The following is a 54447-nucleotide window of genomic DNA, read 5'->3' on the forward strand; positions in this document are numbered from 1 at the left end:
GGTGTCCGCAGCGGGGGAGGGGGGCGGGGGCGTCGTGGAGAGGACGGCGAGCGTGCGGCGGACCACCTCGCGCAGTTCCTGCGGCGCGACGACGGCGTCCACCAGGCCGTTCTCGGCGAGCGTCTCGGCCCGCTGGACGTCCGGGGGAAGCTCCACCCCGCGCAGTTCCTCGTACACGCGCGGGCCGAGGAAGCCGAGCCGGGCGCCCGGCTCGGCGAGGACCAGTTGGCCGAGGGTGCCCCAGGAGGCGAAGACCCCGCCCATGGTGGGGTTGCGCAGATAGGTGAGGTAGGGGAGACCGGCGGCGGTGTGGGCCTGGACGGCGGCGGTGATGCGCAGCATGCAGAGGAAGGCCGCCGAGCCCTCTTGCATGCGGGTGCCGCCGGAGACCGGCAGTGCGAGCAGCGGCAGCCGCTCGGCGGTGGCGCGCTCCACGGCCCGGGTGATCCGTTCGGCGGTCGCGACGCCGATCGAGCCGCCGAGGAAGCCGAACTCGGAGGCGACGAGTGCGACCGGGCGGCCGCCGACCCGTCCGATGCCGGTGAGGACGGCCTCGTCCGCACCGGTGCGCTCGCGGGCCCGGTCGAGGGCGGCCCGGTAGGCGGTGTCGGCGGGCGGTCCGGGCGGCGGCTCGTCCCAGCTGTGGAAGCTGCCGGGGTCGACCAGCAGGCCGATCAGCTGGTGGGCCGTGAATGCCGTCCGTGGGGTCGGTGCGGCCTGTGTGGTCGGTACGGCTTGTGCGGTCGGGGTGGTCCGTGCGGTCGGCGTGGTCGCCGTCGTGCGCGCGGCGTTCGGGTCCGCAGCCATGTCCACCCCGTCAGTGCTCGTTCCGGCTCGCCATGATCCGTCACTCTATGCGGCGCGGTCCGGCCGGGGCGAGGGCCCGCAGGGCGGGGTGGGGCGGCTTGGCGCCGGTTCGGAGACGGTCGACCCTTGTGCGGCAACGGCGGTTCGTGGGCGGCGCCGAGTGTGGCGCGGGGGTGCGGCGACGGGGTGGCGCCGGGAGTCGGGGTACGGACCAAGTCGTCCCAGGTAAAGGGTAGTTACTCGCTGGTTAATACTTGGAAGGAGGGCTTCCGGAGTTGACGGTGTCTCGCCACACTAGGGGCATGACCCGCACTCTACGCGCGTGGAAGTCCCGCGCTGCCGCCGTCACCGCCGTCGCCCTGATGACCCTCGCGCCCCTCGCCGTCGCCACCGAGGCGCACGCCGAGGTGAGCGGCACGGTGTGCCTCTCCGCGCTCCCGTCGGAGGCCACCGACACCCTCGACCTGATCGCCTCGGACGGGCCGTTCCCCTACTCCCAGGACGGCGTGGTCTTCCAGAACAGAGAGCACGTGCTGCCCAGCGAGCCCTCCGGGTACTACCACGAGTACACCGTCATCACCCCGGGCTCCCCGACCCGCGGTGCCCGTCGGATCGTGACCGGCGAGGGCGCCCAGGAGGACTACTACACCGGCGACCACTACGCCACGTTCTCCCTGGTCGACCAGACCTGCTGACCCTGACCCCCGTCCCTTCCGACACGACGACGGCCCCGGCGCGCATCCCGCCGGGGCCGCCGCACACCCCGGCGGGGGCAGCCGAGTCGTGCGCCGCCGCCCGTCCGCCCGCTTGCTAGGGTCGGAGACATGGCACCGAGCAGCGCGAACCCCCCGGGGCGGCTCCGGCGAGACGCGCAGCGCAACCGGGAACTGCTGCTCGCCGCCGCCCGCGACATGTTCTCCCGGCACGGCCTGGACGTGCCGCTGGACCAGATCGCCAAGGAGGCCGGCGTCGGCAACGCCACCCTCTACCGGCACTTCCCGACCCGCGAGGCGCTGATCGGCGAGGTGTTCGCGGACGCCGGGGCCGGCGTCGCCGCGGCCGGTGCGGACGCTCTCGCCGCCGAGGACGCGTGGACCGGCCTCGAAGGGTACTTCGGGCGGATCTTCGAACTCGTCGCCGCCGACCGGGGCATCAACGACCTGGTCACCCAGGCCATCCCGACCATCCCCGGCATGATCGAGATCAGTCGCCGGCACGCCGCCACCGTCGGCGTCCTCATCGCCCGCGCCCAGGAGCAGGGCACCATGCGCCGCGACGTGGTGACCATGGACCTGCTGTTCCTCCTGGGCCCGCTCTGCCGCGCCCTGCCCGCCACCACCGAGCTGCGTCCCGACCTCTGGCGCCGCTACCTCGCCCTCCTCCTGGACGGTTTCCGCGTGCCGGCCGCCCACCCGCTGCCGGTTCCGCCGATCGGCGAGGAGCACCTCGACCGGATGTTCGCGGACCTCTGGGAGGCGCAGGCGCCCGAGGCGCCGCAGGCCGCCGGGGCGCTGCCGACGCCCGGAACGCCGTAGGGCGCAGGGGAGTTGCGGGCATCGCAGGCGCCGGAGGCCGGACGGCCGGTCGCCGCGGCGTCATGGACGCGTGCGGAACACCGGGCGCCCGCCGCGTCAGGGCCCGGTCGGCCCGGTCAGCCCGGTTGGCCCGGTCAGCCCGGCCGCCTCGGCGAGGACGGCGGCGGTCCGGCGGCCGGCCGCCAGGGTGTCGGCTGCCGTGGCGGGCAGGCAGCGTCGGGCTCCGGGGTCGAAGACGGTCATCACCACACCCGCGTGGTCGGTGGGGAGTTCGACGTGACGCACCGCCGACATCCGCTTCGTGAGGGCCGCGCTCAGCCGGCGAGTGTGCTCGACGTCCACGACCTCGTCCGCCGTGCCGTGGACCAGCCAGAGCGGCACGGGTGAGGGGCCTGCGGCCAGGTGGTCGAGCGGGGCGTCGCCGGTGGTGACGGCCGGGTCGGCGTAGTGGGAGGCGATGCCGACGGCGGCGGTGGGCCGTAGTTCGGCGGAGGTGTCCGGGTGGGTGGCCACGGCGACGGCCTCCCGGCCGCCCATCGACCAGCCGGCCAGGACGAAGCGCGTCGGATCCCCGCCGTACCCGGCGGCGATGCGGCGTGCCTGGGCCAGCGACGCGAGCAGTTCGGCGCGGCCGCCGCCACCTCGGTCGACGCTCCAGTCCGGGACGAGCACCAGCAGTCCGAGCCCGGCGGCCTCCCGGGCCAGCGGCCGCAGCACGTCCCGTTCGTCGGGGCCGCTGCCGTGCCAGAGCAGGACGACCGGGGCGGGCTCGGTGGAGGCGGAGGCGGGGCGGTGGACGTCCAGCAATCGGCCGTCCGCGTACGGAACGACGTCGGGCGGAGCGCTCGTCATGCGGGGTTCGCCTCCGATTCGGTGACTGATCACTGAACTGGTACTGTACTTCTCGTCGCGAGGGAGACGATCTCTCGTCAGGCGTCAGCGGTGCTACCAGAGCACGTCCTACTTTCAGTAGGAAGAGTCCGTGCGACCCGGGCCTGGCGCTCCACTGTCGGACGGGGTCCGGTGCCTTCAAGGGCGCCGGACCCCGTTCGCGTCAGGCGAGGCGGGCCATTTCGTCCCTGCTGAGCACCAACTCCGCTGCGGCGGCGGAGTCCCGGATGGTCTCGGGGCGGCTGGAGCCGGGGATCGGGATGGTCACCGGCGACGCTGCCAGCAGCCAGGCGAGGGCGACGCGCTGCGGGCTGACTCCACGCTCGGCGGCGATCGCGGCGAACTCCACGCCCGCCCCGCCGAGTTCGGCGGAGCGGCCGATGCCGCCGAGGGGGCTCCAGGGCAGGAAGGCCAGGCCGAGCTCCGTGCACAGGTCCAGCACGGGCTGGTGCGTGCGGACGGCGGGGGAGTACTCGTTCTGCACCGAGACCAGGGCCTCGCCGAGGATCTCCCGGGCGAGGCGGACCTGCGCCACATCGACGTTGGAGATGCCGGCTGCGCGGATCTTGCCCTCCTCGTACAGCTCCCGGATCGCCCCGAGCGAGTCGGCGTACGGGACGTCACGGTCCGGGTGGTGCTGCTGGTAGAGGCCGATCGCCTCGACGCCGAGCCGGCGCAGCGAGCCCTCGCAGGCGCGCTTGAGGTGGGCCGGATCGCCGTTGACGGTCCAGGAGCCGTCGCCGGGGCGGCCGCGGCCGCCCTTGGTCGCGACCAGGACGCGGTCGGCATCCGGGCCGTAGGAGGCGAGCGCCCGGGCGATCAGCTCCTCGTTGTGGCCGTACTCGTCGGCGTGCCAGTGGTAGGAGTCGGCGGTGTCGATCAGGGTGATGCCCGCGTCGAGGGCGGCGTGGACGGTGGCGACGGCGCGGTCGGCGTCCGGTCGGCCTTCGACGGACAGCGGCATCGCGCCGAGGCCGATGGGGCTGGTCCGGACGGTGCCGAGGCGGCGGGTCGTCGAGGCGGTGGGGCTGTCGGTGCCGGTCGTGAGGGTGGGGCTGTCGGTGCGGGTGGTCATGCGGGGAGCTCCTGTCCACGGGAGGCGGCGATCAGGCCGGGCAGCCAGTCGAGGGTGTGCGTGAGAGGGTGGCCGAGCTGCTGCGCCCGGGAGTTGTCCATGCCGTAGTAGCGGTCGAAGGAGAACGGCGAGGCCTGCTGCCCCGGCTCCGGCGCCGCCGTGCGGTAGGGGCGGCCGGCTGCGATCAGCTCGCAGAGGTCGGTGGCGGTCAGCTCGCCGTGCGAGGCCAGGTTGACCGGGCCGGTGAACTCCTCGCCGGCGGCCCAGGCGAGGAAGGCGGCGGCCTCGGCTTCGTGGGTGTAGGAGGAGGGCCGGTTCTCCGGGTGGACCAGGACGGGCTGCCCCGCGGCGATCCGTTCGGCGTAGTGGGCCAGCCGCCCGGTGAAGTCGGCGGCGCCCAGGACGTGGCCGAGCCGGACGGAGGTGAACGGGAAGGCCGCGGCGCGGGTGAACACCGCCTCCGCCTGGCGTTTGCCCTCGCCGTACGACACCTCGGTGAACGCCGCGTCCTCCCACGGGAGTTCGAGTCGCACCGGCCACCGGGACGGATCGACGGCGGATTCGGCGAGCGGACGGCCCGTCGGGCGCGGCTCGCCGGCGGTCCCTTCGCCGACGGCCGTTTCGATGGCGGCCGTTTCGCCTGCGGCCGTTTCGCCCGCGACCCTTTCGCAGGCGGGGGCTCCGCCGGTGTCGTAGACCTCGATGGTGGAGGTCATCAGATAGCGGCCGGTCCGCCCGGCGAAGGCGCGGACGGCGAGTGCGGCCTGCCGTGGGGTGTAGCAGACCTGGTCGACCACCGCGTCGAAGTCCCGTCCGGCCAGGGCGGTGGTCAGCGCCGTCTCGTCCGCACGGTCGGCGACGAGCCGGGTGACACCCGGCGGAGGGGGCGCCGATCCCCGGTTGAGCACGCTGACCCGTACTCCGGAGTCGCGCAGCCGGGTGACCAACTGTCGTCCGAAGTACCGGTTTCCCCCGATCACGAGCACGTTTTCCATGGTCACAAGTGTTATGGTGCGGCGCGGTTCGATGAAGGGGTGATTGTGGGAGTTCAGGCGCTGCGACCGAAAGACCAACGGCAGTCCGGCGGTTCGGCCGACGATTCCTCGGCGGCCTCCCGTGGCGGCTTCGGCGGCCTGGACACGGTCGATCTGCGGCTGCTGGAACTGCTCCAGTGCGAGGGCCGGATCACGCTCAGCGAACTGGGCCGACGGGTGAACCTCAGCCCGGCCGCGGTCGGCGAGCGGGTGCGGCGGCTGGAGGCGAGCGGCACGATCACCGGCTACGCGGCGCAGGTCGCGCCCGAGCGGCTGGGGTACGGCATCCGGGCGTTCGTCCGGGTCTCGCCGCACGCCCGGACGACGGTGAAGTACCTGCGCAGTCAGGACCTGCTGCACCGGCCCGAGGTGCTGGAGGTGCACCACGTGATCGGCGAGGACTGCTGGGTGTTCAAGGTCGCGGCCCGGGACACCACGCACCTGGAGGAACTGATCGAGGCGATCGCGGTGCTCGGCCGGACGACGACCTCGGTGATCCTCTCCTCGCCGGTGGAGCAGCGGGTGCTGCTGCCGTCGGACTGATCGGACTCGGGCCGCGCCACTGCTCGTGGCGCGGCCCGAGTCCGGGGCCCGGCTCGGCAGTCGTCCGGGGCCGACTCAGCAGTCGTCGTGCAACAGGCCGGCGCGCAGCGTCGCCAGGGCGCGGGTCAGCAGACGCGACACGTGCATCTGGGAGATCCCGAGCCGCTGTCCGATCTGCGCCTGCGTCAGTTCCTCCCCGAACCGCAGGGAGATGATCGTACGGTCGCGCTCCGGCAGGGCCGCGAGGAGCGGCTTGAGGGCGTGCAGGTCCTCGAAGCGGGTGAGGCGCGTGTCGTCGAAGCCGAGCCGACGGACCAGGGTGCTGTCGGGCGAGTCGGCTTCGAGCTGCATGTCCAGCGAACCGGCGGTGTAGGCCTTGCTGGCGGTGAGCCCCTCGACGACCTCCTCCTCGTCCACCTCCAGGCGGGCGGCCAGCTCGGCGACGGTCGGTGCGCGGTCCAGGCTCTGCTCCAGGTCGTCCGCCGCTTTGGTCAGCGCCCCGCGCAGTTCCTGCAGACGACGCGGGACGTGGACGGCCCACGTGCTGTCGCGGAAGTGCCGCTTGATCTCGCCGATGATCGTGGGCAGGGCGAACGTGGAGAACTCCAGGCCGCGGTCGGCCTCGAAGCGGTCGATGGCCTTGATCAGGCCGATCGTGCCGACCTGGATGATGTCGTCCATCGACTCCGAGCGCGAGGTGAAGCGCCGCGCCGCGTACTTGACGAGCGAGACGTTCATCTCGATCAGGGTCGCGCGGACGTAGGAGTACTCGGCGGTACCCTCCTCCAGTCCGCTCAACCGCGTCAGCAGGGCGCGGGACAGCTCGCGGGCGTCGGCGGGCGCGACGGCGCCGGGATCCTCGATGTGCGGCAGGTCCACCAGCTCGACCCGGGGCGAGGGCGCGGTGTCCGACGACGTGGTGTCGCGAACGGGCTGGGACTCGGCCAGCAGAGCACAGGGCTCCGTCATGACGTTCCTTCCGTCGGGTGTCGTCGTTCGTGTGCCCCTACCCCTATCACCGTCGGCGATGCGTCTCAAATCCCAAGCTGACCGATATGTCCACATATGTCCGGACGATCGGCACTCTTCCTCCACCGCAGCGGAGCCGGACCGGCCCCTGGGCCCCCGCATGCGTGTGGTCCCGGTGCCCGTTCCTCGCGCGCCCCCCGTGCCCGTTCCTCGCGGCCCTGACGCCCGTTCCCCGGGGCTTCCGCGACGCCCGTTCCCCAGGGGCCCCGACGCCCGTTTCCTCTCGTGTCGGAGAGCTCTTGTAGGCTCGAGCCCGCGGCTGCGGACAGGGCGGCCGGGCAGCCCGAGTCGAGGGGGAGCCGGTGATGGGGACGACGGACTGCGGGCCTGCGGCACACCCGGGCGAACACCTGTGCCGCACCTTCGCCGACGACCGCGAGCGGGCCAGGCTGGTGAACGGTTTCGTCCACGACGGGATCCTGCAGGGGCAGCGGGTGCTGTACTACACCGACTCCCACCCGCCCCACGAGGCGGCCGACCGACTCCGGGCCCGGGAGGCCTCCGCGGCAGCTGCCCGGGAACGGGGGCAGTTGAGCGTGGAGAGCGCCGCCGACTCCTACCTCCGCCTCCTGCCCTTCGACCCCGATCTGATGATCGCCGGCCTGCGGAACAGCTGCCAGGAGGCCCTGTCCCAAGGGTGGACGGGCCTGCGGGTCATCGGCGAGATGGACTGGTCCACCCGGCAGGTGCCCGGCGCGGACCGCCTGCTGGAATACGAACTGCGCCTGGACAACGAGGTCTTGGAAGACCTCCCGGTCACCGGGATCTGCCTCTACTCCCGGCTCGCGGCGAGCCGCACCCCGGCGTCGCTCGCCGTCGCCGCCCACCCCGGCGTCCTCGCGGACGGCGGCACACCCGGGGCCCTCGAGAAGTTGGCCGCCCTGCCGCTGCGCCCCGGCGGCGTACGGCTGGTGGGAAGCGTCGACCTGGACAGCAGGGCGGCCCTCGTGGCGGTACTCGCAGCCGCCACCCGCATGCCGCTGCCGGTGGTGGACGTGGACCTGGCGGGCGTCGACTTCGTCGATGCCGCCGGCGCCGCCGCACTGGTGGAGGCCGCAGCCGTCCTGGCGGCCCGGGACCGGCGGCTGGTCCTGCACCACGCGCCCACCTCATTGCGAAGGGTGGCCGAGATGTTCCCCGACGAGTGCCGGGCCCTGGAGATGACGGCATGACCGATACCGCGAGTCCTCTCGTCCCCGTCGGTTCCTTCGTGCATCCGGCGCTGTTCTACCGCACCACCCAGGAGTACGTGGACACGGTCGGCGCCTTCGCCCGCGCCGCCCTGGCCGCCGACGAGCCGTGCCTGATCGCGGTCCCGGGTGCCCGACTGGAGGCCCTGCGCCCGGCACTTGACGAGGGCTCCGACGGCATCGACTTCGTCGACATGACGGTCCTCGGGCGCAATCCCGGGCGGATCCTGGCGGCCCTCCAGGGCTTCGCCGACCGCCACCTCGGCCGGCCGGCCCGCATCGTGGGCGAGCCGATCTGGGCCGGGCGCAACCACGCGGAAATCCTCGAGGCCACCCGCCACGAAGCCCTCATCAACACCGCCTTCGCCCACCGCGGTGCGACCATCCTGTGCCCGTACGACGTCACCGCCCTTTCCGACGGCGTCATCGCGGACGCCCGGCGCACGCACCCCACCATCTGGGACCGCGGCGAGGACCTCGACAGCCCGGCCTACACCGACCCCGCCACCGTCTGCGCCGACTGCGACCAGCCGCTGCCCGAGCCCGACCGCGCCACGGTACTGGCGTACACGGTGGGTCAGCTGGCGCAGGTCCGCCACCACGCCGACGCCTGGGTCCGGACCACCGCCCTGACGCCCGCACGCCAGGGCGACCTGCTCCTCGCCCTCGGCGAAGCCACCGCCAACTCCCTGGCCCACGGCGGGGGCAGCGGCACCCTGCGGCTGTGGACCGGGGAGAACGCCGCCGTGGTGGCCGAGATCCGCGACGCCGGGCAGCTGAGCGACCCGCTCGCGGGCCGCAGCCGCCCCCGCCTCGCCTCCGCCGACGGGGGCCGCGGCCTGTGGATGATCCACCAGCTCTGCGACCTCGTCGAGATCCGGTCCACCGGCGACGGCCTGACCCTGCGCCTGCACCTGTTCCCCTGAGCCCCGGGCGGCCGTGCCCCTGACCGCGGTGGCGCCCCGACGGACCGCGGCTGCGCCGCTGGCCCCGGCGGTGCCTCGGCCTCCGCCGAACCGGCACCTGCGTCCCCCGGCCCTCGGCCCTCGGCCCTCGCTGCTCTGTCTTCTGTCCTCGGTCCTCGGTCGCCGGACAGGGACGTCTCGCCGAGCGGGGTGGGGTGCCCACGGCCGCGGCCGGCTTCTGCCCCGGCTCTCAGGCGTTGTCCGTACGGGGAAAGACGTACACGTCCAGGACCAGGCCCAGCGCGACCGCGGCCGGTACCGCGACGAGGGCCCCGACGAGGCCCAGCAGCGCGCCTCCCAGCAGGACGGCGACCACCGTCACGATCGGATGCACGTCCACCATGAACTTCATCGCCCTGGGCATGATCAGGTAGTCCTCCAGGAGCCGGAAGGCGATGTAGAAACCGGCGGTGGCCAGGGCGATCGGCAGGGACACCGACAGCGCCACCAGGCTGACGACGACGCCCCCGATCGTCGAGCCCACCATGGGGACGAGGTCCATCAGGGCCACGAACACCCCGAGCGCCCCGGCGTAGGGGACGCCGGTGGCCGCGCACCAGGCGAAGGTCGCCAGGCCCGCGATGGCGGAGGTCAGCACGTTGCCCAGCATGTAGCGGCCCGTCCGGCCGAGGATCTCCTCGGTGATCTCCTCCACCTCCTGGCGCCGGCTGCGCGGAACGAACCGGTAGCAGAACGCCTTGATGACCGGAAGCGCCACCATGACGTACAGGGCGACACTGACGACGATCACCGTGGCCGTCACCGTGCTCAGCAGGAGCCGGCCCGCGCCGAGCACTCCGCCGAACACGCCGGAGGCCGAACCACCGGAACCCAGCTGGGCCTTGGCGCGCTCCACCAGGTGGTAGTGGTCCTCGATCCGGCCGAGCGTCGACTGGTGGTCGTGCAACTGCTGGAGCCAGCCCGGTACGGCGTCGACGAGGGCGCTCACCTCGTCGCCGACCGGTGGGATGACCACCGCGAGCAGACCCGTCAGCGCCGCCGCCAGTCCGCAGACCACGACGGCCACCGCCCAGCCCCGGCGCAGTCCTCGATGCTCCAGCCACGCCACCACCGGTTCCAGGCTGACCGCGATGAACACGGCGAGGAGCAGCAGCGTGAGCAGTGACGTGAGCTGGACCACGGCGTCGACCGCGTGCCACGCCAGGAGCGCCCCCAGGCTGAGCGCGAAGCCCACCCGGAACCACGACTTCACCCGCGGCGGCCGGCGCTCCGCGGTCTGGATCCGGGGCCGTGGTCCGCTCGCCCGCCTGGCCGGCGTCAGATCGCGGGGGGTGTTGACTGCGGGCGCCTCGTCCACGGCTGCTCCTCGGTCGCGGGTCCGGTCGGCGGTCGGGCCGACCGCCGGTTGCCGTCTGCCCCGCAATGCCCTCCGAAAGCGCCGGTGCGCGGTGACGGCTCCGAGACGGGCGGGCCGGTGGTCGACCGACGGGCGGTTCGCGGTCGGCGGTGGGTACGACGACGGGGCACAGCGGCGGGGTACGGCGGCGGGGCACTGCGACGGGGTACGGCGACGGGGTACGGCGACGGGGCACGCACAGCAGTGTGTGCGTGCCCCGTCGCCGTACCCGCGGCTGTCCGGACCTACCAGCGGTACCAGCGGCCCCGGCTGCCCGATGCGCCGGTCCCGCGGGCCACGAACCCCAGCAGCCAGACCACCAAGACCACGACCGCCACCCACCACAGGGCCTTGAGTGCGAAGCCGGCACCGAACAGGATCAGGGCCAGCAGCAGAACCAGAAGAAGGGGAACCATCTCGACCTCCGTAGTCAGCGTCAGCGAACCGACTGCCCGGCGCCGCGGCACATATTCGGAGGAATTTTCCGGCCGGGCGGGGGCAGACGGCCGACCCAGGAAGTCCCGACGAACCGGAGGCCCAGATGAGTGCCAGCGACAAGATCGAGAACGCCGCCGACAAGGCCAAGGGCGCGGCCAAGGAAGGCGTCGGCAAGGTGACCGGCAACGAGCGGCTGCAGGCCGAGGGCAAGGCCGACAAGACCAAGGGCGACCTCAAGCAGGCGGGCGAGCACGTCAAGGACGCGTTCAAGCACTGACCCTCGACGACACCGCGGCGGTGGTTCCGCCCGTCCTCCGGAGGACGGGCGGAACCACCGCCGCGACTTCGTGGTCGGCCCGGCCCAGCGCCGCGAGTGGCTCCGTCGGCACCTCCGGCCACGGGTACGGCCTGGAGGTGCCCGGCGTCGGCGGGGCCCCGAGGGCGCTGCGCCGCCGCCCGACCGTCACACGGGGCCGCTGCCGGGGCGGATCGTGAAGACCCGGTCCAGGCCGACGATGGCGAGGATGCGCAGGGTGTTGGACGGGACGTGGGCGAGCGCCAGGTCGGCGCCCGCGGCCTGGGCGTGGCGGCGGGCCGCGAGGAGCGCGGTGATGCCGCTGGAGTCGCAGAAGTCCAGGTCGGACAGGTCGATGACCAGGCACTGTCCGGGCGTCAGGGTGAGCTGTTCCACGTGCCGGCGCAGGGCGGGGGCGTGTTCGTAGTCGAGGTCGCCGGTGACGTGCAGGACGGGACCGGCGGAGCTGTCGTGGTGGATGGTGTTGAGCGGGCTCATCGGTTCGTCGCCAGAGTGGTGGTCGGATGGGTCGCGGGGACGCCGAGGGCGAGCAGCGCGGTGTCGTCGTCGAGGCCGTCGCCGAAGCTCTTCAGCAGCCCGGTCAGTGCGGTGATCACTTCCTCGGGCCCGGCGGGGGCGTGGTCGGCGGCGAACGCGTGCAGGGCGTCGTCGCCGAACAGGCTGGTGCGGGTGGGGCCGGTGCGGGCCTCGGTGAGGCCGTCGGTGTAGAGGAGCAGGGTGTCGCCCGGCGCCAGGGTGGTCTCCGCGGTGGTGAACGGGGCATCGGGCAGGATACCGACGAGCAGGCCGCCCGGGGTGGGGACGAATTCGGCCTTCCCGTCGGAGCGCAGGACCAGCGCCGGGGGGTGACCGCCCGAGGCGAGGCGGACGGTGCGGTCGCGTGGACCGGGCCCGGCCTCGATGACGCCGAAGACGGCCGTGCAGTAGCGGGGATCGCCCGCGGCCGTGTACTGCTCGTGCAGGACGGTGTTGAGCGTGGCGAGGGCGGCGGCGGGCTCCGCGTCGTGCAGCGCAGCCGCCCGCAGCGTGTAGCGGGTCAGCGACGTCAGGGAGGCCGCGGCCGGGCCCTTGCCGCACACGTCGCCCAGGAAGAACGCCCACCGGTCCCGGTCGACGGGGAACAGGTCGTAGAAGTCGCCGCCGAGCCGGTCCGGGGAGGCGGTGTGGTAGTAGACGGCGGACTCCAGGCCCGGCACGCACGGCAGCGAGGCGGGCACGAGCGAGAGCTGGAGGGCGGCGAGGGCCTCGGTGAGGCGGGCCCGGTCGGCCTCGGCCTGCCGCAGGGCGTCCTCGGCCCGCAGCCGTTCCCGTTCGGCCTCGGCGCGGGCCTGCTCGGCCTCCTGGCGGCGGCGCAGCAGTTCGCCCTCGTAGGCGCGCCGGTCGGATGCGTCGAAGACGGTGGTGCGGATCAGCAGCGGCTCGCCGGCGCTCCCGTACTTGATCGCCGAGGAGACCAGCACCGGCAGCCGGTCGCCGTCGGCGGCCCTCATCTCCAGGGCGATGCCGCCCAGTTCACCCCGCATGCGCAGCAGCGGCGCGAAATGCGTCTCGTGGTAGAGCTTGCCGCCGACGGTCAGCAGGTCGGCGAAGCGCACTCGGCCCACCACGTCCTCGCGGTCCAGGCCGAGCCAGCCCAGCAGGGTGGCGTTGATCTTGGCGATGGTGCCGTCCATCAGCGTCGACAGGTAGCCGCACGGTGCCTGCTCGTACAACTCCTCCGCGCTGTCCTCCAGCAGGGCGGTGAACGCGGCGTCCGTGCCACGGTCGGCGTCGGGCTCCGGAGTCTCGCCGATCCGGCACATCACCGTCGCTCCTGGAGGAAGGCGAGGACGGCCGCACTGGTGGCCTCCGGGGCACTCAGCTGCGGGCAGTGGCCGGTGGCGTCCAGGGTGACCAGCCGCGAAGAAGGAATCGCGGCGTGCACGAACGCGCCGACCTCGCGGGGCGCGATGACGTCCTGCGTGCACTCCAGCACCAGCGTGGGGATCTCCACGTCCTTCAGGTCCTCACGGCTGTCGGACAGGAACGTGGTACGCGCGAACACCCGGGCGATCTCCGGATCGGTGGAGCAGAAGCTGGTCGCCAGCTCCTCTCCCAGCTCCGGCCGGTCCGGGTTCCCCATGATCACCGGCGCCATCCCGGCGGACCATCCCAGGTAGTTCGACTCCAGCGAGTCCAGCAGCTCCTCGATGTCCTGCTCGCTGAAGCCGCCGCGGTAGCCCTCGTCGTCGATGTAGCGCGGCGAGGGCGCCACCATCACCAGCGACCCGATGCGCTCCGGCGCCGCCCGCGCGGCCAGCACCCCCACCATCGCACTGACCGAGTGGCCCACGAACACCGCCCGCTCCAGGTCCAGCTCCTCGCAGACCTCCACCACGTCCCTGGCGTAGCCGTCCAGCGAGGAGTACCGCTGCTCACTCCAAGCCGACAGGTCCGAGCCGCCGGAGCCGACGTAGTCGAACAGCACCACCCGGTGCCGGCGCGCAAGACCGGGGACGATCAGGCGCCACATGTTCTGGTCGCAGCCGAAACCGTGCGCGAGCACCACCACCGGCCCGTCGGCGGGTCCGATGAGGGTGACGTTGTTCCTGCGGCGAATGTCCATGCCAGGCATCCTGTCACGCCGGGCGGAGGCCCCGAGCGCGAGCACCAGGGCCGGTTACCCACCGTACCGGACCCCGGACTCCGCGTGCCGCCGGTCCTCCGGGAACTCAGTCCTCCTCCAGTTCCAGCTCGGACAGGGCGTCGGCGATGAGTTGGGTGGCGAAGGTGTGGTCGTTGGTTCCGGACACCCGATTGACGTGGTCCGCGAGCAGGACGGTCACGGCCTCCAGGGGGTTCATCTCGGCTGCGGTCCAGGGGCCGTACTGCGCGCGCCACAGGTTGGGGCTCAGGCCGGTGCCCGCGGCGATGAGCAGGCCCGCCATCATGGGGACGACCTCGGGCCGGAAGGTCCTGGGCATCATGCGCATGGTGGCCACCAGGGTGGGCACCGTGTGTTCGACGACGTCCTCGTCGTGGTGTTCGAAGCTGCCCCGCAACCAGTTCATGAACATGTAGATGAGGGTGCACGTGCCGTCGAGGAGCTCGTCGAGCCCCCCGGGGCCGAAGGACGCGGCGAACTGGTCGATCATCCGCTGCTGTTCGGGATCCGTCCCGGCCTTGCGGTCGTGGAGGGCCTTGAGCCGGGAGTCGACCACCATGAGCGCGGCGCCCACATCGCCGACGGAAGCGTATCGGGGGTCGCAGGGCGAGGGCATGGGACTCCTTGGAGGTGCGGCTACGGCACGTAGCGCGGTTCGACCACAGGGTAGTCACTCGGTCGCCCTGCGTCCGGCGAATCCAGTCCCGTCGGCGAACACCCCCGGCCATGGCCGGATTCCGCCGCAAACACGGCGGACTGTGCCCGATGGTGATCATTCGGGACTGCATGGCGAATGTGAGGAAGATTCCCCTGATGTGCCGTCAGGTGTAAGATCCTCAACCCGCGGCTCCACGCCGGGAGCAGGGTCAACGGGGGGCAGGCATGGCTCGTGCATGGGAAGCCGACCCTTCCGCTTCGTTCGAGAAGCGCCTGGGAAAGTCCGCGAAGGAACTCGGGACGTCCGACGGCCGGGACGAATGCCCGGACATCTGGCAGCTCTCGAACGGCGACATCGCCGTGATCGGACGCGACCTCACGGAGGACTACGGCGCCCGGCTTCCCGACAGCGTCACCCTCGGCCCGGGCGAGCGGCTCGTCGTCATTCCCGGCCACATGCTGAGCGCGGCGAAAACGGACATCGCGGATGCCTGACCGGCGGCCTCCGGAACTGCGGTAGGAGTGGCGGCGGGTGGGCCTCAGGTGACGCCTTGGGGCCGGAACTGGATGCTGATCCGCGGGCCCACCGGGCGGGCGGTCTTGGGGACGGCGTGTTCCCAGGTGCGCTGGCAGGAGCCGCCCATGACCACCAGGTCGCCGTGGCCGAGTGTGCGGCGGACGACCGTGCCGCCGCCGAAGCGCGGCCGCAGGGCCAGGGTGCGCGGCTCGCCGACGGAGAGGATCGCCACCATGGTGTCCGTGTGGGCGCCGCGTCCGATCCGGTCGCCGTGCCAGGCGACGCTGTCCCGGCCGTCCCGGTAGTAGCAGAGGCCGAGGGTGCGGAACGGTTCGCCCAACTCCTGCGCGTAGTGCCCGCTCAGTGCCGTCCGGGCCTGTTCGAGCACCGGGTGGGGCGGCTCGGTGTCCGCCGGGTAGAAGGCCAGGAGGCGGGGGACGTCGACCGTCCGCTCGTACATCTCGCGACGTTCGGCCCGCCAGGGCACGGTGGCGGCCAGGTGTTCGAACAGTTCGTCCGCGCCGTGCAGCCACCCCGGCAGGACGTCCAGCCAGGCGCCGTCGCCGAGCGCCTGCCGCCGCAGGCCGTCGAGCGGGCCGAGGCGGATGCCGTCGTGGTCCGCGTCGTCGAAGAGCGAGGGCTGGAGCGGGTGGATGCCGTGCATGGGGCCAGCGTACGCCTTCGTTCGAACGTGTGCTCGAATGCGCCTTGCGGATTCCGCGGTTCACGGTGGAGAACCCCAGAGTTCTGGGGTTCCGGTCGGGCTCGGCGGGTCGAAGACTGCCGGTATGGACACCATCCAGCAGAACAAGAGCACGGTCACCGCGTTCATCGACGCGCTCTTCACGAAGGGTGACCTCGGGGCTGTCGACGAGTACCTCGCCGAGGACTTCGTCAACCACGACCCGCCGCTCGGCGGCGGTGCCGACCGGGAGGGGATGCGCCGGGCCGGAGCGCTGTTCCGGGCCGCGTGCCCCGACTGGCACAGCGATCAGGACCTGGTCATCGGGGAGGGTGACCTGGTGGTCGAGCACTTCACGGCGCACGGCACGCACCGGGGTGAGCTGCTCGGTGTGGCTCCCAGCGGCCGGCCGCTCAGCCTGCCCGGCATCAACATCTTCCGGGTCCGGGACGGGCGGATCGTCGAGCGGTGGGGCCGCCTCGACGACCTCGGGCTGCTTCGCCAGCTGGGCCTGGCTCAGGAGTAACGTCGATCCCATGGCGGCATCGCTGCTGGATCGCCGGACGGCCGGACTCGTCGACCGCTGCTACGCCGGGTCGGACCCGGCCCGACTGCGGGCCGAGGTGCTCCCGCGCCTGCGGCGGCTCGTCCCCGCCGACGCCGTGTTCTTCGCGACCGTCGACCCCGCCTCCCTGTTGTTCACCTCCGTCGCCACGGAGGAACCGCTGGCCGGCGAGACCGCGCGTTTCCTGGAGAACGAGTTCGGCCGGTCCGACGTCAACAAGTTCGCCGACCTGGCGCGGGCCGCCGACCCGGTGGGCACGCTCGGCCGGGCCACCCGGGGCGACCTCGGGGCCAGTCCCCGCTACCGGGAGATCATGGCGCCGCTCGGACTCGGTGACGAGCTCCGGGTGGCGCTGCGCCTCGGCGGCTGCTGCTGGGGAGTGCTGTGCCTGCACCGGGAACGGGCGGGCTCCGGCTTCGACGGCGGGGACGTCGCGGTGCTGCGGGCCGTCGCTCCGCACCTCGCCGAGGGGATCCGGCGCTCGGTCGCCCTCGGTCTCGCTGGTTCCGCTGCGGCGCAGCCTCGTGCCGCCGCCCCCGGCGTCCTGGTGCTGGACGCCGGACCGGTGTCGGCCGCAGGTCCGGCGTCGGATGCCGGGCCGGTGCTGCTGTCCGCCAGCGAGGAGGCGCGGGACTGGCTGGCCCGGCTGGAACCGGCGGACTTCCCGCCCGGAGCGCGGCTGCCGATCGCGGTCAGCGCGGTGGCCGCCCGGCTGGCCCGCCTGGAGCGGGAGCCGGCCGATGCGGTGCCGCCGCCGTCGGTCCGGGTGCGCGACCGTTTCGGCGGGTGGTGGAGCCTGCACGCCACCCGGCTCACCGGGGCGCCCCGGCCCCAGATCGCGGTGGTCGTCGAGCCCGCGCCGCCGCAGCAGCGGTCCACGCTCCTGCTCAGCGCGTACGGGCTCAGCCCGGCGCAGAACCGGGTCGCGACCCTGGTCCTGCGCGGCTGCTCGACCCGCGAGATCTCGGCCGAGCTGTGCATCTCGGCGAATACCGTGCAGGAGCACCTGACCGCCGTCTTCGACCGGCTCGGCGTGCGCAGTCGCCGGGAGTTGGTGGCGCTCGCGCTGGCGGGGGCCGGAAGGTGACGCGGCCGGCCACGCCCTCGCCGGGAACCGGGCCCCGACCCTAGCCTGCCGGTATGGCGATCAACGGCTTCGGGGTCACCGAGTTCCAGCTGGTGCTGCTGCGTCGGATGGCCGACTTCCAGCCGGGGCTGGTGGAGGAGGCGGTGCGGCGGCTGGGCGCCGACCGGGCCTCGATGCGGGAGGCGAACAAGCGCTGGCAGGCGATGGTCCGGGCGCCCCGGTTCCCTCGTGGTGGCGCCCGGTACGCGGCCGTGCTCGGGCCGGCCGGGACGACCGTGCCGCGGCGGATCGGGGACCTGGCGTGCAGCGCCCGGCAGTGGGCGCTGCCGCTCTGGCCGGAGCTGCGGTTCGAGGTCCTGCTGGGCCCGGCGGAGGTCGGCTCGCCGCTGCTGAACGAGTGGCTGGTGCGGGCGGTCGGCGCCCCGTGCCCCCGGCCGCGCTCGATCGCCGACCTCACGCCGTGGAGCTGTGTGGTGGGTGACGTCGGTGCCGCGTTCCCGCCCGCCGTGCCGCGCGAGGGGAGTGCGCCGACCCGCTTCCAGCTGGATTTCGACGCTCCGGACGGTGGCGGCCGGGTGTGCCGGTGGACGGCCGACTTCACCTGGGGGCTGCTGCAGGAGCTCCGGCCGGTCGACGGCCAGGTCACGGCAGGGTTTGTTGATACAAGGTGATATTCAGTTAATGCCTTAGATTTGCAGGCAATACGGGAGTCGTGGCAGCATAATCGCAGACACTCAAGCAGCCTGGTATCGGAAAGCGAAGGATCATGTCGGACGGCGCCCGCGTCATCGTCGGAGTCAGCGGCTCACTGCACAGCCTGACCGCCCTGCACCGGGCGGCCGAGGAGGCCAGGGCCCGACGGGCCATGCTGGTCCCGGTGCTCGCCTGGGCGCCGGTCGGCGGCGAGCGCAGCTACCAGGCGCGACCGTGCCCGCCGCTGCTCCGCGCCTGGCGGGACCTCGCCGACGCCCGGCTCCGGGGCGCCCTGGAGCAGGCGTTCGGTGGCCTCCCGGTCGGGGTGCCGGTGCGGCCGCTCGTGGTCCGCGGCGAGGCCGGCGCGGTGCTGACCGAGCTCGCCGACCGCCCGGACGACCTGCTGGTGGTCAGCACCGGGGAGCAGGGCGGCCGGGGCGCCCGGCTGCGGCGGCTGATGCGCCGCTCGGTCGCCCGCCACTGCCTCGACCAGGCGCGCTGCGGCGTGCTCGTCGTCCCGCCGTCCACCCTGCACGAGGACCTTCGCGCGCTCCACCGCGGCATCGACCTGCGGGAACTGGTCGCCGCCTGACGGTCCGTCAGGCGATGTGCACGGTACGGCCGCTGACCACCGTCCGCACCGGCAGCAGGGTGCGCAGCGCGTCCGCAGGGCAGGCCATCGGGTCGAGCGGCCACACCGTGAGGTCGGCGAAAGCCCCCGGCCGCAGGCTGCCCCGGACGGCACTCTCGCCGGTCAGCCGGGCGGCGTTCACGGTGTGCAGCGCGACCGCCTCGGACCGCTCGATCGCGTGTTCCGGGCCGACCACCCCGGCGGTGGTGCCTCGGGTCGTCATGCCCCACACCGAGACCATCGCACCGTACGGGCCGACCGGGAAGTCCGAGCCGCCGGTGAGCAGCGCGCCCTCGTCCAGCCACGCGCGCAGCGGGAAGAGCGCGGCCGTGCGCTCCTCGCCCCACGCCCGCTGCTGGGCGAGCGCGCCGTCGTGCAGCAGCGGGTGCTGGACGGTCACCGGGATGCCGAGCGCGATCGCCCGGGCCCGCTGGGCGGGGCGGGCCAGGCCGCCGTGCTCGACCACCAGGGTGCCGGGCGGCAGGCCGGGGCGGAGCTTGAGCACCTGCTCGAAGACGTCCAGCAGGACACGCAGGCCGCGGTCGCCCCAGGCGTGCACGCCGACCCGCCAGCCGCGCCCGACCACCCGGTCCACGGCCGCGAGCAGGTCGGCCGGCTCCCAGAGCAGTCGGCCGTGGTAGCACGGCTGCCCCTGGTACGGCTCCTCCAGCGCGCCCGCCTCGAAGCCGCCGTCGATGCCGAACTTGACGCCCCAAAGGCGCAGTCGGTCGTCGTCCCGCCCGTCGGCGCGCCACTCGTCCATCCGGTCCAGCAGTGCGTCCACCTGGTCGGGCGTCCGGGCGGCGAAGCCCGAGACCAGTGCCCGGACCCGGACGGCGAGGGCGCCCTCCGCGCGGGCCGCGTCCAGGACGCCGAGGTCCTCGACCGGGACGAGGCAGTCCCGGACGGTGCCGATCCCGGTGGCGGCGTAGGCGGCGGAGGCGGCGCGCAGGCCGTCGATCCGCTCGGCGCGGGTGGGGCGCGGCAGCACCCGCTCGACCAGCTCGACCGCCCGGTTGACCAGACGGCCGGTGAGCCGCCCGTGCCCGTCGCGCTCGATCACGCCGCCGGACGGCGCCTCGGTCGCCTCGGTGATCCCGGCGAGGCGCAGCGCGGCCGAGTTGAGGACCATGTTGTACGCGCCGCGGCGCACCAGCACCGGGTGGTCGGCGGTGGCGCCGTCCAACTCCTCGGTGGTGGGCATCCGTTGCTCGTCCAGCAGCACCTCCTGCCAGTTGACCGTGGTGTGGATCCACTCCCCGGCGGGGGTGCGGGCGGCGCGCTCGCGGATCAGCTCGAGGAACCCGGCGAGGTCCCGGGCGCGGTGGACGGGCACGCCGTGGACGCTCTGCGCGGCCATGACCAGATGGGTGTGGGTGTCGTCGAAGGCGGGCAGCACGGTCGAGGCCGGGGCGTCCACGACCTCGGTGGCCGGCCCGATCAGGGCGTCCAGGCCGTCGGAGGTGGGGGAGAGGGCGGTGATCCGGTCGCCGGTGACGGCGATCGCCCGCCGCGGTGGCTCGCCGGGCACGAGGGTGTGCACGGCGGCGGCCCGGATCAGCAGGTCGGCGGGGGCGTGGTCGGTCATTGCGGCTCCTGGGGGTCGGACAGCCCGGTGACCTTCTCGACGTGCCGCAGGCTGGGCTCGGCGAGCAGCCCGTGCAACTCGGTGAAGACCGCGCGGGCCGGGACGGCGTTCCAGTCGGCGGGCAGCAGCTGGGCGGGCAGGCCCGGGTCCAGGTAGGGCAGGCGGCGCCACTCGGTGAGCATCGGCACGTAGGCGCGGAAAGCCTCGGCCGGGTCGATCCGGGGCTGCCCGCGCAGCTCCTCGGCGGCCGGCCGCCAGGCGCCGGTGAACGCCGCGTACTGCGCCTCGATCGCCGGGAGGTCCCACCAACTCGCCACCGCCGTCCGCACATCGGCGAAGCCGGCGTACTCGGCGGAGAGGAACAGGTGGACGTAGGCGCTCAGCCCCAGGCGCTCCAGCAGGCGGCGGGCGTCCGGCAGCAGCCGGGCGGGCGCGAGCCAGACGCCGGGGGCGGCGTTGCCGAAGCCGAGCCAGCTCAGCCGGGAGCGCAGCTGGTGGCGGTGGGCGCGCTCGGATTCGGGCACCGAGAAGACCGCCACCACCCAGCCGTCGGAGAGCGAGGCGGGCTCCAGGCTGTGGAAGATCCGGCGGTCGCCCTCCTCGAAGACCGGCTCCATCGCGGGGGAGAGCCGGTAACCGGTGCCAGCGCGGCGTTCCTGGAGCAGGGTGCCGGCCTTCTTCAGCCGGGACGTCGCCGAGCGGACGGCCGGACCGTCGACGTCCAGTTCGGCCATCAGCGCGATCAGGTCCGCGATGGATATCCAGCCGCCGAGGCGGCGGACGAACTCCCCGTAGACGGTGTGGATCAGGGAACTCGGCCGGGGCGTGCTCTCCGACATGCGTGGGCGCTCCTCCCCGGCGAATGGCGGCCACCCGGTGACCGGTGGTGATCATAGCGGTGGTCCGGGAGGGTCAGACCTCCGCGTAGGCGCCGGAGAGCAGGTGCCCCGCCCCGGGCGCGAAGGCGGGCAGGCCCAGGGCGCGGAGCAGCTGGTGGGTGGTGCAGACGGCGGCCGAGACCACCGGCTTGCCCAGCTGCTGCTCGGCCTCCTCGACGGCGGACAGCGAGGGCATCTGCACGCACGCGGAGAGCACCACGGCGTCCGCGTCGGCGTGTGCGAGGCCGCGGGCGATGGCGGGCAGCCGGGCCGGGTCGTGGGCGGCCACGTCCAGGTTGTCGGCGATCTCCAGGGCGGCGTGGTCGAGCACCTCGATGCCCTCCTCGGCGAGGTAGCCGACCACCGTCCGGGCCAGCGGCCGCAGGTACGGGGTGACCATCGCGATCTTCCTGGCGCCCAGTGTGCGCAGCCCGGCGACCAGGGCGCCGGCGCTGGTGACCACGGGTGCGGGCGCGCCGTTCTCGACGGTGCGCCGGTGCAGTCGCCGCTCCGCCTCGCGGTGGTAGCCGGGGCCGGTGGCCATCACCGCGACCAGGCAGGCGTAGCCGATCACGTCCATCCGGGCGTCCGAGAGCTCGGTGGCGCAGCGGTCGGACTCGCCGTCCATGGCGCGCAGCTGCTCGGGGGTGACCCTGGTCATCCGCATCCGGCTGGAGTGGAAGGTGAACCGTTCGGGGGCGACCGCCTCGCGGGCCCGCAGCAGGGCGGGCACCTCGGTCTCCATGGTGACGTTGGAGCTCGGGACGATCTGGCCGATCCGGTACGTCGGCATCAGCGGGCGCTCCTCTCAGCGGGCGTCGATCACGGGGTTGGCGAGCGTGCCGATCCGCTCGATGGTGGCCTCGACCAGGTCGCCGGGCTGCAGGAACTGTGGGGGCACCATGCCGGCGCCCACGCCCGAGGGCGAGCCGGTGGCGATCACGTCGCCCGGCTCCAGGGTGACGCCGGAGGAGATGTCGGCGATCAGCCGGGCGATGCCGAACAGCATGTGCCGGGTGTTGGAGTCCTGCCGCAGCTCGCCGTTGACCTTCAGCGAGAGGTCGAGCCGCTGCGGGTCGGGGATCTCGTCGGCGGTCGCCACGACCGGGCCGAACGGCGCGTAGCTGTCCTGGCCCTTGGAGAAGAACCACTGCCCGGAGCGGCGCTGGTCCCGGGCGCTGATGTCGTTGACGATGCTGTAGCCGAACACGTGCCGCAGGGCGTCCCGTTCGGCCACCTGGAAGGCGGGTTCGCCGATCACCACGGCGAGTTCGCACTCCCAGTCGAGCTGCTTGGTGAGGTTCGCGTTGTGCCGGATCGGTCCGCCCGGGCCGATGACGGCGGTGGAGGGCTTGCAGAACAGCACCGGTCGGTCGGGAAGTTCACGCTCGGTGTCCAGGGTGCGGTGCGACTCGGCGACGTGCTCCACGTAGTTGAGGCCGACCCCGACGATCTTGCCGGGACGCAGCGGTGCGCACAGCGAGACCTCGGCGAGCGGGCGGGTGGCCGGTGCGCCGGCGAGCAGGTCGCGCGCGGTGGCCAGGGCCGGCTCTCCGCCGCGGATCAACCCGAGGAGGCTGTCCGGGAGTCGGGCCCCGGCGGCGGTGGCCAGGGCGGTGAGGTCGGCGACCCGGTCACCGTCGAGCAGCGCGCCGAGGTGGGGGGTGTCGTCGCCGTCCGTGCGGTAGGTCAACAGGTGCATGGCGGTGGGCTGGTGCCCGTCATGGTCCGGGTAGGCCTCCTCGCCGTGGAGGCCGAGCGCGTGCATCACCGGGAAGTCGTTGAAGGAGAACAGGACGGCGTCCTCGCCCTGGTCGAGGTTCGCGTGCTCGTGCCAGGCCCAGGACGGGACGACGAAGATGTCGCCCTGCTGCCAGGTGAAGCGCTGCCCGGCGATCACCGATTCGCCGCGCCCCTTGGCCGCCGTGTAGACCACCGACCCGGTGTGCCGGTGGGCGCGGGTGGCCTGGCCCGGCCGAAGCAGCTGCAGGTGGGCGGCCATGGTCGGCATCACCGGGCCGCCGGTGACCGGGTTGGTGTACTCCATGATCACGCCGTCGTACGGGGATCCCTCGGCGGCGCGGGCCAGTTGGCGCAGCGCGTGGTAGCTGGGCTCCCAGGGCCAGCCGAGCAGCGGCGAGTAGGGCCGGGTCCACTTCTCGACGCCGTACGGCAGGAGGTTGCCGCCGTAGCTGAGCAGGGAGGAGTTCACCACCGGGCCCGGGCGCTGGTACAGCTCCGGGTGGACCTCGTAGAAGTTGGCGTCGAGGGTGTTGACCAGCGGGATGTCCAGGCCGTCCTGCCAGATCACCGGGGCGTCGTCGGCTTCGTTGCCGTGCTCGTGCCAGGTGTTGTTCGGCGTGATGGCGAAGTCGCGCGGGCCGACCTTGAGCTTCTGCCCGTCCACGACCGTCCAGGCGCCGGTGCCCTCGTGGACGAAGCGCAGGGCGGAGGCCTGGTGGCGGTGCGCGGTCATCGCCTCGCCGGGGCCCATGATCTGCAGGCCGGTGTACAACAGGCCGACGGCGGCGCTCAGTTCGCGGCGGCCGGGGTTGACCAGCATCACCACCCGGCGGCCGGCGTCGTCGGCCTTCACCAGTGGCAGCGCCTTGCGAACCAGTGGGCGCAGGTCGGAGTAGCGCCAGAGCACCGGGACGGACTTGGGCTGCGGGTACCAGGGCTCGATCTCGTTCGCCACCGTCCACAGGGCGCCGGCCTCGTGCTTGGCCAACTCGTCGTAGTAGGCGAGCAGTTCCGGGCTGTCGGTGACCCGGGACCGGCCGATCCGGTCGTCGTCGTGGAGTGAGGGGTCGTGGAGTGAGGGGTCGTGGCGCGAGGGGTCGTGAAGCGAGGGGTGGTGGCGCGACGGGTCGTCCTGAGCGGTCATGTCTCCTCCTCGGTCGGGTGGTTTCGCCGGTCAGGCGTCGTCGTCGGGCAGTACCAGGGGCCGCAGCGGGCGGTCGTCCACGTGCAGCCGGAAGACGTCGAAGCGGTTGTAGTGGCCGACGATGTCGTGCATCTGCTTGGGCTGGATGCAGCGGCCGAGGTCGATCTCGGCGTAGACGATGCCCTCCTCGTCCACCAGCGGCTCGGTGACGGCACGCCCGTCCGGGCCGAAGATCCCGGAGAGGGCGCTGCGCGGGCGGGCGAGTTGCTTGCGGACCTGCTGGTCGTCGCCGGCGATCAGGTCGACGATCTCTGGGGAGATGGTGGAGCAGGACACCACCGTGAACAGCTTGCCCTCGAAGCAGTGGGCGGCGGCGCGCAGCGCGATCGCCTCCGCCATGTCGTAGTCCTCGGGGGCCACCGGCAGCGCGATGTAGCTTGCGGCGTGGACGAGTTCGCCCTGGGCCAGCAGGGTGAAGCGGGCCAGGGTGTTGGTGTTCTCGCCGCAGGCGAGTGCGCCGAGCGGGCCGACGGAGGTGCGGTGCACCTTCAGGGTGCTGCCGTCGCCCTGGGTCCAGGTCAGCTTCTCCGCCCAGGTCGGCACCAACTTGCGGTGCACGCTGAGCAGTTCGCCGTTCGAGTCGATGATCAGCAGGGTGTTGTACAGCACCCCCAGGCTGTGCCGACCGCGCTCGTTGACGCCGATCACCAGCACCACCCCGGCCTGTCGGGCGGCGGCGCGCAGGGTGTCGACGTACGGGCCGGGCACGTCCACGGCGGCGCGGTACAGGCGCTCGTACCAGGGCGAGCCCTGCACGGGGTTCATGGTCCAGTTCCAGTAGGGGTAGCCGGGGACGAAGACCTCGGGGAAGACCACGAGTCCGGCGCCGTGGGCGGCCGCCTCCTGGATCAGCGCGACGGCCTTGTCGACGGTGGCGGCCGGGTCCAGGTAGACGGGGGCGGCCTGCACGGCGGCGGCGGTGAAGCGGGGCAGGTGGGGCATGGTCCTCGTCACTCCTCGGGCAGGTGGGGCAGCCGGCGGCGGTGGACGGGCGCGGGTGGTTCGCGTAGCAGGCGCAGGCGCGGGGCGACCCGGTCGGCGCCCGGGCCGGGCGGTTTGCGGCTGCCCGCCCGCCAGGGCCCGGGCCAGTGCGCGCCCGGCCCGGCGTAACCCTGGTCGGCGGCGGCGTGCAGCGTCCAGAGCGGGTCGTACAGCTGGGCCCGGCCGACCGCGACCAGGTCGGCCCGCCCGGCGAGCAGGACGGAGTTGGCGTCGTCGGGCCCGGAGATCGCGCCGACCGCGACGGTCGGCAGGCCGGTGGCTGTGCGGACCAGCTCGGCGAAGGGCGTCTGGTACCCGCGCCCGTACGGCGGCCGCTGGTGCGCCACGACCTCGCCGGTGGAGACGTCCACCGCGTCCGCGCCGGCCTCGGCGAGGGCGCGGCAGATCGCCACGGCCTCCGCTTCGGTGGTGCCGCCGGGCGCCCAGTCGTTCGCCGAGATCCGCACCAGCAGCGGCTGCCCGGCCGGCCAGGCGGCGCGCACCGCCGTCAGCACCTCCAGCGGCAGCCGCAGCCGGTGGGCGAGCGGGCCGCCGTAGCGGTCGGTGCGGTGGTTGGTGAGCGGGGAGAGGAAGGAGGAGAGCAGGTGTCCGTGGCCGAACTGCAGCTCCAGCACGTCGAATCCGGCCCGCGCGGCCCGCTCGGCAGCGGCCGCGAAGTCGGCCGTGACGGCGGCCAGCTGGATGTCGTTGGCCTCGTGCGGCACCGGGCTGTCGGCGTCCCACGGGATCGCCGAGGCAGCGAGCAGCGGCCAGCCCTCGGCGAGCGGGCGGCCGATGCCGTCCGGCCCGGGAGCGGTGGTGGCGCCCCGGCGGCCGGCGTGGGTCAGCTGGATGCCGAGCGGGGTGTCGCTCACCGCCCGGACGGCCCGGACGAGTTCGCGCCACGCCTGCTCCTGGTGGTCGGTCCACAGGCCCGGGCAGCGGTCGGTGGGCCGGCCTTCGGGGCTGACGGCGGTCATCCCGGCGAGCACCAGGCCCGCCCCGCCGAGCGCGTGGCCGGTCAGCTGGGCCCGTTCGAAGGCGCTGGGCAGTGCGTCGGGGGAGGTGAAGGTCGCGAGCGGCGGCACCACGATCCGGTTGCGCAGCTCCAACGCGCCCAGTTTGAACGGGCGGAACATCGGCGGCACCCCGGGCGAGCCGCCGAAGGCGGTGTCCACGGCGTCCACGAAGGCGGGGTCGCGGGCCCGCAGGTTGCCGTAGGTGACCCGGCGGCTTCGGGTGAGCAGGTTGAAGGCGAACTGGTCGACGTCCTGGCCGGCGCGGCGCCCGATGGTCTCGAACCACTCCAGGCTGGCCTGCGCGGCGCGCTGGGTGGACTCCACCACCGGGCGCCGCTCGGCCTCGTAGGCGGCCAACGCGTCGTCCAGGTCCGGCTGTTCGCCGAGCGCGGCGGCCAGCGCCAGGGCGTCCTCCAGGGCGAGCTTGGTGCCCGAGCCGATCGAGAAGTGCGCGGAGTGCGCGGCATCGCCGAGCAGCACCACGTTGCGGTGGTGCCAGCAGGCGTTCCGCACCGTGGTGAAGCGGATCCAGCGGGAGGCGTTGGGGATCAGCCGGTGGCCGTCCAGGTGGCCGGCGAGCAGGTCCGCGCAACGTCGGACGCTCGCCCCGTCGCTCTCCCCGCGGGCGAACTCCCTCGTGGCGAAGGCCTCGAAGCCGGACCGGTGCCAGGCGTCCTCGGCGATCTCGACGATGAAGGTGGAGCGGGTCGCGCTGTACGGGTAGGCGTGCACCTGCAGCACGCCGAAGTCGTACTGCTCGACGATGAAGGTGAAGGCCTCGAAGACCTTGTCGGTGGCGAGCCAGATGTAGCGGCAGTGCCTCGTGTCCAGCTCGGTGCGGAAGGTGTCCGGGTACGCCGCCCGGGTGCGGGAGTGGATGCCGTCGGCGGCCACCACCAGGTCGTACTCGGCGGCGAGCCGTTCGACGGACGGCGCGGGCGTGCGGTAGCGCACGTCCACGGCCAGGTCGGCGCAGCGCTGCCGGAGGATGGCGCGCAGCCGGTTGCGGTCCAGGGCGGCGAAGCCGTGGCCGCCGCTGGTGCGGACCCGGCCCGCGTAGCGGATGTCGATGTCGCTCCAGCGGGCGAACTCGGCGCCGATCGCGGCGAAGACCTGTGGATCGGCCTGGGCGATGCCCTCCAGGGTCTCGTCGGAGAACACCACGCCGAAGCCGAACTCGTCGTCGCGGCCGTCCCGTTCGAAGACGGTGACCTCCCGGTCGGGGGCGAGCTGCTTGGCCAGGGCGGCGAAGTAGAGCCCGCCGGGGCCGGCGCCGATGACGGCGATCCGGCGCGCCCGGGTGCCGGGGACCGTCATGCGATCACCTCCGGCTGCTGCGGCCCGGCCTCGCCCAGCGTGCGGCGCACCTGGGCCGGCCACGGCTCGGGGCCCTCGGTGTGTGGCGCGGCGTTCACCACCGACATCCGCCCGTTCGCGGCCAGCCCGTGCGGGCCGTGCACCTCGAAGGCGTAGTGCAGCGAGGAGCCGCCGACCCGGACCACCCGCAGCTCGGTGCGGACCACGTCCCCGAACCAGAGCCGCTGGCGGTAGTCGGCCTCGAAGTGCACCCGGGGGATCCGCCCGAACAGCTCCGCCAGCCCCAGTCGACGCAGCAGTGCCGCCTCCGCCGCCTCGGCCCAGCGCTGCACGGCGGAGAAGTGGTAGTGCCCGGCCGCGTCGGTGTCCGACCACTCGACCCGGCGCTCGACGGTGACGCTGGCCGGGGCCAGTGAGGCCAGCCGCCGCAGCTCGGCGCGGTGCAGCTTGCCGGTCGCGGTGCGCGGCAGCCCGGTGACGAACTCGACGGCCCGCGGGTACTTGTACGGCGCGATGGTGCGCTTGACGTGGTCCTGGAGCAGACGTGCCGTCTCGGGCCCGGCGGGCACGCCCGCGCGCAGCACCACGTACGCCTTGACCACGCTGCCGCGCCGCTCGTCCGGCGAGCCGACCACCGCGCAGTCGGTGACGTCGGGGTGGGTCGCGAGCGCCTGCTCCACCTCGGGCCCGGCGATGTTGTAGCCGGCCGAGACGATCATGTCGTCGGTGCGGGCCTGGTACCAGAAGTAGCCGTCCCGGTCGCGGACGTAGGTGTCGCCGGTGAGGTTCCAGCCGTCCCGGACGTAGCCGAGCTGGCGTTCGTCGTCCAGGTAGCGGCAGCCGGTCGGGCCCTTGACCGCGAGCAGACCGGGTTCGCCGTCCGGCACCGGGCGGCCCTGGCCGTCCAGTATCGCGGCGCGGTAGCCGGGCACGGGCCTGCCGGTGGAACCGGGGCGGACGTCCCCGTCGGCGGCCGCGATGAACACGTGCAGCAGTTCGGTGGCGCCGATGCCGTCGATCAGCCGCTGCCCGGTGGCCTCGTGGAAGGCCCGCCAGACCGCGGCCGGCAGTGGCTCGCCCGCCGACACGCAGCGCCGCACTCCGGCCAGCCGGTCGGCCAACCCGGCGGCCAGGACCGCCCGGTAGGCGGTCGGCGCGGTGAACAGCACGCTCACCCCGTGTTCCCGGACCTGTTCGGCCAACTGCTCGGGCGTGGCCTGCTCCAGGAGCAGACTGGCGGCGCCGGCCCGCAGCGGGAAGACCAGCAGCCCGCCGAGGCCGAAGGTGAAGCCGAGCGGCGGGGTGCCGGCGAAGAGGTCGTCGGGGGTGGGGCGGAGCAGGTGGCGGGAGAAGGTGTCGGCATTGGCGAGGACGTCGCGGTGGAAGTGCAGGGTCGCCTTGGGGCGGCCGGTGGTGCCGGAGGTGAAGGCGATCAGGGCGACGTCGTCGGCGGCGGTCGGGACGGCGGTGAAGCCGGCCGGTTTGGCGGCGCAGCGCACGGTGAGGTCGTCGGGGGCGTGGCCGCCGTAGGCGAGGATGCGCAGGCCGGGGGTCCGCGCCCGCTGCAGCTCGTCGAGGAACCGGTGGTCGCACAGGGCGAGGACGGGTTGTGCGATGCCGGCCAACTCGGTCAGCTCGGTGGCGCGCAGCAGCGGCATGGTGGTGACGGCCACCCCGCCGGCTTTCAGGACGGCGAGCCAACAGGCGGCCAGCCAGGGGGTGTTGGGGCCGCGCAGCAGCACCCGGTTGCCGGTGGTGAGGCCGAGGTCCTCGGTCAGCAGGCGGGCGATCCGGTCGGTGTGGTCGCGTAGTTCGCCGTAAGTCCACTGCCCGGTGGGGGTGAGCAGGCAGCGGCGGTCCGGTCCGAGGCGGGCGATGGTGTCGTCGAGCAGGGCGGCCGCGCAGTTCAGGCGGTCGGGGTAGGCCAACTCCGGTAGTTCGAAGAGGAGTTCTGGCCACTGCTCGAAGGGTGGGAGGTGGTCTCGACAGAACGTGTCCACGTGCGCTGAGGGGGATAGCTCCATGGGCGGGCACCTCATCGGGCGGGCGGGAGTGAGGCCAGTATGGCGCTTCGGTGACGCCAGTCAAGAGAGCGATACATGCATTCGGGCGACGGCCCGCGCCACCGGCGGTGCGGGGCCCGGGCGCACGGAGCGGTGCGGCCGGCCGGAGCACGGCAGGGAAGCAGCCGGCCGGCGCACGGAAGGGAAGCAGCCGGGTGCACGCATGCAGGGGAGGGGCAGGACGCCCGCAGGGGACGGGCTGGGCGCAGAGACAGGGCGGGGCCGGGCGCACAGCGGGGCGGGTCGGGGTGCCCACAGGGGTGGGCCGGGGCGCACGGAAGGGTGGGGCCGGCCACACTCCCGCGCCGATCAGGGCTGCGGTGGGCTCCGGGTGGTGCAGAGTGGGGCGTCGAACGGAGGGGGAGGGCCGGGGAATGACGAGACAGGCGGCTTCGTGGGGTGCCCGCGTCGGCGTGGGGTTCGTCCGGGCGTGCGCGGTCGCCGGGGTCACCCTGCTGATCCCGGCGGTGTGGGCGGGCGCGGTGGCGCTGGGCATCCGGTGGGGGCCGGCCAACCCGTGGTCCTGGCTGCTGCCGGTGGTGCTGGTCGGTACGGGCACGCTCGCCCTCGCCCGTCCCGTCTGCCGGGCCGTCCGCGTGCTGGTCGCACGATGGACCGGCACCGTGGTCCCCGCCGGCTACCGGCAGGCCGGGCCGGTCGTCCGGATGTCCACCGGCTACTGGTGGAACGGCCACTCCTACGAGCGCAGCCGCCGGGACGCCGAGTTGGACCAGCGATGGCGCACCTGGTGGACCGACCCGGCCACCTGGCGCGACCTGCGGTTCACCGCGGTCGTCCCGCTGACGGCCGGCCTGGTCGCGGCCGTCCCGGCCGCCGGGGCCGGCGCCGCGCTCCTCGGGCTGGCCCGGCCCGAGCCGTCCGTCCGGCTGGCCGGGGCGCTCGCCGCAGTCACGGCCGTCGCCTGCGCCCCGTACGCCTGGCGGCTGCTGGAGCCGGTGGCGGTCCGCTTCCTCGGCCCCTCCGCCGCGATGCTGCTGGCCGAGCGGGTCGTCGAGCTGACGGCCCAGCGGGCCGACGTGACCGTCACCCAGGCCGCCGAGATCCGCCGGATCGAGCAGGACCTGCACGACGGGGCGCAGGCGGGCCTGGTCGCGCTCGGTCTCTCGCTGGCGACCGCCGAGAAACTGATGGAGAGCGACCCGCAGCGGGCCCGGGCGCTGATGCGGGCGGCACGGGCCGGTGCCGCGAGCTCGCTCGCCGAACTGCGCGACCTGGTACGGGGCATCAACCCGCCGCTGTTGAACGAGCGCGGTCTGGTCGACGCCGTCCGCGCGCTCGCCCTGAACAGCCCGCTGGACGTGACGGTCACCGCCGACCGGCCGATCCGGCTGGAACCGCCCATCGAGTCCGCCGTGTACTTCGGCATCGCCGAACTGCTCACCAACGCGACCAAGCACGCCCGGGCGACGACCGTCCGGATCGCTCTCGCCCACAGCGAGACCGGCATCGTCGTGGAGGTCGAGGACGACGGCCGGGGCGGCGCAGTGGCGGGCGGCGCGGTGGCGGGCGGTACGGGGGCGGGTGCCGAGGCGGCGGGCAGCCCGGGGACGGGCGGTGCGGGCGGGCTCGCGGGCCTGCGCCGCCGGCTCGCCGTGTTCGACGGGCGCCTGGAGATCACCAGCCCCGAGGGTGGCCCGACCTGTGCGACGATGGTCGTGCCATGCGAATAGTCGTAGCCGAGGACCTCTACCTGCTCCGGGACGGAATGGTCCACCTCCTGGAAGCCTACGGACACCAGGTCGTCGCGACGGCCGGCACCGGGCCCGAGGCCCTCGAAGCGCTGCTGACCCACCGTCCGGACGTCGCCGTCGTCGACGTCCGCATGCCGCCGACCCAGTCGGACGAGGGGCTGCGGGCCGCCCTCGCCGCGCGCCGCGAGGTGCCCGGACTGCCGGTGCTGATCCTCTCCCAGCACGTGGAACAGTTGTACGCCCGCGAGCTGCTGGCCGACGGTGCGGGCGGCATCGGCTACTTCCTCAAGGAGAGCGTGTTCGACGGCGACCAGTTCGTCGACGCCCTGGAACGCGTGGCGAAGGGGGGCACCGCCATGGACCCGGCCGTCATCGCCGCGCTGGTGTCCTCCGCCCCCTCGAACCGGCGGCTCGACCGGCTCACCGAACGCGAGTCCGAGGTGCTCGCCCTGATGGCGGAGGGGCTGTCCAACCAGGCCATCGCGCAACGGCTGTTCCTCAGCGACAGCGCGATCAGCAAGTACACCACCTCGATGTTCGGCAAGCTGGGCCTCACCGACGACCAGAACGGCAACCGGCGGGTGCTTGCGGTCCTCGCCTACCTCGACAAGCCCTGACCCGTCAGCCGGCCGCGGTGCGCGCGGCGGCGTCCGGGGTGCGGCCGTCCTGCGCCTGCCGGGCGCGGTCGGCGAGCAGCCGGGCGAACACGGTGAGCGCCGGTGCGGCGACGGCGGCGCCGGGCCCCGCGTCGTGCACCAGGAGCAGCACGCCGCCGACCCGGACCAGCGCCACCGCCGCCGACGATCCACGGGTCCGGACGGCGCTCTGGTCGCCGATCGGGGGCAGGGACACCGCCCCCGGATCCTCGCCGGCAGTGCGGTCCAGCGTGGTGTCGAAGGCCCGGGCGGCCGCTTCGGGCGAGGCGAAGGTCACCACGGTGAACTCCACGGTCTGGATGTCCGACTCGCCGAACCTCACCGTGGCGTAGGCGAGTTGCTGATCACAGGAGTCCGGCAGCAGACACGGCACCCCGCCGCCGGAACCCGATCCGGACTCCGGCCCGCTCTGCACCTGCCACCCGGCCGGCATCGCCCGCGCGTCGGGCAGCACCCCCCGCACCAGCTCCGGATCGCGCAGCGGCAGCGCGGCGTGCGCCAGGCCGGGGCCGCCCGGCCTCATCAGCGGACGCGAGCCCAGGTGGACGCCGACGGCCACCAAAGCGGCGATCAGGACCAGGGCGAGCGCCACCACGATCCCGACGCTGCCCCGGCGGGCCGCGAGGGCCCGCGCCCGGGCGTCCACCGGGCCGACCCGCAGCTGGACGGTCGTCGGGCCCGCCGGCGGCGGTTCGGCACCGGTGCTGCGCAACTGGACGGTGCTCGGCCCGGTCCGCAGGTGCACGGTCGGCGGACCAGCCGGCCGACCGAGCCCCGTGGTGGCCAGGTACTGCGCGAACGCCACGTCGGAGGCGAGCAGTTGGGTGACGGCCGCGGTCAACTGCTCCCGGGCCCGGACGTCCTTCGGACTCCTCTCCGCCTCCGCCAGCGCCCGCGCCCCCTCCGGCACCATCCGCAACCGCGCCCGCACCACGTCCGCCACCGCCTGGTGCGGCCCGCCCACCAGCAGCGCCTCCACCACGTCGGGCACCATCCCCCGGCCGTCCCCCATGGCAACTCCCCCCGCCGCACGAGTCGTTGCACCCACCATCCCCGACCGGCGACCACTTCGTACCCCCGCCGAAACGGAACGGAGACGCAACTGCAACCACTCCCGGACCAACCCGCCACCCGTGGGGCAGGTGGGATCACGCCGGGCGGGCCACAGCCGCGGGCGGCACCCGGGGGCCACACCCGGCGGGGAACCGGTCCGGCGGGGAACCGGTCCTGCGGGGGTGCCGGTTCGCACGTGCGGACGAGGTGCCCCTCTGGGATTCGAACTCCCGGGCGGGTAGAGGCGGTTCGCCGCGGTTGTCAGCGGTTCACCACGGCTTGTCGCGCCCTCGGGGTCAATCCGGGACACGGACCTGCCGATACCGGAAGTGATGCCCTCACGCCGTTCGGAGGAGATCGCAATGCCCGACCTGTGGCTTCCCGGTGCCGAGGTCCACGACCTCGGCGACCACGCGCCGACCGACCAGCAGTACCCGCCGAAGGCCATCGCCCACATCACCTGGGACCGCAACGCCACCGCCGCCGCGCCCCAGGACTGGTGCCCCTACGAGGACCTGGTGAACTACTTCACCGGAAGCGGCGCCGGCGACGCGCCGCACCTGATCTGGGACCCGTTCAGCGGCCGCGCGGCCCAGCTGTTCCCGGCCGACTCCCGCTCGAAGAGCCTGCTCAGCCCGACCCAGAGCCCGACCCGCACCAACCGGGCCGGGCGGGTGGTGATCCAGATCGAGGCGGTGTTCTTCCCCTACTGCCGCTACCAGGGCCGGGTCTACCCCCGGCTGGTCGACACCCCGTGCGCGGGCTGGGGCCGGATCCACGCCTGGATCTCCTCCTGGGGCGTGCCCGACGAGTGGCCGATGGGCCGGCCGTCCGACTTCTCCGGCCACCGCGACGAACAGACGTGGGAGACCCGCGGCGGCTGGTACGCGCACGCCCACGTGCCGTTCAACGACCACACCGACCCCGGCTCCTGGCCCGACTTCGCGTCCACCTCCGGCACCGGCGACCCGCCGCCCTCGCAGCAGCACCCGGCACCCCCGGGGGGCTCGACGCCGGCCCGCTACCAGGTCAGCATCAACGGCCTGCCGTACGGCTACGGCGCCCACGGCTACCAGGTGACGACGGTCGGGCGGGCGCTCGTCTCGCACGGCTTCGGCTCCCACTACCGCTCCGGCCCGGGTCCGGACTGGACGGACGCGGACACCGAGAACTACGCGGACTACCAGGCGAGCCTCGGCTACTCCGGGCAGGCGGCGGACGGCGTACCCGGCGAGAGCTCGCTGAACCGGCTGCTCGGCTACCTGCCCGCCCAGCGGACGGTGTCGGTCGCCCACGTCGTCGCGGCCGCCCGCACCGACCCCGGAGCCGAGCAGGGGCACCGGACGTACGGGGCCGAGGCGGCGATCGTGGAGCAGGCACTGGTGGACGAGGGGCTGCTCGACCAGCACTGGGTGGACGGCTCGTTCGGCAGCCGGACGGTCGCCGCGTACGCGGCCTGGCAGCGGCGCTGCGGCTACGAGGGCGGCGCGGCGGACGGTATCCCCGGGCCGGACTCGCTGCACCGGCTGGGCGCGGCGCAGGGCTTCGCGGTGACCGACTGAGGCCGGGGCGGAGCTGACCCTCCTCCTGGGGGAGGAGCGGAGGCGAGGCCGGGCGGGGTCGCGTACGCGCTCGGGTGGGGCCGTGTACTCGCTCGGGAGTAGTCAGGGTTACTTCCGCTGCCAGATGCCGGATGAGACGAGGGCGGGAGAGTCTGGGGCCGTTCTGATGGCCCCGGACTCGAAGGAGGTACCCGTGAGCTCGTCCCCCCGAGCCGTCGTGACACCCAGGGCGGGCCGTGACGGCAAGCGGCGATCGGCGGATCGCCGCCTGCCGCCGCGGGCGCGCAAGGCCCTTGTCGTGCTGCACGTCGTCGCGTCGGTGAGCTGGCTGGCGCTGATGCTCTGCCTGCTCACCCTGGCGGTGACGGCACTGACGACCGGGGACGCCGACCGGCTGCGCACCGCCTACCGGGCCATGGCCATGCTCGGTGACGTGCTGGTGGTGCCGCTGAGCCTGCTCACCCTCCTGAGCGGGGTGGTGCTCGGGCTCGGCACGTCCTGGGGCCTGTTCCGGTACTACTGGGTGAACACCAAGTTCTGGCTGACACTCGGGGCGATGGCGGCCTCGATCTTCGCCCTCACCGCCCGGCTGCACGACGCGGTGCGCGCGGTGGACGCCCATCCGACGGGCCCAATCACGCCGGCGGATCTCGGCTTCGTCCGCTACAACGCGGCCATCGTCCCGGCGATTGCGTTGTCGCTCTACCTGTTCGCCGTCATCCTGTCCGTGTACAAGCCCTGGGGCCGACGTCGGGCGGCGGGCGCGCGCCGGGGCCGAATAGCGGAGGCGGGTTCCTGAGCCGCCGGCCGCCCGTGCTCGGGTTCACGCCGGTGGCCGGTGGCCGGTGGCCAGCGGCCCGGGCCGGGCCGGGGCCGGGGAATGCCCGTGTGGAAGGCGGGCGTTCTCCTCCGACGTGACCAGCGCTGCACCCGCGACGAAACTCTCCGTTCTCGACCGTTCCCGCACCAGGCGGGGCGAGGAGCCAGCCCGGGCCCTGCGGGACACGGTGGCCTTCGCCCGCGAGGCCGAGCGGCTGGGGTACCACCGGTTCTGGGTCTCCGAGCACCACGGGGTGCCCGGGGTGGCCGGCTCGGCGCCCACGGTGCTCGCCGCGGCAGTGGCGGCTGCCACCACCCGGATCCGGGTCGGCACCGGCGGGGTGATGCTTCCCAACCACCAACCCCTGGTGGTGGCCGAACAGTTCGGGGTGCTCGCTGCGCTGTTTCCCGGACGGATCGACATGGGGCTCGGGCGTTCCGTCGGGTTCACCGACGGTGTCCGGCGGGCCCTGGGGCGGGAGAAGGACGCCGTTGAGGACTTCGGCGCCCGGTTGGCCGAACTCCTCGGCTACTTCGACGGCTCGCAACAGGTGCACAGGGGCGTCCACGCTCGCCCGGCCGAGGGCCTGCACGTCCCGGCCTTCGTCCTGGCCACCGGCGGGGGCGCAGACCTGGCCGCCGACGCCGGTCTGCCCCTGGTGATCGCCGCCGCGCGCGGCGAGGACCGGATGCTGGCGGCCATCGACCGCTACCGCACCCGGTTCCGCCCCTCCGCCCAGGCCGCCGAGCCGTACGTCGTGGTCTCGGGCACGGTCGCGGTCGCCGAGACCGCTGAGCGGGCCCGAGAACTGCTCGTCCCGGAGGCCTGGTCCGGCGCGTACTCCCGCACCCACGGCGAATTCCCACCGCTGGCCCCGGCCGCAGAGATTCGGGCCCGGACGATGACGGAACGGGAGCGGGCCGCCTACGAGCAGTCGCTCAAGGGGCACATCGCCGGCACCCCGGAACAGGCCGCCGCCGAACTGGGCGCCCTGGTGGAGCGCAGCGGCGCGGACGAGTTCCTGGTCAGTACCAGCACCTACGACCGCACCGCCCTGCTCGACTCCTACCGGCTCCTCGCCGAGGCGGTAGGCCAGAGCCGGTCCTGACCTGACCCTGACCTGCCCCGTCGTGTCCCGATCGCCGCCCTGGCACGATTTCTCGGCAGGCGTGATGACCTGCTATTGTTCTTCTCGTCGAGGGGAAATGATCTTCCGAAGCGAAGATCCCTTGAGCAGGCGTCAGCGGTGCTACCAGAGCACGCCCTACTTTCAGTAGGGAGAGTCCGTGCAACCCGGGCCTGGCGCTCCACCCGAAGGGGCTCGTTCCGTCCAGCGGAACGGGCCCCTTCGTCATGCCCGCCGACGGCCATGAGCTCTTCTCATGTCTCGCGCCATGAGCACCTCTCATGGGCTATCTCATGAGCGCCTCTCATGTGCGCGGCCCATGAACACCTCTCATGGGCTACCGCATGAGCACCTCTTATGTGCCCGGCCCATGAGCACCACTCATGCGCTGATGCCATGAGTGCCGCTCATCTCCGGGTCCCGCCCGCCTCTCGTAAGCGTGTCCCTTTATCGCACTTCTGGACTCGAAACCCTCCCGCGCAGCCTGCTATCAGCCAAGGTCCTGTACCAGGTGGCCGGTGAGCGCCGCCCCCGAACGATTTTCCGGCCAGGGGGTTTGCGTGCCCGGCAGGGCTGACCCTTCGTCACACCTTGGCTGGAACTGGCTGTTGCCGGTGTGAATATGCCACTGGAACGGTCGGTATCTGGAATCCGGCAGTAGCCTTCCGTGTCGGACCTGCCACTGCTGGTGGCGACCCGGCCGGTGCCGCGCAGCGCCCGGCCGCCCAGACCCCGCGAAGGAGCCGGTGTGCCGGGTATCGACGAATGCCTCTCCGGAGCGATGGCGATCGCCGGCGCCCGCTCCGCGAGCCTGGTCGACTGGAGCAGCGGCCTCGCCCTCGGCAGCCTCGGGAGCAGCCCGACCGGCGAGCACGAGACCTCCGCCGCCGAGGCAACCGACCTGGTGCGGGCCGCTGTCGAGAGCCAGACCTTCACGGTGGCGGAGGACCGGCGATCCCCGTTGGAGGACATCATCGTCACTGCGGGCCGCAGCTACCACCTGATCCGTTTCATCGACACCGTCTTCGACAACCGGCTGGTCCTCCACCTCTGGCTGGACCGTACCGAGGGCAACCTCGCTGCAGCCCGCTTCCGGCTGCAGGCGCTGGCGGAGGAGTTGGTACTGGGGTGAACCCGATGCCCGTGACATCCGACCCGTTCACGCCGACCGTCGTATTCCAGCCGCCGCCCCGCCCCTCAGCGGTCCCGGGTGCCCGGGGCGCCGGATCCTCGCCCCGCACCTCGAACGCCCCCAGGATCGTTCGCACCTCGAACGCCCCCGGGGCCGTCTCGCGGCGGTGGCCCGCATGACCGCTGCTCCCAGCACCGCACCGCCCCCGGCGGAATGCGCCGCGCCGAGGTCGCCGGGCGAAGCCCTCGCCCTGCTCGCCGCCCGGCGTGCCACCGGCGCCCTACACGGCCCGGTCGGCAGCCTCTACCTCGTGGACGGCCAGGTGGCCGGCGCCGAGTCCTCCCGCACACCCGGCCTGGCCGAACTCCTCACCGGCAGCGGTCGGATCACCCCCGAGGTCTGGGCGGAGCTCGTCCGTGTCCACGGCCCGCGGGGCAGGGTCGCCGACGTACTGGTCGAACGGCAGCTGCTCGCCCGAGGAGAGCTCGAACTCGGCCACCTGGGAACGCTTTTCGACGCCGCCTTCTTCGTCCTTGCCGACCCGCCCGGCGGCCTCTGGCGGTTCGAGCCCGACGTCCGGCACTGGCTGGGGCCGGTTGCGACGGTCGACCCGGACCGGCTCCGCCGCGAGGTCGAACGCCGACGCCGACTCCTCGACCGGATCTGGCCCTGGGCGCAGCTCGACACCGCGCCCGTCCGCCCGGTCCAGCACAGCCGTCGGCCGTCCCACCGCCCGGCCGGACGACGGCGCTGCGAACTGCTCGACCACGCCGACGGTCGAAGAACCCCGGCGGACCTGGCCCGCCTGCTCGGCCGCTCCGGCTTCGGGGTCGCCGCGGACATCCGCCGTCTGGCCGCCGCCGGACTGCTCGATGCCCCGGGGCCGGTCGCCCCGTCGCCTGCCACCCCGCCGTCCGTCGCCCTGCCGTCCGTCGCCCCGTCGCTCGCCACACCGTCGCCCGCCACCACGTCGGTCGCCGCCCAGCCGGCTGCCACCCGGCCGGCCGCTGCCCCGCCCGATGTGCAGCCGGTCGTCGGGGCGTCGACCGCCGAAGCTCCGCAGGCGTTCGCCCGTGCCGCCGACCACGGGAGGCCGCCCGGCGGCCTGCACCGCCGGATCCCCGGCGCCACCCTGCGAGGCGCCGGGGAGGCGGACGCCGCAGGCCCGGCCTACGCGCGGCCCGTTCCCGTCCCGCCCACCCCGGCAGCGGCCCACCCGCTGACCGTCCCCGACCCGGACATCGCGCTGCTGACCCGGGTCCGAGACCTTCTGGAGGCCCGACTTTGACCCACTCCCCGCCCGCGACCCCGTCGTCCCGGCCATGAGGCGGGCGCTCAAGCAGCGTGTCGGAAGGAGACAACTGATCGCCTTGGAGACCGAGCTGCTCGCCGAACTCCGTGCCGTCAAGCACCGCGTCCCGCATCTGGCGGGCGGCCTGGTGGCGAGCGTGGACGGCCTGTTGGTCGCGCACGACACCCATGGGGCGGAGCCGTCCGCTCTGGCCGCGATGACGGCGGCGTCGCTCTCCCTGGCCCAGCGGCTCGCCGACACCACCGGCCAGGGCGAGTTCCGGGAGTCGCTGGTGCGCGGCGAACACGGCTACGTCGCCACCTACGCGGCCGGCGGCAGCTGCGTGCTGACCCTGCTGGCGCACCCGGACGTCAACGTGGGCCGCCTGCACCTGGAGGCACGTCGTAGCGCCCAGCGCATCGTCGGGCTGCTCAACGACACCCTCCTGCCCAAGGACCCGCGCGAGGCAGGCTGACATCCGCGCGACCCCGGCCGACCCGGGCCACGCACAGCCCCACGACCGCGACGACACCGGCAACCGACCACCCGGCGACCGACCACCCGGCAACCGACCACCCCGACCACCTCGACGATCACGACGACCCGACCACCCGACCACCCGACCACCTCGACGACCCGACCACCAGATCACCGAACGGGAGTTACCCAGATGACCGACGCACCCGGCGCGCTCAAGCAGGCCATGACCAGTATCGAGGGCGCCCTCGGCGCCGCCCTGGTGGACTACAACAGCGGCATGGCGCTCGCGACCCTCGACGGCCCCGGCGGCCTGGACCTCAATGTGGCCGCAGCCGGCAACACCGACGTGGTCCGCGCCAAGATGCGGACCATGGACATGCTCGGCCTGCAGGACGGGATCGAGGACATCCTGATCACCCTGTCCAGCCAGTACCACCTGATCCGCCCGCTCACCGGCCGCACCGGCAAGGGCCTGTTCCTCTACCTCGCCCTGGACAAGGCGCGCGCCAACCTCGCCATGGCCCGCCACCAGCTCACCAGGATCGAGGCGGACCTGGAGGTCTGACGCCCACCCGGTCGGCGGACGAGTCCCGGCAGAAGAGTCCTCGGCACAGGAGTCCCCGACACAGGAGTCCCGGCGGACGAGTCCTCGGCACGGAGCCCGGCGGTGGCGCCCGCCCCGCCGGGCCCCTGCGGTCAGCCGGTGGCCGGCGCCGCGCGCCGCCCCGTCGTCGGTGCCGTCCACCGGACTTCGCCGCCCGGCAGCCCGGCGCACACCGCTCCCTCGGCGGTCAGTACGCTCCACGGCGCCAGTTGCGCGTGCGGCGGGACGGAGAGCGCGCCGCCCCCGGAGAAGCCCAGCTCCAGGCCGCCTGCCAGGGTGATCCGGGCGGCGTCGACGTTCCGCCCGACCAGTGCCGCCAGGCCCGGACTCGGTCGGAAGGTCAGCGCCGGGAAGAAGTGCTCGACCTCTTCCGGGGCGGCGAACGACGGTGCCGCGAAGCGGAATTCGTGTGCCACCCGGACGGTCAGTTGGCCGTCCAGCAGCAGGTCCAGCCGTCCACCGCCGCTGACCGACTCCACCCGACGGCCGGCCAGCACCTCCGTGATCGTGTTCTGCATACCCCCAGTCTGTCCCACCCGGCCCCCGGTCCATTCGCTGTTCCCACCACGGGTCCGAAACCCGTCTTCGCCCCGGGGAACGCAGCCGGGGAATTGCAGCCGGCGGGTGGAGCGGCGGCTGAAGAGCGAAGTCACCGTCGTCGGAGCCGAGGAAGCCGCCGGGGCCGGCCTCCCGTCGGTGACATCATGAGCCGGTCACTGTCCGGCCCGGCCGGTCGGTTGCCCGGCGGGCAAGCCGCGCACCAGTTCGGCCGGCCCGCCCGCCCCTGCCCGGGCGGCCAGCGCGGCGGCCGTACGGTTCCAGGACGGCTCGGTCAGCAGTGCTCGCGCGTCGGCCGGCGTGCAGTACCGCCACTCCGCCAACTCCTCCGCCGGCAGCACGATCGAGGGGCGCGAGCCACTCGTCACCGTGCCCCCGTCGTAGACGTACACCAGCACCGCGGTGTCCCGGCCGGTCGCCGGGTCCGCCTCCGGATCGGCTGCGGCCCCCGGCTGCCAGTCGAGCGCCAGGAGCGCCCCGGGCTCGACCTCCCACCCGAGCTCTTCGCGGACCTCCCGCCGGGCCGCCGCCCGGGGCGTCTCCCGGTCCGCCTCGACCCCGCCGCCCGGCAGCGTCCAGTACGGCACCTGCCCGCGGGGCCCGTCCCACGGCCGTAGCCGCACCAGCAGCACCCGCCCGTCCTCGTCGGTGAACAGCGCCCGCGCCTTCGCCCGGATCCGCGGCCGGGTGGCGTAGAAGGTGGCGCGGTCCATGGGTGGCGCCGGCTGCTGCCCGGTCTCCGGGGTCAGCCCGGGGGCGGCGGCCGGTCCCTGGTACTCGGGCGCGGGCGTGTCGGCGGGCAGCTCCCGCAGCGTGTGCCCGACCGGTCGGCTGTCCTCCAGCTCCAGCGGCCCGGCCGTGCGGGGTGCCCGCAGGCAGGCCGTCACCCGGCGCGACAGCCGGGGCGGCAACGCGTGGCCTGCCTGTTCGGCGGTCAGCCAGGTCCACCCGCCGACCTCCGCCGCGTCCGGGCGGAACGCCGCCGCCTGCTCCCGCGTCAACGGTTCGGCCCAGTACAGGTACGCGACGATCGGCGGGCTGTCGGGCAGGAGAGCCCAGTCCACGCAGGCCAGTTGCCCCAGTCGGGGAGTGAAGCCGAGTTCCTCGCCGATCTCCCGCAGCGCGGTCTCCCGCGGCGACCGGTCCGTGGGCTCCCAGCCGCCCCCGGGAATCGCCACGGGATGCTTCCGGTCGTACGGCAACCGCACCACCAGCACCCGGCCGTCCCGGTCCGGGAACAGCACCCCGGCCGCCGCCAGGATCCCCCGCCCGCCGCTCACGCCCGCACTCTCCACCCCTGCTCCCTCCACCACGGTCTCCCCGGCGACGACAGCCCGGGCCACCCCCATGGTTCCCGTCCGATCGGCGTCCGGACCGCCACCGCCGGGTGATCGAGCGGCATCCGTCCGGACCGCCACCGCCGGGTGATCGAGCGGCATCCGTCCGACTCGCTCCGTCCGACCCGCGTCTCCCGACCCGCTGCGGCCGACCCGCGTCTCCGACCCGCGTCTCCGACCCGCGTCTCCGTCTCCGCCCACCGCCCTCACCCCAGTGACGCCAGCGCGCCCGCCGCCGCCCGCGCCATTCGCTCGTCGTGCCGGTCACTCGCGCCGCGCAGGCGGGCGGCGCTCTCGGCTGCCGCCAGCGCGAGCAGTCCGGGCAGCAGGTCGGTGCTGCGTGCGGCGAGCCAGCGGGTGCCCTGGGTGGCCATCCACCACAGGTCGGCGGCCTTGCCCGGCGGGGCCTCGGCGGGTTCGGCGGCGGGGGGCGGGCCGAGTGGGTGTCCGGCGTCCGTCAGCAGTTCATGGAAGCGGCGGGCGATCAGGTGGTGGCCTTCGGCGCTGGGGTGCAGGCGGTCCACGCTGAGGAGCCGCCGTTGGGCCGGCCACGGGAGTTCGGCGAGGTGCAGGTGCACTGCCCGGTGGCGCGTGGTGAGTGCGTGCACCACGGTGTTGACGGCGTGCATGCGTCGGGCCAGCGGTCGGGCGAGTGGGGTCGGGAGTCGGAGGAGGGTGCCGGGGTCGGGTAGGCAGGCGGTGAGCAACACCGCGCCCTGGCTGGCGAGTTCGCCCAGTGTGGCGTCCAGTTCCCTCGTGGTGCGGCGGATGTCGAAGCCTGCCCGCAGGGTGTCGTTTCCGCCGGCGAGCACGGCGGCGAGTTGCGGCCGTGATGCCAGCGCGTGCGGTAGCTGATGGCGCGTCATGTCGGCTGTCAGTGCGCCGCTGTGCGCCAGATTGGTGAACTCGACCGCCCGACCGTCGGGTGCGAGTGAGCGTGCCAGGATGGCTGTCCAGCCTCGCCACCCTTCGCCGACCGGATCTCCGATTCCCTCGGTCAGTGAGTCGCCGAGTGCGACGAACCGCTCCAGCTGGGCTGCGGGATGCCGTCCTTCGGCCAGCGGGTCACGCCCGGTGTCGAGCATGCCCATCGCGGCCCCCTTCCTCCGCTTCGTCGTTGTGCACACCGTGTGCCGCCAGGAATGCCCTGACGGCCGCCGGCCAGCCGTACCGTTCGGCCTGTGTCCGCGCGGCAGCCCGCCGCTCGTCCTCCGGCCGGTCCAGCAACTCCCTTACGGTGAGGGCGAATCCGGTGCCGGTGTCGGGTGCAGACACCCCGGCGGCCCCGACCAGTCCGGGCAGTGCGGAGGAGCGGCTGACCACGACCGGGGTGCCGCAGGCCAGGGCTTCGAGTGCGGCGAGGCCGAAGGTCTCCACCGGTCCGGGTGCGAGCACCACGTCCGCGCAGCCCAGCAAGCGGGCCAGTTCCTCGCGTCCGCCCAGGTGTCCGAGGAAGCGCACCGGCAGCCCCATCGCGGCCGCCCGGGCGGCCAGCCGTTCCCGCAGCGGGCCCGTCCCGGCGACGACCAGGACGGCGGCCACTCGCTGCGCCCGCAGGGCCGCCAGCGCCTCGATCGCCCGCTCGGGCCGCTTCTCCGCGGAGAGCCGCGAGCAGAGCACCAGCAGTACGTCCGCCGGGGCGGCGTACTGGGCGCGTTCCGAGGTCCGTTCGGCCTGCGGCAGCGGTCGCATCGTCTCCAGGTCGACGCCGAGCGGGGCCCGGGTGAGGTTGGGCGTGCCGATCCGCCGGAACTCGGCCGCCGCCCAGTCGGTGGTGCAGAGCACCGAGTCGTAGGCCCGGGCGGTCGCCGTGTTGAGCCGGTCGGCGGCCGCGGTCGCCAACGGCCCGGGGACGCCCCAAGTGCGGAGGATCCCGGTGGCGCTCTCGTGCGAGACCATCAGCGAGGGCACGCCGTGTCGCCGCGCCCAGGCGCCGGTCCAGCGCAGCGTGGTGCGGTCGGACACCTCGAGCCGGTGGGGGGAGAGCCGGGTGAGTTCGGCGGTGACCGCCCGCCGGTCGGTGAGCAGGCGGTAGCCGCCGCCGGCCGGGAGCGCCGGACCCGGCAGGGTCACCACGAGGCCCTGTTCGGTCTCCTCCTCGGAGCGCCGTTCCCCGGGCACGATCAGCACTGGTCGGTGCCCGGCCGCCCGGTAGCCGGCGCCCAGGTGCCGCAGCGCTGTGCGCAGGCCGCCGGAGACGGCGGTGACGAAGTTGGCGAGCCGGACGATCGTCAGCGCCTCGCGGCGGGGAGCGGACGTCATGCCGGCAACTCCTCCGGCATCTCCTCCGGCAGTGAGTCCCGGGTTGACGGGCTCCCGGCCACCGGCTCCCCGGCCGCCACCGCTGCCGACGCCCCCGCCACCCCCGATGCCACGGGCTCCACCGCCGACACCGCCGATGGCCCCGCCACCCGCGATGCCACGGGCCCCACCGCCGCCACCGCCGATGGCGCCGTCCCCGCCGCGCCCCGGTGCTCGGCCAGCACCTCGGCATAGTGCCGCAGCAGCAGGTCCCCGACCGCCTCCCAGGTGCGTGCGGTCACTTCGGCCCGGCCGGCCTGCCCGTAGGCGGCCCGCCGCGCCGGATCGCCGGTCAGTTCGGCGACCGCCCGGGCGACTGCCGGGCCGTCCCGGGGCGGCACCAGCAGGCCGGTGCGGTGGTGTGCGACCAGGTCGAGCGGGCCGCCCGCCGCCGGGCCGATCACCGGAACGCCGCTGGCCATCGCCTCCTGGATGGTCTGGCAGAAGGTCTCCAGCGGGCCGGTGTGCACGAACAGGTCCAGCGTCGCGAAGCAGCGCGCCAGTTCCTCACCCGTCCGGCGGCCCAGGAACACCGCGCCGGGCATCGAGGCCTTCAGCCCCGGTGCGGAGGGCCCGTCCCCGATGATCACGACCCGGACGCCGGGCAGCACGGAGGCCGCCGCCAGCAGGTCGACCCGCTTCTCGGGGGCCAGCCGGCCGACGTACCCGACCAGGACCTCTCCGCCCGGCGCGAGCGCCCGGTGCAGCGCCTCGTCCCGGTGCCTGGGGTGGAACCGCACCGAGTCCACCCCGCGCGGCCACAGCTGCACCCGTGGCACGCCGTTTGCCGTCAGGTCCTGTACGGCCGGGGTGGACGGCGCGAGCGTGCGGGCGGCTGCCCGGTGGACGGCCCGGATCCGCCGCCAGGCGGCGGCCTCCCCGAGTCCTCGCCCGGCCCGGTAGGCGTGCGCGTATCCGGCGAGGTCCGTCTGGTAGACGGCGACGGCGGGCACACCGAGCCGGGCCGCGACCTGCATCCCGCGTGCGCCGAGCACGAACGGGCCGGCCAGGTGCACGATGTCCGGCCGGTGCCCGGCGACGGCGGCTGCCAGCTGTCGGCTGGGCAGGGCGATCCGCACCTGCGGGTATCCCGGCAGCGGCACCGACGGGATGCGCACCACCGGAATCTCGCCGGCCGTGGTACGTCCGAACGTCTCCGGCAGGTTCTCCGCGCCTCGCGCCGGCCGGCGGCGCGGAGAACCCGCCGGTGTGGAGACGCCCCGGGCCGGCGCGGGGGTGACGACAAGCGGCCGGTGGCCGCGGCGGACCAGATGCTCGGCCGTCCGCAGCACGCTGTGGGCGACTCCGTTGACCTCGGGCGGGAACGATTCCGTGACGATGACGACGCGCATGCCAGTGTTCTGTCCGGGTCCGGCATGCACCCGGCCAAAGGGATCTGTCGTACAAGCGAACGCGGGTCGGCGATTTGCACCACCGACCCGCGTTCCCTGCCTGTTGCCGTCCCGGCCTCACATGGACCCGGCGGCCTCCTTGAGTTCCGCGTACGGCGCGAGCCTGCGGATCGACTCGATGCTCCTCAGGCAGTCGTCCTTGCTCTCCTCCGGATCCCCGGTCACCACGACCGCCCCGTTGCTCGCCTTGAGCCGGAACCGGTGCATCCCGCTCTCGTCCGTATACAGCTCGAACCTACCCGCCATGACAGAAACAGCCTTCCGTTCGGATTGCCCCCTGGCACCGGACCGTAGGCTCAACGCCCCGGTGCCGCACGCCAGATGAGCCACCCGAGTGGAAACCTCAAACAGGTCTTCCGCCGACCTCTCGATGCTTCCGGGAAGCTGATGGCGATTTGCCGGAGACCTGGGGGCGATGGGGATCCGAGGCGGAAACCGATGGGGCGATCGACCGGTGTGTTGCGGTCGATCACCCCGTCGGCACAGCGTCGCCACCTGCGGCACCGCGCCTGAGCGGACATCTCATTCGGGGGCCTAAATCGAGTGCGAGAGTCGCGATCCGGGTGATACAAGGTCTGCGTGACTGAGTATCTCCACTTTCCCACCCTGCTGCGGATGATTGACGAGCGGTCCGCCGCGTTCCGCGACGCCGTCGCCGCGGCCCCCAGCCTCGACGCCGACGTCCCGTCCTGCCCGGGCTGGACGCTGTACGACCTGGCGAACCACCTCAGCGAGGGGGACCGCTTCTGGGCCCACATCGTGCGGAACACCGCGCCGGGCGACGAGCGGCCGAGCAAGGACGGGCTGGCGGCGCCCAGGGAGCGCGAGGCCCTCCTGACCTGGCTGAACGACTCGACGGAGCAGCTGCTCACCGCTTTGCGCGAGGCCGGCCCGGACCGGGGCTGCTGGGCCTGGTGGGAACCACTGGCCTCGCCGCACACGGTGGCCGCCGTGGCCCGCCGCCGAGTCCCGGAGTCGCTGATCCACACCTACGACGCCCAGCTGGCCTCCGGTGCCCCGCAGGAGCTGCCGACGACCGAGGCGGTCGACGCCATCGATGAGTTCCTCGCCACCGTCTGCACCGGCACGATCCCGTGGCCGGGCGAGCCCGCCACCATGGACTACCACGCAGCCGAGGCCGGCTGCTGGCGCCAGACGGTGGACGCCGCCGGTTCCCGCTTCACCCGCCTCACCGCGGCGGAGGCCGCTGAGAGCAAGCCCACCGCCGCCGTCTACGGCACGGCGAGCGAGATGGCCCTGCTCATGTACATGCGCATCCCGGCCGACTCGCTGCGGATGGAGGGCGATGCCGACCTGCTTCAGCAGCTGCAGAACTGGGGCTGAGAAGGCGTCTCATCGGAACGACTCCCACAACGTGGGGGACGTGCGAGTGTCGCTGGTGGCCTTGCGGGGGTGCGGGTGTTCACGGCCGTTCCGGGTTCAGTCGCGGCGGCGGCCCGCCATCCAGACGTAGACGAGGATCCCGGCGAAGAGGAACAGGACGCCCTGGTAGACGGCGCTGTAGCCGGCGCCGGCGAGGAGCCAGAGCGAGAATCCGAAGGCACCGAGCCCGAGGACGGCGTCGCGGACGAGCCGACCGTTGTCGACCTTGTCGGTGGCCCCGCGGACCAGCCAGTACAACTGGGCTGCGGTGGAGAGCAGGTACGGGACGGTGGCGGTGAAGGTGGTGACCAGCACCAGGGTGTCGAACGCGCCCTTCGCGCCACTGGCGAAGTTGAGGACGGTCAGCGCCGAGGCCAGGGCGACGCTCACCACCACGCCGAAGGTCGGCACACCGCGCCGCTCCTTGGTGAACGCGGCCGGGAAGAGGCCGTCCTTGGCGGCCGCGTACGGCGCCTGCGCGGCCAGCAGGGTCCAGCCGTTGAGGGCGCCTGCCATCGAGACGAGGGCGGCGACGGCGATCAGGGTGCCGCCCCAGGTGCCGCCGAACATGGCGTCCACGGCGTCCGAGAACGGCGCGGTGGAGTGGACCAGTTGCCCGTGCGCGACGGTACCGAAGACGGCGAGCGTGCCCAGCAGGTAGACGACCGCCGCGCCGGTGGTGCCGAGCACGCTGGCCCGCCCGACGTTGCGCTCCGGGTCGCGGACCTCGCCGGCGCTCATCGCCGCCGACTCCACGCCCAGGTAGCTGAACAGCAGGATCGCCGCGGCGGCGGTCATGCCGCCGGCCCAGCCCTGACCGTTCCCGTCGAAGGGGCCGAGGTTCTTCGGGTCGAAGAAGAACAGGCCGGCCGTCGAGACCACCAGCAGCGGGATGAACTTCAGTACGGTGGAGACGAGTTGGACCGCTCCGACGTACCGGGTGCCGGCCAGGTTCGCCAGCGCGGGCAGCCACTGGAAGGCCAGTGCGACGGTGATGCTGACCGCAGTGGAGTGGCCGACGGGCAGCAGCACGTCGAGGTAGCCGACGGCGGCCACGGCGAGCGCCGCGTTGCTGACCCAGGTGGTGATCCAGTACGACCAGGCGGACAGGAAGCCGGCGAAGTCCCCGAAGGCCTCGCGGGCGTAGACGTACGGCCCGCCGGTGCGCGGATTGCGTCGCGCCAACTGGCCGAAGACCAGCGCCAGCGCGATCGCGCCCACGGTGAGCACCGCGAAGGAGACCAGGCTGACCGTCCCGAACGGCGCCACCGCGGCCGGGATCATGAAGATTCCACCACCGATGATGTTGCCCATCACCAGGGCGGTGGCGGTCGCGAGCCCGAAGCGCGCGTTCTTCGAAGGGGTGGGGTCGGCCGGGCCCGGGATCTCCGGGCTGCTCGGTCGGGTCGCCTGCCGGGGTACGGCGGGGCTGCTGTGCATGAGGGTGGTGCGCCTTTCGTGGTCCTGCGTGGTCCTGCGTCGGCCTGCGTGCTCCTGGGTGGGTCTGCGTCGGCCGGCGTCCTGCGTGGTCCTGATCGCGCTCGGTGGAGCGACCGTTCATGCTCGGACCGCGCGGCACCTTGCACCAAATCGACAGGATTTGTTCAGTTCACCGGGCGCTCCGCCGCAAGACTTGCGGTGGGGCGCCCGCCGGGCAGGCACTCGTCCGGCGGGCGCCACCGGGCCGGGCCGCCCGCCTGGCGAGCGGCCCGGATCGCGCATGGATCGACCGGATTGCGCATGGGTCGACCGGATTCACGCAGAAGCCGACCGGATTCGTGCGATGTCGGTCTCGTTCGTCCAGTCGGGGGAGTTGCGTCACTCGGATGCCCCAGCCGGGTTGCGGCGCGCGCCCGGATGTGGGGATCCGTGTGCAAACGTTGGCGCGGCGCCTCCCCGGTGGGGCGCAGCCCAGCCCGTCAGGCGGCCGAACCGGCCGTTCGGGCAAGTGGGTTGAGGACCAGAGACGAACCAAAAGGACATCAGATGTCGCTTCGTGGGAAGATCCGCAAGCTCGCTGTGATCGTTGCCGTGGCCGGTGCCGTTGTGGCGGCCCCGACCTCGGCGATGGCGTGGGGCCACGCGCCGGTTCAGTCGTCCGGGCAGAGCCTGGAGTCCGGCTCCGCGGGCGTCGGCCTGTTCGGCCCGCACGCCAGCTGGTTCAACTTCGCCGAGCACAGCCAGGGCGACTGCGACTGCTGATCCTTCCGTCCCGCCCCGAGCCCGGAGGCCGCCCGTCGGCCCCCGGGCTCACCGCTGCCCGGACCGCGGGCTCGCCGCTGCCCGGACCCGCGGGCTCGCCGCTGCCAGACCCCCGGGCGCACCTGAGCCTCCGCTTCACGGCTGTCCGGGCGCGCTCGGTGGAGCCTCCGCGGTCCGACCGGGCGGAGCCTCCGCGACCCCACCGGGTGGGGACTGCCGGCCAGGCGGGGCCGACCGGCCGGTCCCGGAGAGTCGGCTGGGCCACCAGATGTGCCGGTCGAGGTCCATGGTCAGCGCGGTGACCAGCACCGAGCGGACCACCAGGGTGTCGAGCAGCACGCCCAGGGCCACCGCGAAGCCGATCTCGGCGAAGCCCACCAGGGGCAGGGTGCCGAGCACGGCGAAGGTGCCGGCCAGGATCAGACCGGCCGAGGTGATCACCCCACCGGTGGCCGACAGCCCGTTCAGCGCCCCCTGCCGGGTGCCGTGCTGCGCGGACTCCTCCCGCACCCGGGTCATCAGGAAGATGTTGTAGTCGATCCCCAGGGCGACCAGGAAGATGAAGACGAACAGCGGGAACGCGTTGTCCTGGCCCTGGAAGTGGAAGACGTTGGCGAAGAGGAACACGCTGATCCCGAGCGCCGCCGCGTACGAGAGCACCACGGTCGCGATCAGCACCAGCGGTGCGGTGACGGCCCGCAACAGGACGGCGAGGACCAGCAGCACCACGCCGAGGACCAACGGGATGATCGCCCGGTTGTCGTTCCCGGCGGCGCGCCCGGCGTCCAGCACCACGGCGGTGCCGCCGCCGACCTTGGCGTCGGCGTCCGGTACGGCGTGCACGGCGGTCCGTACCCGGTCGACGCTGTCCTTGGCGGCCTGGCTGTCCGGCGGGTCGGCGAGCGTGGCCTGGAACAGCGCGCGCCCGTCGTGGACGACCGGTGGCGTGGTGGCCGCCACCCCGGTCGCCGTCCGGGCGGCCTCCCGGACGCCGGGGGCGCCGGCGGCGGTGGAGACGATCGTGAGCGGCGCGCCCGTGCCGCCGGGGAAGTGCTGTTCCAGCACCTGCTGGCCGGCCACCGAGTCCGGTTTGCCGGTGAAGGTCCCGGCTGTCCCGAGTCCGTTGGCGTCGAGCGAGACCAGCCCGATGCAGCAGGCCGCGAGCGCCAGCGCCGTCCCGGTCCACACCTTGCGCGGCCGGCGACCGATCCAGGCCCCGATGTGCGCCCAGCGGCCGGTCCTGGTCGGTTCCGGAGTGCCGTACCCGGGCCGGACGGGCCAGAACACCCAGCGGCCGACGATGACCAGCAGCGCGGGCAGCAGGGTGAGCATGGCCAGCAGGGCGATCAGGATGCCGATCGCGCAGACCGGGCCCAGGCCGCGGGTGGAGTTCATCTCGGCGATCAGTAGGCAGAGCATGGACACGATGACGGTCGCCGAGGAGGCGAGGATGGCGGGCCCGGCCCGGTGCAGGGCGAAGGCCATCGCCTCGTGCCGGTCCTCGTGACGTCGTAGTTCCTCGCGGTAGCGGGCGGTGAGCAGCAGCGCGTAGTCCGTCCCCGCGCCGAGCACCAGGACGACCAGGATGCCGGCGCTCTGCGCGTTGACGGTCAGGCCCGCGTGCTTGGCGAACAGGTAGATGAACGCTTCGGAGACGGCCAGCGCGGCGGCCGCCGAGACCAGCGGCAGGAACCACAGCACCGGGCTGCGGTAGGTGAGCAGCAGCAGGATGATCACGACGCTGACGGTGGCGGCGAGCAGGGAGCTGTCGATGCCCGCGAAGGCCTCGGCCTGGTCGGCTCCTACTCCGGCCGGGCCGGTCACGTGGGTGGTCATGCCGTGGCTGTCGGCGGCGGCGGTGCTGCGCAACCGGTCGACGGCGGGCTTCAGGTCCTTCCAGCCGTTGCTGCCGATGTCGATCGGCACGATGATCTGCATCGCCTGGCCGTCCGCGGAGAGCACCGGGCCGACCACCGGACCGACGACGTGCGGTACCGCGGCGAAACCGACGGCCTCGCGGGAGGCCTCGGCCCGGTCGGCGGGGGTGATGCCGCCGCTCCGCTGGTACACCACCACGGCCTGGGCGGTGTCCACCGGTCGGAAGGCACGCTGCTCGTTCAGCACCCGGGTGGACTCGGCGTTGCCGGGCAGCCAACTGGAGGCCTGGTTGTTCTCGGCGCCCATGAGTTTGCCGGCCAGCGGCCCGACGGCGAGCAGGAGCACCAGCCACACGGCGAGCACCACCCACTTGCTGAGCCGTCCGCACGGCAGCGCGGCGAGTTTGCGGGTGAAGGACATGGCGGATCCCGTGGAAGGCCGGAGGCGGCGAAACTCGTTCCAGCCTGCCACCGGCCCTGTCATCCGGCAGCTCAGCGGCTGACGGCTGCCCCCGTCCGCAGCAGCGGATCCGCGCCGTCCTCCGCCCGTCCGGCGTCAGACCCGGTCCGGCGCCCGTTCGGCCTCAAGCCCGGACCGGCGCTCGTTCGGCCTCAGACCCGGACCGGGCCCAATCTGCGTCAGACCCGGACCGCCGCCCGCTCGCGCAGTTCCTTCAGCACCGCGATGTCCATCGCGTGCCCCGTGCCGTCCCCGCCGTGCTTGCGGTCCGGGGTCTCCACCAGCAGCGGTACGCCGGCCGTCTCGGGGTGTTCGAACAGCTCGCGGAACGGCTCGGCGCCGATCATCCCGGCGCCGATGTTGGCGTGCCGGTCCTTGCGGGCGCCGACGACGTCCTCCGAGTCGTTGGCGTGGATCAGCCGCAGCCGGCCCGGACCGGCGGCGGAGGCCAGGGCGTCCAGTGCGGCCGTCACCCCGCCGGGTTCTGCCAGGTCGTGCCCGGCGGCGAAGGCGTGGCACGTGTCGAGACAGATTCCCACCTTCGGGTGACCGTCCAGGGCCGCCACGTACTCGGCCAGCTCCTCCAGCCGTGAGCAGAGCGAGTTGCCCTGGCCCGCGGTCGGCTCGAGCAGCAGCCAGGGCGCGTCGTCGCCGAGTGCGTCGAGTTCGTCCAGCAGCGGCCGGACGTCCTCGCGGACCTGCGCCATCGCCTCGGCCCGGCGCGAGCCGCCGCCGGGCGCAGTGCCGACCGCCGAGCCGGTGTGCAGGACGACGCCGAGCGCGCCGATGGCGTGGCCGCGGCGCAGCGAGTGCCACAGCGAGGCGGCCGAGCGCTCGCGGGTGGCGGGGTTGTCCGAGCCGAAGTTGATCAGGTACGGGGCGTGCACCCAGGCCGGGATTCCCCGGTCGGCGCAGGCGGTGCGGAACTCCTCGTCCTGCGCCGGGTTGCCCGGGGGAGTGGCCCAGCCGCGCGGGTTGGCCACGAACACCTGGACCGTCTCGGCGCCGACCCGCCGCGCGTACGCCAGGCCCGTCCCGACCAGCCCCCGGGCGGCCACCGGGACGTGGGCGCCGATCGGGTTGCGGACGGTGGCGAGCGGTGGTTCGGGCACGGTGGTCATGAGCCCGAGGATGCCATGCGGCCGGCTCATGGCGGCGGGCGGGCCGTCGCGGGGCCGGTCGAGGGCCCAGAGGGAGCCTCGACGGAGCCCTGGCGGAGGCCCGACGAAACGATCCTCCGTACTCGATCGAGTGAATTCGGCGTGAAACCGCGGTCCGCCGCACCCGTCTCCGTCACGATCCGTAACCACGTGGACTCCGTGTCCCCTGAGGAGGCAGCCGTGACCACCGCCGACCCCTTCGAGACGGCCGATCCCTGCGAGACGGCCGATCCTGTGGAGACGGCCGACCCCGTCGACCTGCGCGCCGACCACCTGGTCCGCGACCCCTTCACCGCCTTCGCCGAGCTGCGCGAACGCGCCCCGCTGGCCCGTGCCACCATCCCCGGCGTGGACCCGTTCTGGATCGCCGTCCGGTACCAGGACGTCCGCACCGTGCTGTCCGACCCGCGCTTCGCCAACAGCGCGGACACCGTGGACACCGTGGACACCCCGCCCGTCGGGGACACCGACGACCCCGCGGCCGCCCCGGCGGACCGGACCGCCCCCGCCCCCGCCCACCGCACCGAGCAGGTCTGGCGCGCCCGCGGCATGCCGCCCGAGTGCGCGAAGTACCTGCGCGCCGGAGTCTTCGACGCGGACGGTGCCCGGCACCGGCGGATGCGCGGCCTGGTGCACCCCGCCTTCACGGCCGGTGCGGTGGAGCGCCTGCGCCCCCGGATCGAACGGCTCGCCGAGGAGCGTGCCCGGGCGCTGCCCGAGCACGCCGACGCGGACGGCGTGGTCGACCTGGTCGCCCACTTCGCCTACCCGCTGCCCGTCACGGTGATCTGCGAACTGCTCGGCATCCCGGAGCCCGACCGCCCGCAGTGGCGCCGCTGGAGCTCCTACCTCGGCCGGGGTGCCGGACCCGGCCTGGACGAGGCGCTGCGCGCCATGGTGGCCGCCGCCCGCGAGCTGATCGATCGCCGCCGTGCAGAGCCCGCCGAGGGACTGCTCTGCCAGCTGGCAGCCGCCGAGGGCGACACCCTCGATCCGGTCGAGACCGTCTCACTGATCCTCAACCTGATCGTGGCCGGTCACGAGACCACCGCCACCCTGATCGGCAACGGCACGGCCGCGCTGCTCGCCCACCCCGAACAGTTGGCGCTGGTCCGCGCCGACCCGGGCCTGCTGCCGGCCGCCGTCGACGAGCTGATGCGCTGGTGCGGGCCGACCATCGGCGGGGTGCCGCGCTACGCCACGGAGGACCTCACCCTGGCCGGCACCCTGATCCGCAAGGGCGAGGCGGTGGTGCCGATCCTCGCCGCCGCCAACCACGACCCGCGGGTCTACGCCGAGCCGGAGCGCCTGGACGTCCGCCGCGCCGGCGCACCGGAGCGCACCGGACGGCACGGCGGCCACCACGACGCGCACCTCGGTTTCGGCCACGGCGCCCACCGCTGCCTCGGCGCGGCCCTGGCCCACGAGGAGGCGGTGGTCGCCTTCGGCGCGCTCCTGCGGACCTACCCGCAACTGGCCCTCGCCGTCGGCCCCGAGGCCGTCGAGCGCGGCCCGAACCCGGCCGCCTGGCACCTCGCCGCCCTGCCCGTACGCCTCGGACCGCAGGCCCCCGCCGAGGGCTGAGCGGGGCACCGAACCCGCCCGCTATACCCGCACCGGACTGCCTCACCGTCCGTACCCGCGCCCCGCCTGCACCCGGACCCGAGCCCGCGCCCCGCCTGCACCCGGACCCGAGCCCGCGCCCCGCCTGCACCCGGACCCGAGCCCGCACCCCGTCCGCACCCGCACCCCATCTTCCCCCGCGCCCCGTCCCCCCCCGTGCCCCGTCCACCCCCCCGCGCCCGTCCGCACCCGCGGTCGGGCGCGTCGCCGTATCCGGCCGCCGCACGCCACGCCGGGTCGTCCCACGAC

At 73.7% G+C, this 54447-nt stretch carries 52 protein-coding genes and 1 pseudogene; 23 read left to right on the forward strand and 30 right to left on the reverse strand.

The features are described from left to right. Positions 1-807, reverse strand: an 807-nt coding sequence (locus IF30_RS0129310) for an acetyl-CoA carboxylase carboxyltransferase subunit beta (RefSeq protein ID WP_267884573.1), incomplete at its 3' end; no start/stop codon positions are given. A gap of 362 nt (positions 808-1169) precedes the next feature. Between IF30_RS0129310 and IF30_RS0129315 the strand changes: the two genes are divergently transcribed. After that, on the forward strand, positions 1170-1502 hold the full coding sequence (locus tag IF30_RS0129315; RefSeq protein ID WP_234322889.1) for a ribonuclease: 333 nt from the start codon (positions 1170-1172) through the stop codon (positions 1500-1502). 129 nt (positions 1503-1631) lie between these two features. Continuing rightward, positions 1632-2342, forward strand: coding sequence for a TetR/AcrR family transcriptional regulator (locus IF30_RS0129320; RefSeq protein ID WP_063752829.1), 711 nt, complete (start codon positions 1632-1634; stop codon positions 2340-2342). A 96-nt stretch (positions 2343-2438) separates the two neighbouring features. Here IF30_RS0129320 and IF30_RS0129325 read toward each other — a convergent pair whose 3' ends face one another. From IF30_RS0129325 to IF30_RS0129335, 3 genes are all read right to left on the reverse strand, one after another. After that, on the reverse strand, positions 2439-3194 hold the full coding sequence (locus tag IF30_RS0129325) for an alpha/beta hydrolase (RefSeq protein ID WP_051711477.1): 756 nt from the start codon (positions 3192-3194) through the stop codon (positions 2439-2441). 202 nt (positions 3195-3396) lie between these two features. Then, the gene (locus IF30_RS0129330) at positions 3397-4308 is read right to left on the reverse strand and encodes an aldo/keto reductase (RefSeq protein WP_078891812.1); all 912 of its coding nucleotides are present in this window, start codon (positions 4306-4308) and stop codon (positions 3397-3399) included. After that, entirely contained in the window at positions 4305-5303 is a 999-nt protein-coding gene (locus IF30_RS0129335; RefSeq protein ID WP_030244060.1) for an NAD-dependent epimerase/dehydratase family protein, read from the reverse strand. Before IF30_RS0129335 ends, IF30_RS0129330 begins: the two co-directional genes overlap by 4 nt. Before the next feature lie 39 nt (positions 5304-5342). Here IF30_RS0129335 and IF30_RS0129340 point away from each other — a divergent pair, with 39 nt between their 5' ends. Beyond that, positions 5343-5885 (forward strand): Lrp/AsnC family transcriptional regulator, encoded by a 543-nt coding sequence (locus IF30_RS0129340; protein WP_420791163.1) that lies wholly within the window; start codon positions 5343-5345, stop codon positions 5883-5885. 75 nt (positions 5886-5960) lie between these two features. On the opposite strand, the gene IF30_RS0129345 is transcribed toward IF30_RS0129340, so the two are convergent. Then, positions 5961-6854 (reverse strand): SigB/SigF/SigG family RNA polymerase sigma factor, encoded by an 894-nt coding sequence (locus tag IF30_RS0129345; RefSeq protein ID WP_030244063.1) that lies wholly within the window; start codon positions 6852-6854, stop codon positions 5961-5963. Between the two features lie 365 nt (positions 6855-7219). Between IF30_RS0129345 and IF30_RS0129350 the strand changes: the two genes are divergently transcribed. Both IF30_RS0129350 and IF30_RS0129355 read left to right on the forward strand, forming a co-directional pair. Further along, complete coding sequence (locus IF30_RS0129350; RefSeq protein WP_030244064.1) at positions 7220-8086, forward strand: MEDS domain-containing protein; 867 nt, start codon at positions 7220-7222, stop codon at positions 8084-8086. Continuing rightward, complete coding sequence (locus IF30_RS0129355) at positions 8083-9030, forward strand: sensor histidine kinase (protein ID WP_030244066.1); 948 nt, start codon at positions 8083-8085, stop codon at positions 9028-9030. Before IF30_RS0129350 ends, IF30_RS0129355 begins: the two co-directional genes overlap by 4 nt. A 229-nt stretch (positions 9031-9259) precedes the next feature. On the opposite strand, the gene IF30_RS0129360 is transcribed toward IF30_RS0129355, so the two are convergent. Beyond that, a complete protein-coding gene (locus tag IF30_RS0129360) occupies positions 9260-10387 on the reverse strand; it encodes an AI-2E family transporter (protein WP_234322885.1) in 1128 nt (375 codons plus the stop codon). A 284-nt stretch (positions 10388-10671) separates the two neighbouring features. After that, on the reverse strand, positions 10672-10842 hold the full coding sequence (locus tag IF30_RS0129365) for a hypothetical protein (RefSeq protein ID WP_030244069.1): 171 nt from the start codon (positions 10840-10842) through the stop codon (positions 10672-10674). 125 nt (positions 10843-10967) lie between these two features. Here IF30_RS0129365 and IF30_RS0129370 point away from each other — a divergent pair, with 125 nt between their 5' ends. Then, positions 10968-11141 carry a CsbD family protein gene (locus tag IF30_RS0129370; RefSeq protein WP_030244070.1) on the forward strand — a complete coding sequence of 58 codons (174 nt, stop codon included), beginning with the start codon at positions 10968-10970 and terminating at the stop codon, positions 11139-11141. A gap of 186 nt (positions 11142-11327) precedes the next feature. Here the strand turns inward: IF30_RS0129370 and IF30_RS0129375 are convergent, their stop codons facing one another. The 4 genes from IF30_RS0129375 to IF30_RS0129390 all read right to left on the reverse strand — a co-directional run bounded on the left by IF30_RS0129375 (position 11328) and on the right by IF30_RS0129390 (position 14440). After that, positions 11328-11657, reverse strand: a complete 330-nt coding sequence (locus tag IF30_RS0129375) for an STAS domain-containing protein (protein WP_030244071.1) — start codon at positions 11655-11657, stop codon at positions 11328-11330. Further along, positions 11654-12982, reverse strand: a complete 1329-nt coding sequence (locus IF30_RS0129380; protein WP_037901572.1) for a PP2C family protein-serine/threonine phosphatase — start codon at positions 12980-12982, stop codon at positions 11654-11656. The genes IF30_RS0129375 and IF30_RS0129380 overlap by 4 nt, the downstream gene beginning before the upstream one ends. Continuing rightward, complete coding sequence (locus IF30_RS0129385) at positions 12982-13785, reverse strand: alpha/beta fold hydrolase (protein ID WP_030244074.1); 804 nt, start codon at positions 13783-13785, stop codon at positions 12982-12984. Before IF30_RS0129385 ends, IF30_RS0129380 begins: the two co-directional genes overlap by 1 nt. Positions 13786-13891: 106 nt before the next feature. Continuing rightward, positions 13892-14440, reverse strand: a complete 549-nt coding sequence (locus tag IF30_RS0129390) for a hypothetical protein (protein WP_030244076.1) — start codon at positions 14438-14440, stop codon at positions 13892-13894. Between the two features lie 266 nt (positions 14441-14706). On the opposite strand from IF30_RS0129390, the gene IF30_RS0129395 reads away from it, so the two are divergent. Next, the gene (locus IF30_RS0129395) at positions 14707-14976 is read left to right on the forward strand and encodes a hypothetical protein (protein WP_030244078.1); all 270 of its coding nucleotides are present in this window, start codon (positions 14707-14709) and stop codon (positions 14974-14976) included. A gap of 44 nt (positions 14977-15020) precedes the next feature. On the opposite strand, the gene IF30_RS0129400 is transcribed toward IF30_RS0129395, so the two are convergent. Next, positions 15021-15662 carry an alpha-ketoglutarate-dependent dioxygenase AlkB gene (locus IF30_RS0129400; RefSeq protein WP_030244080.1) on the reverse strand — a complete coding sequence of 214 codons (642 nt, stop codon included), beginning with the start codon at positions 15660-15662 and terminating at the stop codon, positions 15021-15023. A gap of 124 nt (positions 15663-15786) precedes the next feature. On the opposite strand from IF30_RS0129400, the gene IF30_RS0129405 reads away from it, so the two are divergent. The 4 genes from IF30_RS0129405 (at position 15787) to IF30_RS0129420 (ending at position 18617) form a co-directional block, all read left to right on the forward strand. Then, positions 15787-16206 carry an ester cyclase gene (locus tag IF30_RS0129405; RefSeq protein ID WP_030244081.1) on the forward strand — a complete coding sequence of 140 codons (420 nt, stop codon included), beginning with the start codon at positions 15787-15789 and terminating at the stop codon, positions 16204-16206. 10 nt (positions 16207-16216) lie between these two features. Beyond that, positions 16217-17332 (forward strand): helix-turn-helix transcriptional regulator, encoded by a 1116-nt coding sequence (locus IF30_RS0129410; protein WP_030244083.1) that lies wholly within the window; start codon positions 16217-16219, stop codon positions 17330-17332. Between the two features lie 53 nt (positions 17333-17385). Beyond that, positions 17386-18003 (forward strand): hypothetical protein, encoded by a 618-nt coding sequence (locus tag IF30_RS0129415; protein ID WP_051711479.1) that lies wholly within the window; start codon positions 17386-17388, stop codon positions 18001-18003. A 95-nt stretch (positions 18004-18098) separates the two neighbouring features. Then, a complete protein-coding gene (locus IF30_RS0129420; protein ID WP_030244086.1) occupies positions 18099-18617 on the forward strand; it encodes a universal stress protein in 519 nt (172 codons plus the stop codon). Between the two features lie 7 nt (positions 18618-18624). On the opposite strand, the gene IF30_RS0129425 is transcribed toward IF30_RS0129420, so the two are convergent. The 8 genes and pseudogenes from IF30_RS0129425 to IF30_RS0129455 all read right to left on the reverse strand — a co-directional run. After that, positions 18625-20244 (reverse strand): amidohydrolase, encoded by a 1620-nt coding sequence (locus IF30_RS0129425; protein WP_030244088.1) that lies wholly within the window; start codon positions 20242-20244, stop codon positions 18625-18627. After that, complete coding sequence (locus IF30_RS0129430) at positions 20241-21083, reverse strand: PaaX family transcriptional regulator C-terminal domain-containing protein (RefSeq protein ID WP_030244090.1); 843 nt, start codon at positions 21081-21083, stop codon at positions 20241-20243. The genes IF30_RS0129425 and IF30_RS0129430 overlap by 4 nt, the downstream gene beginning before the upstream one ends. A gap of 73 nt (positions 21084-21156) precedes the next feature. Beyond that, on the reverse strand, positions 21157-21915 hold the full coding sequence (locus tag IF30_RS0129435) for an Asp/Glu racemase (protein WP_030244092.1): 759 nt from the start codon (positions 21913-21915) through the stop codon (positions 21157-21159). Between the two features lie 15 nt (positions 21916-21930). Beyond that, a complete protein-coding gene (locus IF30_RS49735; protein ID WP_234322886.1) occupies positions 21931-24009 on the reverse strand; it encodes a fumarylacetoacetate hydrolase family protein in 2079 nt (692 codons plus the stop codon). A gap of 30 nt (positions 24010-24039) precedes the next feature. Beyond that, a complete protein-coding gene (locus tag IF30_RS0129445; RefSeq protein WP_030244095.1) occupies positions 24040-25011 on the reverse strand; it encodes a carbon-nitrogen hydrolase family protein in 972 nt (323 codons plus the stop codon). 8 nt (positions 25012-25019) lie between these two features. Next, complete coding sequence (locus IF30_RS0129450) at positions 25020-27386, reverse strand: FAD-dependent monooxygenase (protein WP_030244097.1); 2367 nt, start codon at positions 27384-27386, stop codon at positions 25020-25022. Next, on the reverse strand, positions 27383-27832 hold the full coding sequence (locus tag IF30_RS49740) for an acyl-CoA thioesterase (protein WP_324605663.1): 450 nt from the start codon (positions 27830-27832) through the stop codon (positions 27383-27385). The genes IF30_RS0129450 and IF30_RS49740 overlap by 4 nt, the downstream gene beginning before the upstream one ends. Next, positions 27806-29410, reverse strand: a pseudogene (locus tag IF30_RS0129455) (AMP-binding protein); the annotation flags it as partial. The pseudogene IF30_RS0129455 and the gene IF30_RS49740, both read right to left, overlap by 27 nt. Positions 29411-29823: 413 nt before the next feature. Between IF30_RS0129455 and IF30_RS0129460 the strand changes: the two are divergent. Further along, the gene (locus tag IF30_RS0129460; RefSeq protein WP_030244100.1) at positions 29824-31140 is read left to right on the forward strand and encodes a sensor histidine kinase; all 1317 of its coding nucleotides are present in this window, start codon (positions 29824-29826) and stop codon (positions 31138-31140) included. Continuing rightward, the gene (locus IF30_RS0129465) at positions 31131-31778 is read left to right on the forward strand and encodes a response regulator transcription factor (protein ID WP_030244102.1); all 648 of its coding nucleotides are present in this window, start codon (positions 31131-31133) and stop codon (positions 31776-31778) included. The genes IF30_RS0129460 and IF30_RS0129465 overlap by 10 nt, the downstream gene beginning before the upstream one ends. Before the next feature lie 4 nt (positions 31779-31782). Here the strand turns inward: IF30_RS0129465 and IF30_RS0129470 are convergent, their stop codons facing one another. Beyond that, a complete protein-coding gene (locus IF30_RS0129470; RefSeq protein WP_030244104.1) occupies positions 31783-32829 on the reverse strand; it encodes a hypothetical protein in 1047 nt (348 codons plus the stop codon). Positions 32830-33232: 403 nt separating this feature from the next. Between IF30_RS0129470 and IF30_RS0129475 the strand changes: the two genes are divergently transcribed. From IF30_RS0129475 to IF30_RS0129510, 7 genes are all read left to right on the forward strand, one after another. Then, on the forward strand, positions 33233-34432 hold the full coding sequence (locus tag IF30_RS0129475) for a peptidoglycan-binding protein (RefSeq protein ID WP_030244106.1): 1200 nt from the start codon (positions 33233-33235) through the stop codon (positions 34430-34432). A 193-nt stretch (positions 34433-34625) separates the two neighbouring features. Beyond that, a complete protein-coding gene (locus IF30_RS0129480) occupies positions 34626-35231 on the forward strand; it encodes a DUF2269 domain-containing protein (protein WP_234322888.1) in 606 nt (201 codons plus the stop codon). Positions 35232-35346: 115 nt separating this feature from the next. Further along, positions 35347-36360, forward strand: coding sequence for an LLM class flavin-dependent oxidoreductase (locus IF30_RS0129485; protein ID WP_030244109.1), 1014 nt, complete (start codon positions 35347-35349; stop codon positions 36358-36360). A gap of 766 nt (positions 36361-37126) precedes the next feature. Beyond that, positions 37127-37510, forward strand: coding sequence for a hypothetical protein (locus IF30_RS0129490; protein WP_030244111.1), 384 nt, complete (start codon positions 37127-37129; stop codon positions 37508-37510). Between the two features lie 175 nt (positions 37511-37685). Then, entirely contained in the window at positions 37686-38798 is a 1113-nt protein-coding gene (locus IF30_RS0129495) for a hypothetical protein (RefSeq protein WP_063752831.1), read from the forward strand. Between the two features lie 82 nt (positions 38799-38880). Next, a complete protein-coding gene (locus tag IF30_RS0129500; protein ID WP_324605661.1) occupies positions 38881-39276 on the forward strand; it encodes a roadblock/LC7 domain-containing protein in 396 nt (131 codons plus the stop codon). A 195-nt stretch (positions 39277-39471) separates the two neighbouring features. Next, positions 39472-39846: a hypothetical protein gene (locus tag IF30_RS0129510; protein WP_030244116.1), complete on the forward strand. Its 375-nt coding sequence runs from the start codon at positions 39472-39474 to the stop codon at positions 39844-39846. 131 nt (positions 39847-39977) lie between these two features. Here IF30_RS0129510 and IF30_RS0129515 read toward each other — a convergent pair whose 3' ends face one another. The 6 genes from IF30_RS0129515 to IF30_RS0129540 form a co-directional block, all read right to left on the reverse strand. Continuing rightward, positions 39978-40403, reverse strand: a complete 426-nt coding sequence (locus tag IF30_RS0129515; protein ID WP_030244118.1) for a DUF6188 family protein — start codon at positions 40401-40403, stop codon at positions 39978-39980. A 195-nt stretch (positions 40404-40598) separates the two neighbouring features. Further along, positions 40599-41786, reverse strand: a complete 1188-nt coding sequence (locus IF30_RS45715) for an NUDIX hydrolase (RefSeq protein ID WP_158835561.1) — start codon at positions 41784-41786, stop codon at positions 40599-40601. Between the two features lie 200 nt (positions 41787-41986). Then, positions 41987-42871, reverse strand: a complete 885-nt coding sequence (locus IF30_RS0129525; protein WP_324605662.1) for an SGNH/GDSL hydrolase family protein — start codon at positions 42869-42871, stop codon at positions 41987-41989. After that, positions 42846-44042, reverse strand: coding sequence for a glycosyltransferase (locus IF30_RS0129530; RefSeq protein WP_063752833.1), 1197 nt, complete (start codon positions 44040-44042; stop codon positions 42846-42848). Before IF30_RS0129530 ends, IF30_RS0129525 begins: the two co-directional genes overlap by 26 nt. Beyond that, entirely contained in the window at positions 44039-45433 is a 1395-nt protein-coding gene (locus IF30_RS0129535; RefSeq protein ID WP_030244125.1) for a glycosyltransferase family 4 protein, read from the reverse strand. The genes IF30_RS0129530 and IF30_RS0129535 overlap by 4 nt, the downstream gene beginning before the upstream one ends. Before the next feature lie 117 nt (positions 45434-45550). Next, positions 45551-45739: a YegP family protein gene (locus IF30_RS0129540; protein ID WP_030244126.1), complete on the reverse strand. Its 189-nt coding sequence runs from the start codon at positions 45737-45739 to the stop codon at positions 45551-45553. Positions 45740-46072: 333 nt separating this feature from the next. Here IF30_RS0129540 and IF30_RS0129545 point away from each other — a divergent pair, with 333 nt between their 5' ends. Then, positions 46073-46837 (forward strand): maleylpyruvate isomerase family mycothiol-dependent enzyme, encoded by a 765-nt coding sequence (locus tag IF30_RS0129545; RefSeq protein WP_030244127.1) that lies wholly within the window; start codon positions 46073-46075, stop codon positions 46835-46837. 96 nt (positions 46838-46933) lie between these two features. Here the strand turns inward: IF30_RS0129545 and IF30_RS0129550 are convergent, their stop codons facing one another. Further along, positions 46934-48316, reverse strand: coding sequence for an amino acid permease (locus IF30_RS0129550; RefSeq protein ID WP_030244129.1), 1383 nt, complete (start codon positions 48314-48316; stop codon positions 46934-46936). A 546-nt stretch (positions 48317-48862) separates the two neighbouring features. Between IF30_RS0129550 and IF30_RS44025 the strand changes: the two genes are divergently transcribed. Further along, positions 48863-49078 (forward strand): hypothetical protein, encoded by a 216-nt coding sequence (locus IF30_RS44025; RefSeq protein WP_030244131.1) that lies wholly within the window; start codon positions 48863-48865, stop codon positions 49076-49078. Between the two features lie 135 nt (positions 49079-49213). Here the strand turns inward: IF30_RS44025 and IF30_RS0129560 are convergent, their stop codons facing one another. Both IF30_RS0129560 and IF30_RS0129565 read right to left on the reverse strand, forming a co-directional pair. Then, a complete protein-coding gene (locus IF30_RS0129560; protein ID WP_051711485.1) occupies positions 49214-51376 on the reverse strand; it encodes an MMPL family transporter in 2163 nt (720 codons plus the stop codon). A 218-nt stretch (positions 51377-51594) separates the two neighbouring features. Beyond that, on the reverse strand, positions 51595-52536 hold the full coding sequence (locus IF30_RS0129565; protein WP_037901575.1) for a deoxyribonuclease IV: 942 nt from the start codon (positions 52534-52536) through the stop codon (positions 51595-51597). Between the two features lie 219 nt (positions 52537-52755). On the opposite strand from IF30_RS0129565, the gene IF30_RS0129570 reads away from it, so the two are divergent. Beyond that, positions 52756-54159 carry a cytochrome P450 family protein gene (locus IF30_RS0129570; RefSeq protein ID WP_030244136.1) on the forward strand — a complete coding sequence of 468 codons (1404 nt, stop codon included), beginning with the start codon at positions 52756-52758 and terminating at the stop codon, positions 54157-54159. Positions 54160-54447: the final 288 nt, after the last annotated feature.

This window comes from Streptomyces sp. NRRL S-350, from assembly GCF_000719705.1.
Lineage (GTDB): Bacteria > Actinomycetota > Actinomycetes > Streptomycetales > Streptomycetaceae > Kitasatospora.

Coding starts and splice junctions, on each gene's coding strand:
- IF30_RS49735 (WP_234322886.1), bottom strand. CDS start 24,009: ATGACCGCTCAGGACGACCCGTCGCGCCACCACCCCTCGCTTCACGAC.
- IF30_RS0129530 (WP_063752833.1), bottom strand. CDS start 44,042: ATGACGTCCGCTCCCCGCCGCGAGGCGCTGACGATCGTCCGGCTCGCC.
- IF30_RS44025 (WP_030244131.1), top strand. CDS start 48,863: ATGTCGCTTCGTGGGAAGATCCGCAAGCTCGCTGTGATCGTTGCCGTG.
- IF30_RS0129445 (WP_030244095.1), bottom strand. CDS start 25,011: ATGCCCCACCTGCCCCGCTTCACCGCCGCCGCCGTGCAGGCCGCCCCC.
- IF30_RS0129375 (WP_030244071.1), bottom strand. CDS start 11,657: ATGAGCCCGCTCAACACCATCCACCACGACAGCTCCGCCGGTCCCGTC.
- IF30_RS0129460 (WP_030244100.1), top strand. CDS start 29,824: ATGACGAGACAGGCGGCTTCGTGGGGTGCCCGCGTCGGCGTGGGGTTC.
- IF30_RS0129435 (WP_030244092.1), bottom strand. CDS start 21,915: ATGCCGACGTACCGGATCGGCCAGATCGTCCCGAGCTCCAACGTCACC.
- IF30_RS0129535 (WP_030244125.1), bottom strand. CDS start 45,433: ATGCGCGTCGTCATCGTCACGGAATCGTTCCCGCCCGAGGTCAACGGA.
- IF30_RS0129395 (WP_030244078.1), top strand. CDS start 14,707: ATGGCTCGTGCATGGGAAGCCGACCCTTCCGCTTCGTTCGAGAAGCGC.
- IF30_RS0129515 (WP_030244118.1), bottom strand. CDS start 40,403: ATGCAGAACACGATCACGGAGGTGCTGGCCGGCCGTCGGGTGGAGTCG.
- IF30_RS0129320 (WP_063752829.1), top strand. CDS start 1,632: ATGGCACCGAGCAGCGCGAACCCCCCGGGGCGGCTCCGGCGAGACGCG.
- IF30_RS0129525 (WP_324605662.1), bottom strand. CDS start 42,871: ATGGGCATGCTCGACACCGGGCGTGACCCGCTGGCCGAAGGACGGCAT.
- IF30_RS0129550 (WP_030244129.1), bottom strand. CDS start 48,316: ATGCACAGCAGCCCCGCCGTACCCCGGCAGGCGACCCGACCGAGCAGC.
- IF30_RS0129385 (WP_030244074.1), bottom strand. CDS start 13,785: ATGGACATTCGCCGCAGGAACAACGTCACCCTCATCGGACCCGCCGAC.
- IF30_RS0129355 (WP_030244066.1), top strand. CDS start 8,083: ATGACCGATACCGCGAGTCCTCTCGTCCCCGTCGGTTCCTTCGTGCAT.
- IF30_RS0129380 (WP_037901572.1), bottom strand. CDS start 12,982: ATGTGCCGGATCGGCGAGACTCCGGAGCCCGACGCCGACCGTGGCACG.
- IF30_RS0129560 (WP_051711485.1), bottom strand. CDS start 51,376: ATGTCCTTCACCCGCAAACTCGCCGCGCTGCCGTGCGGACGGCTCAGC.
- IF30_RS0129425 (WP_030244088.1), bottom strand. CDS start 20,244: ATGACCGACCACGCCCCCGCCGACCTGCTGATCCGGGCCGCCGCCGTG.
- IF30_RS0129565 (WP_037901575.1), bottom strand. CDS start 52,536: ATGACCACCGTGCCCGAACCACCGCTCGCCACCGTCCGCAACCCGATC.
- IF30_RS0129365 (WP_030244069.1), bottom strand. CDS start 10,842: ATGGTTCCCCTTCTTCTGGTTCTGCTGCTGGCCCTGATCCTGTTCGGT.
- IF30_RS0129510 (WP_030244116.1), top strand. CDS start 39,472: ATGACCGACGCACCCGGCGCGCTCAAGCAGGCCATGACCAGTATCGAG.
- IF30_RS0129415 (WP_051711479.1), top strand. CDS start 17,386: ATGGCGATCAACGGCTTCGGGGTCACCGAGTTCCAGCTGGTGCTGCTG.
- IF30_RS0129350 (WP_030244064.1), top strand. CDS start 7,220: ATGGGGACGACGGACTGCGGGCCTGCGGCACACCCGGGCGAACACCTG.
- IF30_RS0129430 (WP_030244090.1), bottom strand. CDS start 21,083: ATGTCGGAGAGCACGCCCCGGCCGAGTTCCCTGATCCACACCGTCTAC.
- IF30_RS0129405 (WP_030244081.1), top strand. CDS start 15,787: ATGGACACCATCCAGCAGAACAAGAGCACGGTCACCGCGTTCATCGAC.
- IF30_RS0129470 (WP_030244104.1), bottom strand. CDS start 32,829: ATGGGGGACGGCCGGGGGATGGTGCCCGACGTGGTGGAGGCGCTGCTG.
- IF30_RS0129475 (WP_030244106.1), top strand. CDS start 33,233: ATGCCCGACCTGTGGCTTCCCGGTGCCGAGGTCCACGACCTCGGCGAC.
- IF30_RS0129420 (WP_030244086.1), top strand. CDS start 18,099: ATGTCGGACGGCGCCCGCGTCATCGTCGGAGTCAGCGGCTCACTGCAC.
- IF30_RS0129370 (WP_030244070.1), top strand. CDS start 10,968: ATGAGTGCCAGCGACAAGATCGAGAACGCCGCCGACAAGGCCAAGGGC.
- IF30_RS0129540 (WP_030244126.1), bottom strand. CDS start 45,739: ATGGCGGGTAGGTTCGAGCTGTATACGGACGAGAGCGGGATGCACCGG.
- IF30_RS0129325 (WP_051711477.1), bottom strand. CDS start 3,194: ATGACGAGCGCTCCGCCCGACGTCGTTCCGTACGCGGACGGCCGATTG.
- IF30_RS0129345 (WP_030244063.1), bottom strand. CDS start 6,854: ATGACGGAGCCCTGTGCTCTGCTGGCCGAGTCCCAGCCCGTTCGCGAC.
- IF30_RS0129390 (WP_030244076.1), bottom strand. CDS start 14,440: ATGCCCTCGCCCTGCGACCCCCGATACGCTTCCGTCGGCGATGTGGGC.
- IF30_RS0129400 (WP_030244080.1), bottom strand. CDS start 15,662: ATGCACGGCATCCACCCGCTCCAGCCCTCGCTCTTCGACGACGCGGAC.
- IF30_RS0129330 (WP_078891812.1), bottom strand. CDS start 4,308: ATGACCACCCGCACCGACAGCCCCACCCTCACGACCGGCACCGACAGC.
- IF30_RS0129315 (WP_234322889.1), top strand. CDS start 1,170: ATGACCCTCGCGCCCCTCGCCGTCGCCACCGAGGCGCACGCCGAGGTG.
- IF30_RS0129450 (WP_030244097.1), bottom strand. CDS start 27,386: ATGACGGTCCCCGGCACCCGGGCGCGCCGGATCGCCGTCATCGGCGCC.
- IF30_RS0129410 (WP_030244083.1), top strand. CDS start 16,217: ATGGCGGCATCGCTGCTGGATCGCCGGACGGCCGGACTCGTCGACCGC.
- IF30_RS0129335 (WP_030244060.1), bottom strand. CDS start 5,303: ATGGAAAACGTGCTCGTGATCGGGGGAAACCGGTACTTCGGACGACAG.
- IF30_RS0129495 (WP_063752831.1), top strand. CDS start 37,686: ATGACCGCTGCTCCCAGCACCGCACCGCCCCCGGCGGAATGCGCCGCG.
- IF30_RS0129465 (WP_030244102.1), top strand. CDS start 31,131: ATGCGAATAGTCGTAGCCGAGGACCTCTACCTGCTCCGGGACGGAATG.